Here is a 57,671-nt window from a genome sequence, read left to right on the forward strand (position 1 = left end):
TGGTTCACCAGCGTGGCGCGCGCGCCGGCCAGCATGCCTTGCGCGGCGGGCGCCTCGGCATCGATGCGCCATTCGGGATGCGCCTTGAGCTGTTGCGCGTAGAACGCCGTCAGCCGCGAAGCCGTATCGGCCCATTCGCCCGGCGGCATGCCGGCCGGTGCGGACCACGCGGCGAGCAATTGTTGCGCGAGGAACGCCGGCTCGGTGCGCGCGGGCTCGGCCAGCATCAGGTAGGCCTTGAGCGCGTCGTAGCCGCGCTGGAGGGTGTCGGTATCGTGCACGCTGTCGTCGGGCAATTCGCCGAGGTCGGTGAGGACCAGGCCGAGCATGCGTGCGGCCGGGCGTTGCAGGTTGCGCTCGCTGACGATCCGGTAGGGCTGCCAGAGCGCGGCGAGCACGTCGTCCAGGCGCGACAGGCCGGCGCGCAGATGCCACGGCGCGCCATGCGCCTGGCGGTATTGGAGCATGACGATGGTCTGCTGCAAGGCCAACTGGGCGCGCAGCGCGTTGGCCGAGCCGGGCGCGGCTTCGAGCGCGACATCGGCGATGGTGCGCGCGTGTGTAATCAGTTGCCGATTGCCGGCGAACGAGACGATCAAGGCCACGCACCACGCGATGGCGGCCACCGTGATCAGCGTGGCGAGCGCGGTGGGCCAATCAAAGCCGACGCGTTTGCCGCGCATCTGGCGTGCGTTGCCGCCGATGTGCTGCCAGGTGGGTTGCATCGATGGCGGTTGGCGCACAGGCGGCCCGTCGTCTGATTCGGCATTGGGCTCGAGCTCCGCCGCACCGCCCACCGCAGCGGGTCCCGCAAACACCGGCGCGAACATCACGCCGTCCAAGGGTGCGCGCAGCCACTTCGAGGCCGTCAGCCCTTCCCAGCCCTTGACAACGCGCTCGCGCTGCTCGCCGATATACGCCGACACCTGCGCGAGGTACGGCATGCGATTGGCTTCGCCGCACAGCCACACGCCAAGCGTCCCCGCGTGCAGTTCGAGCGTGGTGAGCTGGCGCGCCAGCGTATCGGCGCAACCTTGGGCCGGGTGTCGGCCCGAACCCGAAATGAAGGCGCCGATGGCCTGGAATGCCTCGGGTTGTCTGCCGGTCGCCGGCACCGGATGCAACAGCGTCACCGGCGCGGCCCAGCCCAGGTCGGTCGCGATGGCGGCGAGCGTGCGCGCAAGTTCGCCATCGGGGCGGCTGGCGCGGTCGGCACGCATGACCTGGATCACGGTGTCCACCGGCCGGCGGCGACGCAGGCGGCGGATCTGCGAACGCCATGCGCCGGCGTCGATGTCTTGCGGGGCCGCGTGCAGCAGTACGGCGTGCTCGGTCAGGGCGAAGCCGGTCTGGCGCAGGCCCGGCGCGACGGCCTCCGTCAGCGCGTCGTCACCGGCCACGAGCAGCCACGGCAGGCGGTAACGCCAGCGGTAGCCGTGCTGGAGGCGAAGTTCGGCGCGCAGGTTGTCCAGTCGGGCGTCACGCTTTGGCGCCGCGCCTTTGGTCAAGGGGCCGATACCGGCCTGCCGCCGGAAAACCGCCCCGATGTTGCGAAACGCGCCATTGCGGGACGCGTACAGTTGCAGCAGGAGCGACACGCTGAGTGTGCCGAGGATCCACAACGAAGCGCTTTTTTGGTCTTCAACCTGCGGCGTTTGCACCCAATCGCCCTTGAACCAGACAAGGACCAACGCGATCGCGGCAATGGCCGTCATCAGCAGCGGGATGCCCCATGTCCGGATGGGCTTGACCTCGGCGACCGGGATATCCGCCGGTGCAAGGTTGGGCAAAAGTTTGAGGCTATTGGGTTCAATCTTCATGCGGGGGTTGCGGGTATGCGAACAGCACGGCCGACTCGACGGTTTGTGTTTGGTTGACGATCAATTGCGGACCCTCGGTGGCCGATTCGATGGCCGCAGCCACCGACAGCCAGCCGGCCGCCGCGCCCGCGTGACCGAGGATGCGGTCGGGATGGCGTTGCGCTTTCCAATCGGTGACAACGGCAAGCGAGGCTTGGCCGAACGCCCGAGCCAGCGCGGCGTCATGCTCTGCGCCCAAGCCGCTGATCCATGCGCACGCCACGGCCGCCGGCTCGGACTTGCCCCACAGCAGCGCCGTCGACAGGCCGTCGGCGAGCGCGTCTAACGGCGCGGCGGCGGGACGATGCAGGGCGGCGATCACAGGAATATCCGTCGGCAAGGGCCGTTTGCCCGGATCGAGCAACAAGGCGACCCCGCCCTCGGTGCTGCCCGCCGGCGGCGTGTCGTGCCATTCGGCTGCGATCACCAGCAGCGGACGTGTTTCGCCGGCATCGAGCCACGCGTCGGCAAGCATCAGGCCGGTGGTGACGGGCGCAAGGTCGCAGTCGAGCGCGTCAAGGCTGTACTCGGCAAGAACGGCGTGCAATTGCCGCAGGCGCGTCTGATCCGGATCAGGGGCGCTGCTCAGCAAACGGACTGCCGGTGCGAGCGCTGCGCCGCGCCGGGACAGGCGGTGCAGCGTGTGCGCCAGCGGGATGAAAAGTCGCGACAGGACATCGCCAAAACCGTCGCCCGGCATGGGAGGGGCTGGAGGCTCGGTCTCGGCAGTGTCATCGCCGATGGCTTGAATTGCTTCGGAAGTGTCGGTCGAGCCGATGGTGTCGATCTCCTCCACGGCCGCAGGTATCGGCTCGGGAAGCTGCGTGTGCATGACGAGCCCGTTTCCGCCCCCACCTCTGGGCTTCTGTGACTTGATGAGCACATTGCCCGCCGCGACGACCTGTGCGAGCGGCTCGCCGTCAAGCGGCAAGTAATAGGCGGCGGCAAGCACCTGCAACGGCCGTTGCGCATCGGCAACCCGTTTGCCAAGCCATGCCTGCCGATGCTGATTGTGATAGAGGGCATGCAGGTACTCGGTCTCATAGCCGGCACGTGCTATGCCAAGCAGCACGGCAAACAATGCATTGGGTGCACCGACAATCGACAACCAGAAACCGGCGCCGCTTGCGGGCACGCCGGATGGCCAGGCGAGCAACACCACGGCTGCACCGAGCGCGCAGCAGAGCACCCAGATGCCGAGCCACGGCAATAGCCGAGGTCCGCTGGCGGGGTACGGATGCGGCGGCCCCGCTTGTGACAGGTCGACCGGCATGCTCAGGCGATGTTCACGTTCGCGAGTGAGGCAATCAGCCGGCATCCGCACGCGCATCGGTAGTGGTGCAACGCGATCGGCACGCCCCGATCGGTGAAGCACGGATGGCCTTCGGCAATCGTGGTGCGGCCGTGCCGCTCGCATGTGGCCTCGTCGCCCTGGCGCGCCACGCGCCGACCGGCGAAATCCATGTCCGGCGAGCCGCTGGTGACATGGCCGCCGTGTTCGAGTGCGTCGCCGACGCGAATGGGGGGGTGCATCATGGCTACTTGGACCTAAATAGTTCCTGGCATGAGACGTCGTCCTCCAGGGACGGTGTTCAAAAGCATCAATAAAACCAAACTTTTGTTTGCAAATGTCATAGCAAAATCTTCTTTATTTCACGGGTATATTTCAGGCGCGCCGGGAATCCGTTGTCACCAACGTTGATTCTTTTCATGACCATGGCAACAATGTCTGACTCGGGAGTTTTTTCCTTGGCAGTGGATAAAATTGTGTGCACATCTTTACCCATTTCTCGCACGGATCGCGCGCCACTGCCCGCTATTGGCTCATTGATCGAAGCGGATTGACTCGACACTACGCATTGTGTCGTCGTCTGTACCAATGATGCCCAAGGTATCTGCGACGATCGAATACCGGCCATTGCTCAAAACGGCCCAGAAGCAGTCTCCACCCATGGCATGAAAGCCTGTTTCCGGATCGTCAATTCCGCACGAGATCGTCGCACGCATTCCATTCCATCCGTTACGGGAGAAGTGTTCGACGTCGACCGGAACGCCTCGGCCATATGTTGTCACCCATTTGCCATCCTCATTCTCAAGAAATCCGGCCTCATTGCCTGCAACCTCTTCAAGTGGGCCTTCGACGCGTGTAAAGTTGATCAGGTAATCGCTGTTGCCCATGTCGCGTCCGACCAGTCGAACACAAGGATGTCGTTCTCCGGTCCCGCACGTTTTCGCACGCCGGTTCTCCAAATAATCAAACGAGAAGCCGAGTTTGGGGTCATGCCACGTCTTCCAGCCCGCCTGCTTCACCTTTTTCAGCGCAGCCAGGCGCTCGCGATAGCGCTGCGCGAGGCAACTCCTGTCTGCGCACCGATTACGCTCCTTAACCCACGCTCGTTGCGAAGCCATCACCGTGGGCTGATCGGCGGCGCGATCAAGCGTATCGTGATATGCAGCGCCAAGATCGGCGTCAAGCGCATTTAGCGTTTTGTCCGAGCAAATCATGCGTTCGACCGGCGTCTTTGCGAGGCTGCAATTGAAGCTTGCCGCATGTGCCGACAGCGCTAGCACCATCAAGATGCCGCCAGCCCACCAGTGGACGCGAGAGTTTTGCTTCATCCATTTGCTCCTTTCTTGCCCTATTCGTTTGTAATGACCCAGCAGAACCTGGATACGTAGGCGGCTAATACGAATGCGTCGGCCGAGCGCATCACGTTCAGCGCTAAGTGCGATTGATGATTGAATCAAGTCGGCGAGTATTTTTCATTCCTCGTTAAAGCGTATCGACTTGATCATCTCCATGAAGAGGTCGTAGCTGAGGCCTTCTTCCAGATTGGTGGTGCGTTCGCGTAGCAGACATGCTCCCGCTAAGTGCGCCGACATTTTTGTGTTGCCGATCAACATGGAGATACAACGGTACGTTGGCGAATAGATCGTGCATTGAAATTCCTTGCTCCGACTCTTTGAATAGACTTCCTCGGCCATCCAGCCATGCCAGTTGACGCCGGAAATAGGCGTGATCTCGGTGCTCACGAGGTTGTCACACACGTTGCCGAAGCCGGCGTTCGGCCGCATTCGCACGCCGTCGACCGTTGGGGCGAATGCTGACGAACGTTGTTCTAGCCGGCGTTCGAGCCCGCTGGGTTTGATAACAATATCAATGGATTTCGTTCGTTCTTCCGGATCCTCGCCGTATTCGTAGCTCAGATTCATCACGGTTAGGCCCTTTTTATAGGAACCCGCACAGCCCGGCCCAATTTTCTGATCGCGGAAAGTCTCCAGCGCCGGATAGAACAGCGTCATGCCACACCGCTCAACGAACTCGGCCGGCAAGGGCTCCATTACCTCTGCGATGTCTTTGGCAAACGCCGGGCGCGGCGTAATCGTTGCCTCCTGCGCCGGTGCAAGCATGGGCATGCAGCCCAGGACCATCACGAGCCAGCGCGCCAATGTCATGCGAAAATGCGTCTTCGTCATTTCTTCTGCTCCTGTTGGCTATCGTCCGTTTGCCTGACCAAATCCCGATCGGCAGGCATACTGGGCAAGTCACCCAATATGAAGTTCGCATAGCGGAAGAACTGCTTACGCGCCACAGGACCGTTGGGATTAATGCCATTGACCGGCACGGATATCGCGTGAACGTTGTCATCCTCCACGCCGAGATCGGCACGGCGACTGATATTCCTGCCCCCTCGGCTTGCTCCTATGTCTTTTGAAACCATCCACTTGCTGACCCAAAAATATCCGGCGGAATCCGCAGCAACAAACGCATCCGTTGAAATGAGCTCGCACTTGGGGTCGGTCGTGAAGTCAGACTTGCGAAATCGTCCGTACTTCCTATAGTTACCTCGCCCGGTCAGGTGAATCAGCCCACGTCCACGAAATCTCGCACCATCGCCGGGCTGCGTGTTTTCCAGTTCCTCTGCCTTTTGCCTAGCTTGCGCGATACGCATTTTGATATAGTCTTCACGGCTATATTTCACCGCCTTCTTTTTCGCCTTCAGGCTATCGAATGCGGCGCCAGCTTCCTGCTCCGTCAATACTTCGTACTTGGTGCGAAAATAGTTATCGCCGCCATATTCAACAGTCGAGCGCAAAGCACCGGTTTCCTTGAAAATTTGCGCCAGGAAGTGCGCTTGCCGTTGCGGATCGGTGAATCCATATTTCGGCCACATGCGATTCATGGCGAGATACATATTGGGAGGCATGAAGCCTAGCTTGCTAGTCTCGCCGTCCTGCCATCGATCCACTGCCGTGCCCCACTCAATTAGTCCCCCGGCCTCCACGGACGACTTGCGCGGCAGCATCTGCGCCAATTCCGGCAGGCTGCGCCACCCGCATTTCCTGAAATGCCGAATGAACGCCAGCGGATGGAAGAACCAGAGCTTTTCCCCTGGGGTAAGCCCAGTCTCGTCCCAGAACTGGAGCGACTCAACCCGCTTGAGAAGGTTGCCGTAGCCCTTTTCGTCGCCCTCGAAGTGCTCGCCCGGCGCCTTCAGCTTCCCGAAACGCTGCTCGTTGTTCGAGCTGTCCCATTCGCTCGGCGCTTCGCAGATGAACCCCCGCAGTTGTTCGCGCACGCCCTTTGTCGTTCTCACGTAACGGGCCAGTGCTTCTGCCTTCTTGCCGCTCTCGGTCCGCGCCAGCGCTTCCGGCATATAGCGCTCCTTGGCGTTACACATGAGTGCCTTCAAGGCATCGATGTCGCACAGCCCGTCGGCATCGAACGGACCGTTGGCCTCGTCGAGCTTCTGCCAGCCCTTGAAGAACGGGAAATCCGCATCGGACAGCTTCTTGATTTTCGCGTTGTTGATGTCGACGTAGCCTTGCTTGTCGTCGTCAAAGGTCACGCGCATCCACGTCGCACGCTCGCCTTCCGGCAACTTGTCGGACTTGCTGAGTATCCGCCCGAAGCGAAGCAGTTCATAGCCGTCGCTCGGGCACGTCTTGTACAACGCCATGGCACGGTCGTAGAGCGTGTATTCGTAATCCTTCTCGGCCTGCGCCTGCAGTCTTTCGAGGGGCTGCCCGGACTTGTCTGTACCCGGCTGCGCCATCGTCAGCAGCCTCAATTGCCCGTTGCCCTCGTCACGCCAGACCTTGGTGTATTTCTGGCCCTTGTGAAACCACGCTTCGACGTACAGCGTGGCTTTGTTCTTGTCCACTTGCAGCTTCTCGAATGCAATGTCACCGAGCTTACCGTTTGCGTCCGCGTCCGGCGGCAACGGGAAGAACTGGGTGTCCTCCGGGATCACGAAGTAGCTGTGCCCCCAATAATCCGACGTCGCGGGCGTTACGACCTGCTCTTTGCCCAACTGGGTCGGACCGAAATACTCATCGAAATCCTTCTTCGTCATGAAGATCTCGAAGTGCAGGTGCCTCCAACCCTGGCACGCACCGCGCAAACCGAGTACGTCCTTGCGCTGCACCTTCATCAAGCCATTGCCCGCTTGCGCCGGGGGCGGTAATAATTCATCCCGGTTGCCGCCGGGCGATTTCGTGCGCAAGAACTCAGGCAACTGCTGTTTGGTGACGTCAATTGGATAGCTATCCAAATCGAGCAGGTGCATATAGAGCGAATAGAACGTCAACGCGCGCCCCTCCCCCGTCTCGGTCGTGTGCTTGAGCAGCACGAAACCGGCGTTGCTGTCCGCCTTGCTGTCGCCGCCATCAATGGCAAACTCGCACACCCGATACGCGACCACTTCGCCGTCGGCAATGGCGTGCACCCGCTGGTCCAGTATGTCCGACTTGAGGTGAATACCTGTGTGCCGCCGCCGGTCCAGCGCAACCGGATAAATACCATGGTCCTGCTCATACTTGTCGACCGCGTCCATCAGCGGATCGGTCGAGAACGCATCGTTGGAACTCACGCCCACTGCGGGCAGAAATGGGGGACTGATAATCATGGCGTTAGCGCGTCAGGGTATAGTTTTCGGTTGTCTTGAAGTTGCTCTGCGGCAGATCGGGATACGGGACGGCAAGATCCGCCGGCCCCTCGAACCTGAACGACGCGGCCCTGACCCTGAAGTCGCCCGGGCAGTTGAACACCACGCTGCCGTCCTCGATCGTGAAGCAAGCGCCGCCGCTGGCCATCGCGGCCTTGCTGCGACCGGCGATCAGCACGTCCTGCTCAGTACTGGCGACATGCAGCTGCTTCGCGGCGAACAAATCCAGCCCGTCGGTCTGCGCCTGGATCTCGACCTTGCCCTTGGCAGCAAATAACTTCAGCCCGAGCTTGTGCGCGCACAACGAGATCAGATCGCCCGCCGCTAACGTGAAACGCTTCATCGCACTGACGTCGACATGCCTGCCCGCCGTCAGCATCACGTTCTCACCGGCGGCGTGCTGGATCGAGCGCGGTGTCGTCAGTGCGATACCGCCTGGCGCGCTCGCGATCAGTCCGGCGTCCTTGAGCTGTTCCAGGGCCTCCTTCAGGCTGGTCTGCGTGGCCTCATCCGCAGGCGTGGCCTTCGCAGCGGTACTCGCCTCCACCAGCGCCGTGACCTGGCGCAATGCCGACTGCAGCTGCGCCAGCGCGGCCGGCATTTCCAGCTGCGGTGCGTCGGGGCTGGACAAACCATCGGCCGAGATCAGCACCCCTTTCGCGCCGCGCACGGCCGCCCAGCCTTGCGTGGTGGCCTCGAACCCTTCCCCGCGCCGCTTCTTGTCGTGGGTGACCAGATAGCCCAGGCTGACCGAAGACTTCGCAAACACCGTGGCGACCTTGACGCCCTCCTGCCCCTTGTAGTCCTCCATGCGGATGTCCGCACCGCGCAGCGGCGTGCGCCAGATCGAGCGCGTATTCCAGCCGTCGATGCCATACACCACATCGGTGCGGGCGTAGTCGTGCGCCGCGCCCAGGATGATCGGCCGGTCGATGTCGCCGCCGGTGAAGCCGACCAGCACCTCCGTGCCGGGCAGTTTCGGCGAATGGAACCCGCCCCGGTACGCCGCCGACGGCTTCATCAACCGCGTCGGCTTGCTGCCGAAACCGGGCTTGGTCTTGCGCCAGTCGAAGCCGAACTTCAGGAAATAGCGCCCGTGTTCGTCCGGATGCGCGTAGCCGTCGTCGTAGCGCGATTCGATCACCGCCTTCACCGGCCCCGGCATCCAGCGCCAGTGCTGGTGCGGGTCGTATTCCGGGCGAAACGGCAGGTGCGACGGCATCGCCTCGAACTCGTTGCTGAACGGCTCGGCGCGCCCGCCCTGGCAAATCAGCTTCGTGATGACGAAGCCGTACTTGGCGTCGGGCAGCGTGTGGTTCGTCAGACGCACCACCATGCCCGGCGTCATGCCCACGACGTTGCTGGTGCCCTTGTAGACGGTCTGCCGCGCAATCTGCTCGTCGCGGCGCAGCTCGGCCACCGTCTGCGCCGCGTCGGCGGTGCGATGATGTTCGGCGCTGCGCCGCAGCGTGCCGGCGACCGACCGATCCTCATACGCGATCTTCGACTCCGCAGCGAGCGGGTCCTCGGGCGTGCGGTAGTTGTGATCCCACACACTGACGGTCTCGGGCACGCTCGTGCGGATCGTGCGCAGCGTCTGGATCGACTCACGCCCCACGCTTTCGAGCCCGGCATGCGCAGCCAGCGGCACCTCCAGCGCCCGCATATAGCCCTTGGCCGAATCGCCGAACACCAGCGTGTCGCGATATGCGCCCTTCGCGTCGTCAGCATGTTTGATGTAGTAATAGAGGCCGTACTTGCGGCAAATCCGTGAGATGAAATGCTCGACCGTCTCCTCATACATCAGCACTTGCTCAAACTGCTGGGCGGACGCCTCAAACGCGAACTCGACATCGGAGTGCACGAACGTCTGGCGATCGACGATCGATGCCTTGATCACCTCGCGCAGCGACGTCTCGAGAAACACGCGTGAATCGGCGGTCTGGCGCAGCAGCGCGAAGCGCGGTTCGAGGCGCAGCCGATACGTCGCTTCATCTCGGCTCGACGAGACGTGTTCCCACTGCGTGACCACGCCGTGCCAGGTGCGCAGCGCATTGCGCTCGGCCGTCATCCACGCGGTCTCGGCAGTTTCGTCTTCAAGGCGCAGCATCGCCCAGCGGCCGATGCAATCTGCGCCGGGCAGATCCTGCACGGGCGAGGTCACAACGATATCGGCCATGAAACTGCCGTTCATCTCGTCTTCAAGTCGAAAGCGCACCACCGACAACGGAAAATCCGTGCCGGGAATCGTGAGGTAAATGTGTTGGGTAGGCTGGGTGAGAAGGGACTTCAGGTCTGCTGCTGCGTCGGGGAGTGTCTGCATCGCGCCGGGGGGAGAGTTCAATGACGGACGAACGACACGGCGGCGCACTCTTTGGGGCGCTGTCACTCGCATCGTCAGGACTCGAAACGATATCAACGCCCCGGCGCATGCGTCTATGGGCAAAGGCCCAAATTCGCCAGCCCCTCTCTCAGAACACAAGGCGACGCATCCGACCACTTCATGCGACGATTCCTAAAATGCCGCGAATTCAACGGATTCGGCCGTCCGGCAATTGCATACTCCCTCCCCTGCCCCTATGCTGATTCCGTCGCGCAAACAAACGCGACCGGGTTTGACAGCCTGTACATGCCAGAGATGCACAATCGCCGTCTGCGTCTGTGCGTGGCCTCTCATCGGTGTCAGCGACGGGCGGGCCTAAGCAGGGAGGCCCTTGGGCCTGCCGTTTCTCTCTGGGGTGTCGGTCTGTCAACCTTGCTTTGTGCCCGCCCACCCATTCTTAGGGTGGGTGGTGCGATTCTCACCGCACCTGCAGGAGACTTTTATGCATACGAGCGCAGCTCACATCGCCCCGGACCCGCAAGCCATTGTCACCATGGCCGTTGATCGCCTTGGCACGTTGACGGAACGCATTGTCGCGATGGTATCGGCAACCACTGTCGACCATATCGAATCGCTGGTCGAACCGTACCGTTCGGCGTTTCTTGAGCAACTGGAGGAACTGGCGACGGAAGCCAACGAGCTGACCTGCGATTTGCGCGAACGCACGCGCTAACAGCGGCATTTCGGCAATGGGTGAGACATTGCCGTCACTCATTGGGCCTCAATTTATGAGATTTTGCCCGGGGCACATAAATACACAGAAACAGAACATTTTTGTCAACTTTCCGTATAGAATTTTTGCCAGCCAGCGATTACTTGACATATACTGAACAAAAATATCCAGTTTTTGTTTATCAAAGATGATTGCTCGTTCGCTCCTAACCACCCTGGACCGCTGGGACAAGGCAGGAATCTGGGCCTACTCGTCACACACGTTGCGTCTTCTATTTCCGGAAGACGAGCGGACCATGTTGCGCGCCCTGACCCGGCATCAGGAAAGCGGAATCATCGAACGTGTTGCCCGGGGGCTGTATATCAATCCACGGGCACGGTCGCTGCCTCCCGATCTTCTTGGCGCATTGGTGCCGTTCTTGCGACCTTGGGATTTCAACTACCTGAGCCTTGAGTCCGCACTTTCCCAAGCTGGCTTGATCTCGCAAATCCCATCGCGACTCACATTGATGACGACCGGGCGAAGCCAGACATTCAACACGCCGTACGGGACGCTGGAATTCACCCACACGTCTCAAAAACCTGACCAATTGCGAGATGAGATGATTTTCGACAATCAACGCGACTTTGCCGTTGCCACCCCGAAGCGTGCCTTGCGAGACCTGAGGCGCGTTGGACGAAATCTTGATCTTGTGATGCCGATGGAATCTACCGATGCCACTTCGTACGCAAACTGATCTGCTCACATTGGCGGGGCGCTACGCCAACGAGCGCCGCGTGCCAGCCAGCACCATCATCAAGGAAATCCTGCATTACGAGATTCTGTTCGCGTTGACCCAGAGCGGCGCGGCGTCACACCTCGCGTTTCAGGGCGGCACGGCGCTTCGCTTGTGCTATCAAGGCACGCGCTATTCGGAAGACCTCGACTTCGCTTGCGGGAAGCATTTCGCGCCCGAAACGATGACGCCGTTCGCCGACGTACTGCGCAAGGAAATTGGCGACGCCTACGGTTTGCAGGTCGACATCAGGGCACCCAAGGAAAAAGCGCCGAGCGACGGTGTTACCGTTTCGCGATGGAGCGCCAAGGTGCACGTTCCTCAGGCAGATCCAAGCGTTGCGCAAAACCAGGTGATCAACATTGAGGTCGCGAGCGTACCCGCGCACGATGTCGATCTCGTGGCCGTGGCTGCAAACTATCCCCACCTCCCGTCGGAACTTCGCCAACTGATTGTCGCGGCAGAAACGCCAAATGAAATTCTTGCGGATAAACTCGTTGCACTGGGCGCGCGTCCGTTCTTGAAGGCCCGCGACCTTTGGGACATCAAGTTCCTGAGTGACCGGCGGATCGCCCCGAACATCGCGCTGATCGCCGCCAAACTGTCGGATTACGGGTGGACCGAACAGCGGTTCAAGGAAAAGCTGGAGGCAAAGCTGATTGAGTTGGCTGCGCCAGACACTGTAAAAGCGTTTCATCAGGAGATGAGTCGCTTCGTCGACGCGGGTGTCGCTTCACAGTTAGCGAATGCGGCGCTTGTCGCTGGCTTCTTACGGCGATCCCGAGAGCTCGCTATCGCATTGCTGTCTGCGAATCTGAGCGTTCAGAACAACATCACTTAGAAATTCTTGATTGTGAACGGCCTGACCGCTTTTCAGACCGTTCCAAGACACCAAGCTTTGCTTCGGTAACCGATGCAATGACAATAAACCCGCCCACTCCGCGACCTTTTCGTCTTCCGCAGATCCGCGCAGACCTTGAATCTCTATCTATCGTCAATCGTGAGGTCTGTCGCACCGTCCGCACGCTTCTGCGCGCGCCTGCATCGCATCGTCAAAGCCTCTGTGCTTCCTCCGAGCGTTGGGGAATTGGCGCTCCAGTTGCCGCGCGACATCCGCATCCCCCTTCTTTCGTGCGACAGCGTCGACGGGGGAATAGCCGTTTATCGCCCTTTCCAAACGCGGCCTTCCCACGGTTGCGAATTCGTAATTCTCTTCTTCGTCACGATCGGCGGCGACGACTTCCTCACATGCAGAAGCAGATTTCAACGCCTCCCCATCGCGCCCCCCTTTCCTGTTCGCTTTAATGCTTTCAAAGCCGTCTTCAGCCGCATCCCAATCGTCATAGGAAGAATCTCGCGCAAACCTGTCATGCCCCTTGGCATAATCCGGCACCGCCATCGTGGCCAAGGCAACAGCCACGACTGCACAAATCAGCGTCGGACGCAGCGCACCCGTTTTTGGAAAGATATTCCGCATGCATTTATTCCTGAACATGAATCAAATCTCGGTCACTTTGAGTTACCTCATCAATGACCAAGCAACTAACGCATCACGCGTCATATCCACGCGATTGCGAGAGATCCGAAGTCTAAATTCGGAATATCGCCACGATCTCGGAATGCCCCTATTTACGGGAGTTTTCTTATACACACAAAAAAACCCCGCCACCGTGCGGTGTGCGGGGTTCTCGTGAGGTGCCTGCATCGCAGGCCTGAACTCAGGACTTCTTCTTCGGCTTCTCGCCGTTGTCGATCTCTTCGAGCACGTCGCGGAACTCCGAGACGTCTTCGAAACTGCGATAGACCGATGCGAACCGGATATAGGCGATCTTGTCGAGACGCTTCAATTCGCGCATGACAAGCTCGCCGACACGTTGGCTGACCACTTCACGCTCTGCGCCCGCCAACAGCTGGTACTCCACGCGCGCAATCGCCGCGTCGAGCGCTTCGGCACTCACCGGGCGCTTGCGAATCGCCAACTGCATGCTGGCGCGCACCTTGGCGCGGTCGTACTCCGCGCGGCTGCCGTCTTTCTTGACGACGGCCGGCATGGTGAGCTCGACCCGCTCATATGTCGTGAAACGCTTGTCGCATGCGGGACAGCGGCGACGGCGCCGGATGGCGGCGCCGTCTTCCGCTTCACGCGAGTCGATGACTTGCGTGTCCTCGTGCCGGCAGAACGGGCAGAGCATGCGGCGCGCCTGCTACGCTCAGCCGTAAACCGGGAAGCGACGGGTCAGCTCAGCCACCTTGGCACGCACTTCGGCCAGGTTGGCGGCATCTTCCGGCTTTTCCAGCACGTCGGCGATCAGGTTGCCGACCAGTTCGGCTTCGGCTTCCTTGAAACCGCGCGTGGTCATCGCCGGCGAACCCAGACGGATACCGCTCGTCACGAACGGCTTTTCCGGATCGTTCGGGATCGCGTTCTTGTTGACGGTGATGTGCGCTTCGCCCAGCGCGGCTTCCGCAGCCTTGCCGGTGATTTGCTTGGCGCGCAGATCGACCAGCATCACGTGCGACTCGGTGCGGCCCGACACAATACGCAGACCGCGCTTGACCAGCGTCTTCGCCAGCACGTCCGCGTTCTTGACAACTTGCGCCTGATACTCCTTGAACTCCGGCGACAGCGCTTCCTTGAACGCCACCGCCTTGCCGGCGATCACATGCATTAGCGGACCGCCCTGGATACCCGGGAAGATGGACGAGTTGATGGCCTTCTCGTGCTCGGCCTTCATCAGGATCACGCCGCCGCGCGGGCCGCGCAGGCTCTTGTGCGTGGTGGTCGTGACGAAGTCGGCATGCGGCACCGGATTCGGATACACGCCCGCGGCGATCAGACCGGCGTAATGCGCCATGTCGACCATGAAATACGCGCCAACCGACTTTGCGATCTGCGCCATGCGCTCGAAGTCGATACGCAGGGCGTAAGCGGACGCACCCGCGATGATCAGCTTCGGCTTGTGCTGGTCGGCAAGCTTGGCGGCCGCTTCGTAATCGATTTCTTCCTTCTCGTTCAGGCCGTAGCTGACGACGTTGAACCACTTGCCGGACATGTTCACCGGCGAACCGTGCGTCAGGTGACCGCCGTGCGCGAGGCTCATGCCCATGATCGTGTCGCCCGGCTTGAGCATGGCGAAATACACGCCCTGGTTGGCCTGCGAGCCCGAGTTCGGCTGCACGTTGGCGGCTTCGGCGCCAAACAGCTGCTTCACGCGCTCGATCGCCAGCGCTTCGACCTGGTCGACGAATTCGCAACCGCCGTAATAGCGCTTGCCCGGATAGCCTTCAGCGTACTTGTTGGTCAACTGCGAACCCTGCGCTTCCATGACGGCCGGGCTGGTGTAGTTTTCCGAGGCGATCAGCTCGATGTGATCTTCCTGACGCTGGTTTTCTTTCTGGATGGCGGCCCACACATCGGGATCGATGGCGGCAACGGTGGATTTGGCTTTATCGAACATGGCTTTTCCGCTGAGATGAACAGATTTTCCGGGAAGAACGGTGCAAGATGCCTTCTTTTATGTGCAAGAAAGCAATAGGCAGGGCAGCACCGCCATCACGGCTGCCCAGGCGAACGGCAAAAAACACCCCAGCGCTTCCCGGTGGGTTGATCCACCTCAGGCGTGCCGAGGGCACACCTTAATCGCCAGTCACGCGGGGTTTGTGGCGTCCATAGTGTATGCGAGCTTAGGATGTTAGGCAACCGGCCCACGCCGTGGGCCGTCGCCGCCGGGGTCAGGCGCGCGCCTGTGCCGTGGTGTCCGGGGATTCGCCTTGTGCGGCGCTCCCCGGAACCGCCGCACCGGCGGCGGTCTGCCCAATACCCGCCGCCAACACGCCCAGCGCCGCCGAGGCGAGCCGGGAAAACGCCGAATCGGCGCGGCTCGTCAGGATGACCGGGGCGCGCGTTCCCAGCACCAGCCCCGCGCATTCGGCATGTCCCAGATAAACGAGCGATTTGTACAGGGTGTTGCCCGCTTCCAGATTGGGCACGAGCAGGATGTCAGGGTGCCCCGCGACCGGCGACTCGATGTGCTTGATGCGCGCCGACTCCGCCGAAATCGCGTTGTCGAACGCCAGCGGGCCGTCCAGCACCCCGCCCGTGATCTGCCCCCGGTCGGCCATCTTGCACAACGCCGCGGCGTCGAGCGTGCCGGGAATCGCTGGATTCACGGCTTCCGTCGCCGACAGAATCCCGACATACGGCCTGGCAATGCCGATGGCCCTCGCCAGATCGATGGCGTTCTGCACGATGTCGCGCTTGACCAACAGGTCCGGCGCAATGTTCACGACGCAATCCGTCATCATCAGCGGCTGCGCGACGTCCGGCAGGTCGAACATGAAGACATGCGAGACGCGCCGCGCCGTGCGCAAACCGGTCTCGCGGCTCACGACCACGCTCATCAGTTCGTCCGTGTGCAGGCTGCCCTTCATCAGGGCGTGCGCTTCGCCGTCCATGACCAGCGCCGCCGCCTTGCGTGCGGCGGCCAGCGGATCGTCCGGCGTGTCGACGATCACCGCGCCGCCGAGTTCGAGCCCGGCCTCGGCGGCCGTCGCCTCGATGCGCGCGCGCGGCCCGACAAGCCGCAGTTCCGCCAATCCCTGCGCCGCCACGTCGAGACTCGCCGACAAAGCCAGTGCCTCGCACGGATAGGCCACGGCGATCACCGCCCCGCGGCCGGACGCGCGCGCGATGAGCGCCTGCAAATGGGGATAGGCGTATTGAGCCCGCGCCCCGCCATTTTGCGGCTGGGATCCGGGCTGCGTTGGTGGTGACTTGCCCTGCGAACGGCCAGGCGAGTCCGACGGGTGAAGCGGCTGCGGGTGCGACATGTCTCCTCCGGTCGCGCCCGTACCATGGATGACGGCCGCCCATGCGGCCGCGCCGGCGGGCGCGTTAGAACGTTTTGGCCAGATCCTGAGCCGCCGTCTGCAGACGCGGCACGAACTCGAGCGCGCGCGACAGCGGCGTACGGGACACCGGCGCGTGCACGGCGATCGCGGCCAGCGCTTCGCCCTGCGCGCTCACGACGGGCGCCGCCACGCAGACGATGCCCGCCACGAATTCCTCGTTGTCGACGCCGATCTGCTTGTAGGCGATGCGGTCGAGCTCCGCCTCAAGCATTTCGACATCGGTAATCGTGTTGGCCGTAAAGCGATCGAGCTTCAGTTGACGCACCAGCGTCGCGCGCTCGTCTTTCGGCAGCAAAGCCATCAACAACTTGCCCGATGCGGAACAATGCACCGGCACCTGCGAACCCGGCTTCAGGTCCAGGCGCAACGGCCACGGCGCTTCCATGCGATCGAGATACAGCACCTCGGTGTTATGCAACATGGTCAGGTTGCAGGTCTCGCCGAGATCGCCGACCAGCCGGCTCAGGATCGCGTGACGCTGGCGCCGCCCGCCCGAATGCATGACGATCCGCATACCCAGCTGCGCAAGCCGCGGCCCAACCGCATAGGCATTCTTCGCCCCCGGCTCGCGAATCACCAGCCCGCCCGCCTCGAGGGCGCTCAGCATCCGGTGCAGCGACGCCTTCGGCGCGTCGAAGTCCTGCACAATCTCCGCGAGCGTCAGCGGACGGTCCGCGTGGACCATGTGTTCAAGCAGCGCAAATGCCCGCAGGGTGGGCGTGTCAGCTTTGTTCATGCCGTCTTCCGTTCCGAAAAATGAAACGGCTCCATTGTACCGGTTGACGGCCTCCCCCTCCCCGCGGACTTGGGATTCATTCCGAATTTTTTCGGTGTTTACCCGGTTCTCCCGCGCCCCCTCAACAGGCGCCAACGCCTCGCCCCGCAAGGCTTCCTGGCCTGCGGTCGGCGTGTTGCCAGTCATAGGGGGACGGATGACGGATCGCATGAAATGCACTATCGTTGACAAATACATTTTTGTCAACGAATCGTCCCGAAAAAATTTTTTGTAACGGGTATTGCCATTTTGTTTTTGATGCCCAAGAATTATTCGTACGATTTGTTCCACATTTTTCAAAAGAGCTTCGGAAACAGATCCGCGGCCCCGATCGGGGGACCGCGCCACCGCAGGCAACCCGCGCCCGTCGCGACCGTCGCACCCTTTTCGCCACACTTTCTGGCTGCTTGGACTTATTTCTGACAGGAGACACACCATGGACAATCGCAAGGTCATTCAGGGCAAAACGAAGATGACGCCGTCTGAAGCGTTCGTCGAAACGCTGGTCGCCAACGGCGTGACCGACGTGTTCGGCATCGTCGGCTCGGCCTGCATGGACGCCCTCGACATCTTCCCGGCCGCCGGTATCCGCTACATCCCGACGGTGCACGAGCAAGGCGCCGGGCACATGGCCGACGGCTATTCCCGCGTCTCGGGCCGCCATGGCGTGTGCATGGCGCAAAACGGTCCCGGCATTACGAATTTCGTCACCTCGATCGCCGCCGCGTACTGGGCGCACAGCCCGGTGGTCATGATCACGCCGGAATCGGGCACGATGACGATGGGCCTCGGCGGCTTCCAGGAAACGGAACAGTTGCCGATCTTCTCGAAGATCACGAAATTCCAGGGCCACGTGAACAACCCGCGCCGCATGGCCGAGATCACGGCGCGCTGCTTCGACCGCGCCATGCTCGACATGGGGCCGACGCAACTGAATATTCCGCGTGACTACTTCTACGGCGAATACGAGTACGAGATTCCCTCGCCGATCCGCATCGAAAACGGCCCGGGCGGTTTGCAGGCCCTGACGGAAGCAGCCGACCTGCTCGCTTCGGCGAAATTCCCGGTGATCCTGGCCGGCGGCGGCGTGGTGATGTCCAACGGCACGGACGCCGCCGTGGGCCTCGCTGAATTGCTCGATGCCCCGGTCGTCAACAGCTATCTCCACAACGATTCGTTCCCGGCAAGCCATCGCCTGTGGTGCGGCCCGCTCGGCTATCAGGGCTCGAAGGCCGGCATGAAGCTGATGGAAAAGGCCGACGTCGTGCTCGCGCTCGGCACCCGGCTCGGACCGTTCGGCACGTTGCCGCAGCACGGCCTCGATTACTGGCCGAAGAACGCGAAGATCATTCAGGTCGACGCCGATCCGAAGATGCTGGGCCTCGTGAAGAAGATCTCCGTGGGCCTGTGCGGCGACGCCCGCTCCGCAGCGCTGGCGCTGGCCGAACGCCTGAAGGGGCGGACGCTGACTTGCCACGGCAACCGCGACGCGCGCCTGGCCGACATCGCGAAGGAAAAGGCTGCGTGGGAAGGCGAGCTGAACGAATGGACGCACGAGCGCGATCCGTACAGCCTTGACGTGATCAAGAACGCCAAGGAAATGCACCCGCGCCAGATGCTCCGCGAGTTGGAAAAAGCCATGCCGAAGGACGCCATGGTCTCGACCGACATCGGCAATATCTGCTCGGTCTCAAACAGCTACCTGCGCTTCGAGCAACCGCGTTCGATGTTTGCCGCCATGAGCTTCGGCAACTGTGGCTATGCGTTCCCGGCCATCATCGGCGCCAAGGTCGCCGCGCCGGATCGTCCGGCCGTGGCCTATGTCGGCGACGGCGCCTGGGGCATGAGCTTCGGCGAAATCCTGACTTGCGTGCGTGAAAACATCCCGGTCACGGCCGTGGTGTTCCACAACAAGCAGTGGGGCGCGGAAAAGAAGAATCAGGTCGACTTCTACAGCCGTCGTTTCGTCGGCACGGATCTGGAAAATCCGAGCTTTGCCGCCATCGCACGCTCGATGGGCGCGCAAGGCGTGACGATCGACAGCCTGCAGGATGTCGGCCCCGCCCTCGCCGCCGCATGCGCTGCGCAGAAGGAAGGCAAGACGACCGTGATCGAAGTGATGGTCACGCGCGAACTTGGCGATCCGTTCCGCCGCGACGCGCTGTCGATGCCGGTCCGTTTGCTCGAGAAGTACAAGGACTTCGTCTGAAACTGAAAGTCCGCCGAGCCGTCCGTATCGGGCGGCCCGGCCGCACGGCGCCGCTTTACCGGCGGCGCCGTGCACCTGAAGGCTGTACCCTGTTCGTGCGCGAACCCACGACGCGTGCGCGCGATGCGCGCAAAACGGCAATATCCCCCGACCGTATCACCCGATCGCAAGACGCCGGCCGAATGACTCGGAATAGAGCGTTTGTTACAGGTATTCAGGAGGCAGTGTGGTAGTCGTTCAATGTAATTTTGCGGGTCCTTCCCGCGCAGATTCCCCCCATGTCGTCGCGACCGGCATCTTGCCGCCGGACTCGCCCATCCCGTTTGGCCACGAGCCACCCGCAACACCCCGGCAGCCGGCGCAACGTCACTGACGCAGCGCCGCAGACCGCGGACATTCACTGAATTTTTCCGCGTTTTTTTCTGAATTCACTCGGCTTCATCCGAGCGTGTGGACACGTGCGCGTCGTGTATTGACCGATGTTGCGCTCACCGTGCGCATCCGCCGCTGCAAGGCGGACTCGGGGCACCCTGGCGCCCCGGGCGCGCGCACACCCGCGTTCTCGCCGCATGAAGCCGTCCTGCCCGACAGATCAAGGAGGTCGGCATGCTAAACCATGAAAAGCGCTCCCCGCAGCAGTTGCAGCACAGTTTGAAACAACGCCACATGAGCATGATCGCGCTGGGTGGCGTGATCGGTGCAGGTTTGTTCGTCGGCAGCGGGGTGGTCATCCACGCGGCCGGACCGGCGGCGATTGTGTCGTTCCTCATTACCGGTGCACTCGTCGTGCTGGTCATGCGCATGCTTGGCGAAATGGCCTGCGCCCTGCCCGCCGTCGGCTCGTTCTACGAGTATGCCCGGCTCGCATGGGACGACAAGCCCGGCGGCGGCGAACTCGCCGGATTCCTCACCGGATGGATGTATTGGTATTTCTGGGTCATCGTCGTGGCGGTCGAGGCCGTGGCCGGCGCATCGCTGATCCAGTTCTGGCTGCCGGACATCCCCGCGTGGGCCATCAGTCTTGTCCTGCTGGTGGTGCTGACCGGCACGAACCTGGTGTCCGTTTCCTCATATGGGGAATTCGAATTCTGGTTCGCATCGATCAAGGTCGCGGCCATCGTGGTCTTCCTGCTGCTTGGCGGGCTGTTCGTGTTCGGGCTTTGGCCGCACACGGTGGCCAGCACCGGCCACCTGTTGTCCCACGGCGGATTCATGCCGAACGGCGTCGGTCCGGTACTGGCGGGTGCGGTGGCGGCAACCGGCTTCTACTTCGGCGCGGAAATCGTGACGATCGCTGCCGCCGAGGCGAAGGAGCCCCAGCAGGCAGTGGCGCGCGCCACGAATTCGGTGATCGGCCGCGTACTGTTCTTCTATATCGGCTCGATCCTGCTGGTGGTGATGCTCGTGCCCTGGGACTCCGCCGGCATGGCCACGCCTTACGTGAGCGCGCTCGAAGCCATGCGTATCCCGGCGGCCGCGCACATCATGAACGCGGTGGTCCTGACGGCCGTGCTCTCCGCGCTCAATTCGGGGCTGTACGCGTCGTCGCGCATGCTGTTCGCGCTGACCCGGCGCGGTGACGCACCCAAATCGCTGGCACGCCTGAACAAGCGCGGCGTGCCGGTCCGGGCCATTTTGATCGGTACTGTTTTCGGCTACGCGGCGGTCGTCATGTCGTATGTCTCGCCCGACACAGTGTTCGCGTTTCTCGTCAATTCGTACGGCACCGTCGCGATTTTTGTCTATGTCCTGATCGCGTTCTCGCAATTGCGCCTGCGCCGCCGGCTCGAGCGCCACTCGCCAGGCAAGCTTCGTGTGCGGATGTGGTGCTTTCCGTATCTGACTTACGTGGCCATCGCGGGCATGCTCGGCATTGTCGGCGCAATGGCCTTCCTGCCGGACCAGCGCACGCCGCTCGCGCTCGGGGTCGTCAGTCTCGCCGTTTTGCTCCTCGCCTACACGGTGCGCTCGATCTGGCGCAAGCTGCGCGCGCCCGATCCCGGGTTCGAGATCTAGGCCCTAAGGACTTTCCCTCCCCCCACCCGCCCGCCGTGCATGCATGGCAGGCGGGTGCTGGCACACGCGCGCTGGCTCCCGTGCTGGCTCACACGAACGGGGCCAACTGGCCCTAACGCCAGCGCCAGCCAACTGATTCAATGACAAACAACAGGCTGTCGTGGCGGATGCGGCGTTTGCCGCCCCTGCCGCGCGCCTTGCCGCATTCCCCCATAGATAACGGAGACTATTTCGATGGACAAGACCCACCAGCCTGCCAACGGCGCCGACTTCCTCAAGGCTTTCAGCGATGCCTGGAACCGCCACGATCTCGACGGCCTGATGACCTTCATGGCGGACGACTGCGAGTTTCACGCCGCCGCCGGCCCCGAGCTGCTGGGCAAGACGTTCAAGGGCCGCGCGGCCGTCCGCGAGGGCTTTGCGCTGGCCTGGCAAACGTTCCCCGATGCCCAGTGGCTCGACGGCGATCACTTCGTCTGCGGCGACCGGGGCGTGTCCGAATGGACCTTCGTCGGCACCAAGGCCGACGGCACCCGTATTGAAGCCCGCGGCGTCGACGTATTTACGTTCCGCGACGGCAAGATCGCCGTCAAGAATGCGTTCCGCAAGGACCGTCCCCCGGTCGCCGGCGCACAGCGCTGATCCGGCGCGCCCCCCGATCGATGCGAACAGAGGCAGCCATCATGCACATGACGCTCAAGCCCGCCAACTCCACGCGGTTGGCCACTGGCGCGACAGCGCCCAGTTCGGCGTACGACCCGCAATACGATCCGCTCGTCGCCGACAATCCCGGCCGCGGCCGCGACTACGCGCCCACGTACTGGGTTGCGACGGCCGGCCCGGCCCCCGAGGATGACGGGCCGGTCACGCACGACATGGACGTCGACGTCGCCATCATCGGCGCGGGCTTCACCGGGCTCGTCGCCGCGCAGGAGTTGGCGCGGGAATATGGCATCAAGGCCACGGTGCTCGAAGCCAATCGCGTCAGTTGGGGTTGCACCAGCCGCAATGGCGGGCAAGCGCAGAATGCGTCGGGACGTCTGTCGCGGTCCCAGTGGATCGCCCGCTGGGGCGAAGACGTCGCCCTGCGCATGCATGCCGAAATTCGCGACGGCTTCGACTATTTCAAGGGCCTGATCCAGAGCGGCAACATCCAGTGCGATCCGCAGCCGGGCGGGCATCTTTATATTGCGCACCGCCCGTGGGCGCTGGAAAAGCTGCGCAGTGAGTCCGAAGTGCTGAACAAGGTATTCGGCTATCCCACGCGCATCCTCGACCGGGCGACGGTCGCGCGCGAGTATCTGGACGACGCCGAATGCTGCGGCGCAATGCATGAGCCTGACGGCATCGGCGTACATCCGCTCAAGCTGGCGTACGGTTACCTGCGCATGGCGCGCGAGGCCGGCGCCACGGTGCATCCGTCGAGCCCGGTCACAAAGTGGGAAACCCGCGACGGCTTGCATTACCTGACGACGCCGGGCGGCGTGGTGCGCGCGCGCGCCGTGGGCGTGGCGACCGGCGGTTACACGTCGCAGACGCTGAACCCGCTGCTGCGCAACAAGATCATGCCGATCCTGTCGAATTCGATGGTGACGCGCCCGTTGACCGCGGCGGAACTCGACGCCTGCAATTTCCGGACGACGGAAGTCATCACCGACACGCGCACGTTGCGCTTCTATTACCGCCGCTTGCCCGACAATCGCGTGCAGATTGGCAGCCGCAGCGCGATTACCGGCATCGATGCACCTGCGGCGCGCCATCAGCAGTTGCTGATCGAGGGCCTGGGCCGGAAATTCCCGGCGCTCAAGGGCATCCAGATCGACTATTCGTGGTGGGGATGGGTCGACGTCAGCCACGACATGATGCCGCGCATTACCCAGCCCGATCCCAACCAGACCGCGTACTACGCGATGGGCTACGGCGGCAACGGCGTCATGTATTCCGCGCAGGCGGGCCGCCGGCTTGCCCAATGGATCGCCGGCCAGGGGCGCTCGCTCGATCTGCCGATCTTTACGTCGCCGTTGCCCGGGCATGTCTTCGCACCGTTCCGCCGCATCGGCCAGCGCATGTTGTTCCATTGGTATCACTTCCGCGACGAACGCGCCTGAAAGCCGGTGCCAGCCTGCGCAATTGCCGATGTGCAGGCGTTTCGATGACGCGTGCCGAGACACGCGTACCGCGCAGTGTTGATGACCGTGGCTGAGTGGGCGGCCACGGTCTTTTTTATGACGGACATCGCATCGCATCCTCGAGCAGACGATCCTGGCGAAGTGCGATGGCCCTTGCCCGCGCCGCATGTAATGTCGCCCAACGCTTAACCCAGCCGTGGCCGAGGCGACGAACGCAGTCTTCCCGCCGTGCGATCATCAATGCTGCCACCTCGTCCTCGCGGCGCCACGCCAGTGTGTCGTCCGGCGCCGGGTCGGCCCGGCAGTCGGCGACGACAGCCGCAATCGCGCTGTCGGAGATCCGCTGCAACCGGTACGCCATCTCGACAGAAATCGACAGCGCACTGCCGCTGTCGGCGAGGGTTGCAACGTCCCGGTCCGGATCCACCGCCCGCAAACGTTCGACGCACGTTTCCAACTGTCGTCCATAGGGCAGCACGCCGGGACCGGCCAGCGGCCCTGACGGCAGCGACGGACCGAACGCTGCATCGGCTCGCGCAAAATGCTGCTCGATGGGCGCCAGTGAGCGCAACTGTGCCCGCTGCGAGACGACCACCTCGAAATTGTCTTCCTTGAGTTGCCCCTGGAAACCCATCTGCAGGGCCGCACCGAAATCGAGGGTCATGCCGCGCGGCGCCCCCGTCGCGTCGGCGCAATAGCCGAAATTCTCCATATGGCAGTTGAGCGGGTCCCAGTTACCGATCCACAACGACGCCAGATAGTGCCGCTCCTGCTCGTTTCGATAGGCGACGGGCAATAGCCGGTTCAAGGCTTCGAGCGCGGCAAAACGGCGCGCGTGGGCGGCGCGATGGCGCGCTGCCGCGTCACCGGCAAGTTGCCAGAATGGCCGGCCGCCACAGCATTGCTGCATGTGGTGCTCGGCGGCAAGCGCAATGGCGCACAACGTATCGTAGTTTTCGGAAGCGTCCGGGAAGGCGCGCACAATGGCAGCCCGTGCATGCGGGCCCGTCAACCAATGCCCTAAGTCCTCGAAGGACTCGACCCATTCGGAGGCCAGATAGACCTTGTCGGGGATTTGCGTGCCATCCACCCACTGAGAGCAGTGATCGGCCAGCCGCACAGGCGGCGTGCGCAGCCCCGTCAAGGCAAACAGCGCCCCTGCCAGCCGCTCCTCTGCCGCGTGTTTGCGGCTGGTGCATGACTTCACGCGATAGATGTGCGTAGCCCCGTTTCCGGCGCGCAACGCCACGCGAAGGTAAGCAGTCGGCGAGCTGCCTGCCGGGCGAAGGCGGCCGACGTCAGCCCGCCGTGCGGTTGTGCAATCGAGAACGCCAGGCGTAAGCTGCACCGCGCCTGCCGGCACGTGAGCAGGCTGGCCTGCGGGTATCGGCGAGGCATGTGTTCGGGAAAAGCCGGTTCGGGAGAAAGCGCTGAGCGTCACGACATCGGCGGGCGCAGATCGCGTGCGACCTCCGCCCGCTGCGGGAATTGGAAAGCGTCCGATTATGGATGCCGTTCAGCGCCAATGCTTTGGAAAACGCGCGGCCAATACGCCGTCTCCGCAGGGCGGCGCCGCGCATCTCAAATCTCTACCCGCGCCCCCAGCAGGACCAGGAATTGCGCCAGCCACGCGGGATGCGCCGGCCACGCCGGAGCGGTGACGAGATTGCCCTGCGTGTGCGCTTCGTCCATCTTCTTTTCGATGTAGGTGCCACCGGCGAGACGCACTTCCGGCGCGCACGCCGGATAGGCCGAGCATTCGCGGCCTTTGAGCACACCTGCGGCGGCGAGCAGTTGCGCACCGTGGCAAATCGCAGCAATGGGTTTGTCCGCGTCGGCAAAGTGCCGCACCACTTCGAGCACGTCGCCATTCAGGCGCAGATACTCGGGGGAGCGCCCGCCCGGGACGATGAGCGCGTCGAAATCGCCCGGATTGAGGTCGCCGAACGTGGCGTTGAGCGTGAAATTGTGGCCACGCTTTTCGCTGTAGGTCTGATCGCCTTCGAAATCATGAATCGCCGTGCGGATCTGTTCGTCCGCCCGCTTGCCCGGACACACGACATCGACACGGTAGCCGAGCATGGACAGCGCCTGCACGGGCACCATCAGTTCATAGTCTTCGACGTAATCGCCAGCCAGTACGAGGATACGTTTCTTGCTCATGTCAGTCTCCTTCACGAGGGAATACGTTCGCTGCCGTCGCCCGGAGGACCTCGATGGCCCGCACTCGCACGAAGTACGCGGGGGTTGCCCGCCGGACGGGAATAGCCAGATGTTACATCGATCAGAAGACGCGAGTGTGACGGGGATGAGGTGCCCGTGAGCGCGCTGCTCCGGATCGTCGGCGTACGTCTCGCCGACATGTGCGCAAGTATTGAACGAATGTGTCGAAATTCCAAAGCCGACGGCCGGTTCCGACACCCGATCCGTGTGGAATCAACACCTCTGTGGCAACCAAGGCAGCGATTATTCCTAGCTTATCGCGACGTGAACGTGACCATTATTAAGTGAGTGAAAGCGGCATTGATATGTTCACTACTGCGTCTTCGCTTACGTTAAATCTGAGCGAATGCTTACACACTCACTCCCCAAGGCACTCACCACCACGTCGCTGAAAACACGTTTCCACGACGCCAATTGGGATAAATCCGAATGCTTCACAACGCGTATGAAACAGCACTGAAGAGCGCTAGACTTATGTACCAACGACTACATATCAAGTTGCCGATCTGTTTTTCACAATGAAGATCAATCAATCGGGAAGGCTCATGTCACTTACACTTAGACAACGCCTTGCAATATTTCTATCTCTTTTCTCGGTTATCGCCGGTGGGTTGTTTCTCCTTGATAAATCGATCAATGACAGAATCAACGAAAGAAATAATTCTGTTATTGAATTAACGTTTGGCGATGTTAATTGCAGAATCCCTGGGAAATACAACCCACATGTTGGCGAGATCGTCGTCACGTTTCTCCTGAGTTATCCGGACATGACACCATACCGAACCTGGGGGGCGCTTACCCCGGATTACATCAGAGTATCGATGGTGAATTATGGGTCCAGAGATTACATGCGCGCCAGATCGAAGTTGAAGCGCACCGAGAGAATCATAACCCACGGCATGAAGCTAGTCCCCATAGGAAAACATGGAGATTTTGTCATCTACAAAGATAAAGCAAAGACCGGGGCGGATGATGATGAGTATTACTCAAAAGATGATGAAAACGGAAATCCTATACTAATTGATCCGGGATGGGGGACGATGGCCAGAGTCTACAGAGAACTAACACCAGAAATAGAAGCCGACTACGGCTTATCGAAGCATCAATTCAAAGAATTTAATGAGTCGAGCAAATTAAAAGACTTCGAAAACTTTGACAGGGTTGATGGCGCAGTCCTCCGATTTCTAAATTCACTATGCTCCGCATGAGGTGTTCGCATGTCGAAATATTCTAAAACAATTATCGAATTATCCGATCTTCAGCGCGCCGCACTACAAAATTTCAAAGACTCTAACAGTTATGCCGGTGGATATCTTTACATTCGATCCATTGTTGAGTCCCAACACCAACAAGGGCACAACAATGATGTGTCGAAAGATCTAGAAATCATAAGCAACTGGCTCGCCAACGCAGCCAGCATCAATTCCAACGACTCGACTTTCAAGTCAGAGTTCGTGAGAACCACCACAAAAGCCGCAGGACGACAACTGGGAATTGAAATATCCGATCAAAAATTCCAAACTGAATCGAACAGGTTGGCCATCAACGTTTTCGATTCAATATTAGAGAACAACGGCATACCTCCCGCCGAAGACATCATCAACATGGACGTGAAACAAGCCGTCGACGGCCTGGACCTCCCCGCGTGGGCGTGGGCCGGTACGCTAGGTGACGCTTTACCAATCCTGTTCGGAGGCCTCGGTCGGGATTTCAAATCGGTCACCGAGGAGTCCACCGGCAACTACATGAAAAACCTCGGCATCGCCATCCAATCGAATATCGAAGGTGCCGAAGGCGCGTTACCCAATGCCTTGGCAGAAGCGATAGCCCGCGCGCTGATTTCCGGTCAGGACGGCATCAACGCCCTTATCGACGCCCTGCGTCCCCAAGTGGCCAACGCTGCGAACTCGACCAGTCCATTGATTCTCGATCTCGACGGAGACGGTGTCGAGACCATCAGTGTGAAAGAGAACATCCATTTCGATCACGATGGCAATGGCTTTGCCGAGCGCACCGGATGGGCCGGCCCCGACGACGGCCTGCTCGTCTGGGATCGCAATAACAACGGCAAGATTGACGATGGCAGCGAGCTTTTCGGCAATCACACCCGACGCACGGATGGCCGCCGAGCCGACAATGGATTCGCCGCCCTGTCGGATCTCGACAGCAACGGCGACGGCAAATTCGACGCATCGGACGACGCGTTCACCAAACTCCGGGTATGGAAAGACGCCAATAGCGATGGGCGGGTCTCCGAAGGAGAGCTAGTAACGCTAGCCGAAGCAGGTGTCAGGAGCATCGATCTCTCCTACGAGACATCAACTCACAAAGACGACGCCGGCAATCAGCACAGGCAAACCGGCAGCTATACAAAAGCCGATGGCACGAAGGGCGGTGTCACCGATGTCTGGTTTGAAATGGACCACGCCAAAAGCATAGACAAACGCATTGAAGCCCTGAGCCCTGAGATCATGGCTTTGCCCGAATTGAGCGGCGCAGGCAACATCCCCAGCTTGCGGCAGGCGATGGCTCGCGACACTTCAGGACGACTTCGGGATCTTGTTGAACAGTTCACGAAGGAACGCAACTCAATTGCCCGGGCAAGTCTGTTCGAGAATATTCTGTTCATATGGAGCGGCGTCGAGGCCATCTCGCCCAATAGCCGGGGTAGTTATCTGTCCGACGCTCGAAAGCTGCATGTCATGGAAGCATTCCTCGGAACTCCCTTTACGCAGAATGGCAACCCAAATCCGGGCCCGGATGCAGCAAAGGCTGTCCTGGATGCCTACGAGCAGTTACGCACACATCTTTATGGCGGCCTGCTGCTCAAATCATATTATGCCGACCTGTTCGAAAAAATTGCGATTGCAGACATTTCCAAGGACGGAATCACCTTTGACGTGAGCGGACTTGTCGACGCGCTGCGCGAACGATTCGCGGCTGACAAAACGCAATGCATTGACGATATCTCTGAGATTGCGCTCGGTTTCAACGGGCTCGGACAGCGCGGCAAGGATATTGTGCTGGCGCTGCAGAAGATTGGCATTAGCGGCAATGACGAATTCTCGGAGGCCCTGTCCGACTTCGGGCTATTTGGTGACGATCATGTCATAGGCGACGCTGGAGACGATCGACTCAGAGGCGGTCGTGGCAACGATAAGTTGGAGGGCCGTGCGGGTAACGATCATCTCGACGGAGGCGAAGGTAATGACACGTTGTATGGCGGGGACGGCGACGACTCGCTGATTGGCGGCGCGGGAAACGACACGTTGTATGGCGGGAACGGCAACGATTCGCTGATCGGCGACGCGGGAAACGACACGTTGTATGGCGGGGACGGCAACGATTCGCTGATCGGCGGCGTGGGTAACGACAGGTTGTATGGCGGGGACGGCAACGATACGTTGATCGGCGGCGCTGGCGACGACTTCCTGGATGGCGGCTGGGGTTCCGACACGTATCGGTTCGGCCGGCGATCAGGGAACGACACGATTGCCGATTCGGGGCCCGACCGGCATGGAACAAGCGGCGATACCGTCGTTTTCGATGCCGATATCACGCCAAACGACCTGACGTTCAATCGCGTGAATAACGGCTATGATTTGGTCATTACCATCGTGGGTACCGGCAATACCTTGACGATCAAGGAGTTTGGCAAGCGCGTCACGTGGGGACCGGGCTACGGCATCGACCAATTCAAGTTTTCCGACGGCACGATCCTTGACCCGTTTGCGATTGCAGCCATCGCTGCGATAGGCACTTCCGGGAACGATGTGCTCTTTGGCACCTCCGGGAACGACACACTCCGCGGACATGATGGCGACGACATACTGAGGGCCGGAGCGGGTGACGATATCCTGGACGGGGGACTTGGCGACGACTATCTGGATGGTGGCGAAGGTTCCGACGCGTATCTGTTCGGCCGGCGATCGGGGAACGACACGATTGCCGATTCGGGGAGCGATTTCTATAAAAAGGGCGTCGATACCGTCGTTTTCGATGCCGATATCATGCCAAACGCCCTGACGTTCAAACGCCTGAATGACGGCGGTGATTTGGTGATTACCATCGCGGGTTCCGGCAATACCTTGACGATCAAGGGGTTTGGCATGAGCGTCACGAGGGGATGGGGCTACGGCATCGAACAATTCAAGTTTGCCGATGGCACGATCCTTGATCCGTTTGCAATTGCAGCCATCGCAGCGGTAGGCACTTCCGGGAACGATGAGCTCCATGGCACCTCCGGGAACGACACACTCCGCGGACATGATGGCGACGACATACTGAGGGCCGGAGCGGGGGACGATATCCTGGACGGGGGACTTGGCGACGACTTGCTCGACGGTGCACGCGGGTCGGATACCTATCTGTTCGGCCGACGATCGGGGAACGACGTCATAACGGAGTCATGGGATCACAACGCGTCGAGCATTGATTCGGTAATTTTCGATGCTGACATCTCGGTCAAGGACCTGACATTCAAGCGCGTGTATTCCAGCCGTGATCTGGTGATCACGATAACCGATTCAGGCAACACGTTGACCATCAAAAATTTCTACGACGATCCCCGCTACGGCATCGAGCAACTAAAGTTCACGGACGGTACCGTACTCGACCGGCCCGCCGTTCGCGACATCAGGGCGCTGGAAGCGCTCGCTGCCCATGCGTTGTATCGCTCCGCAACCAAGTTGGCCAGCAACGATGACCCGATGCTCGATGGAAAAAGCAGCTCATATGGCGAGGTGAACACGCTGCAACGGGGTGCTGAAAACGCGACCCATTCACGGCCACATAGCCACACGAATAACCTGCTGCCCGTTGACACTCAAGTCGATCAACTGGTGAGCGCCATGGCGGCGTTTTCACCACAGACGCCAGGACAGAGTACATCACCCAACGACCCAAAGCCCGCGCTCGCGCCGATGCTCGCTGCAAACTGGCAGTAGTCGCCGGCGAACATAACCGCCTCGCCTTGCGCTGGCGCGCTCCGTTTTGAAGTGCGCCAGCGACCTTCGCCGACACGCGAGCCGGAACTCGAATCCGCCTACCAGACACCGTCACGAGCCTTGCCGCTCAATACGTTTCCAGATGCAACCGCCCTTCGGTCTTCAGCCGTTGCCACAGGGCGCTCCAATCCAGGCCGGCGTCGGCCGCGATGACCTGCAGCGATTGCAGCACGCCGTCTTCCATTCCCTTGAGCCCGCAAACGTAAACAAACGTGTCGTCGTGACGCAGGAGCGCCGCCACATCGGCCGCCCGCTCGCGCATGGCGTCCTGGACATAACGCTTGGCCTGTCCCGGCGTGCGCGAGAACGCGAGGTTCGTGTCGATGAAATCCTTCGGCAGATTCAGCAGCGGACCGAAATACGGCAGTTCGCCCTGCGTGCGTGCGCCGAAGAACAGCATCAGCTTGCCCGTGGCGCCCTTCAGGCGGCGACGGCGGCGGTACTCCGTCATCGCGCGCATCGGTGCGGCCCCGGTGCCCGTGCAGATCATCAGCAGATGCGAATCGGGGTGATTCGGCATCAGGAAGGTGCCGCCGAACGGCCCCATGACGTTCACGACATCGCCCTTCTGCAGATCGCACAGATAGTTCGAGCAGACGCCGCCCGCCTCGCGGCCCTGATGGTCATGCGTGACCCGCTTCACGGTCAACGCCAGGTTGTTATAACCGGGCCGCTCGCCGTCGCGCGGGCTCGCAATCGAATACTGGCGGGCATGATGCGCCCTGCCGTCCTGGGTCGTGCCCGGTGGCAGAATGCCGATCGACTGGCCTTCGAGCACGGGGAACGGCAACTTGCCGAAATCGAGCACGATGTGATGGATGTCGCTTTCCGCGCTCGTGTCCGTCAACCGGTAGTTGCCGACCACGGTCGCCTGGATTGGCGCCTTGTGGTTGTACAGATTGACGTACGGCTTGGCCGCGGACCATGGCGGCACAACCGAACCGCGCACCATGTCCGAGCCGCCGAGGGCCGGCGCGTCTGACACGCTTTCCGTGCCGCTCTTGCCCGCCTCGCCGATACCGGCCACCGCGCCCGCCAATCCGGCCAGCGAATCATTTTGCGACGGGAGCTCATCCCAGCCGAACTGATCCTCGAGGCTGTACGCCTCGGCTTTGATCACTTCACGCCAGCTGTCGATGGCCCCGGTGGGGCATGGCGAAATGCACGCCATGCAGCCGTTGCACGTGTCCGCGCGCACGACATAGTTGTTCTCGTCATGCGTAATCGCGTCGACCGGACACGTCTCTTCGCACGTATTGCAGCGAATGCAGATCTCCGGATCGATCAGATGCTGCTTCAGGACTTCGACCGGAACGGGGCCGTTCATGATGCTGTCTCCTTACCGCGACCGGCCGCTCAATTGAAGCGGACGTATTCGAAATCGATCGGCTGGCGATTGATGCCCATCGGGGGCGGCGCAATCCAGTTGGCGAACTTGCCCGGCTCGGTCACGCGTCCCATCAGCGACGCCACATACGCACGGTCTTCCGCCGTCGGCAGCCAGTCACGTTCGTTGGCGGCCCACTCGGTCTCGCTGATCACACGGCCGTCCGGCGCCACGCGCACCCCGGCGAACGTGCCGATCTGACGATTGAACGCCTTGTGCGGCACGGTCAGGCGGAAATCGATGCCGGCCTTTTCGAGCACCTTGTTCCAACGATTCACGCCGGCGACCGAATCCTTGATGTAGTCGTCGCGCAGGACTTCGTTCATCGCATTGAGCATCGGCACTTCGCGCTCGACGAGCTTGCCGTCGGCAACATCGAGCAGACGGTACGATTGACCATTCAGTTGATGATCGTCTTCGCGCTTGCCCTCTTCATAGCGGCCCTTCAAACCCGAGCTATAGAAGATCGCCGCGTTCGACGACTGGTCCGCGCCGAACAAGTCGATCGTCACGGAGTAATGGAAGTTGATGTAACGCTGGATCGTCTCGAGATCGATAACACCCGCCGCGCGAATCTTGCTCACGTCGTCCGTCTTGAGCTCGTTCATCACTTGCGCCGTGCGGGCAATCACGCGAGATACGCCCGATTCGCCGACAAACATGTGATGCGCTTCTTCCGTCAGCATGAACTTGGTCGTGCGCGCCAACGGATCGAAACCCGACTCGGCCAGCGCCGACAGCTGGAACTTGCCGTCGCGGTCCGTGAAGTAAGTGAACATGTAGAACGCCAGCCAGTCAGGCGTGCGCTCGTTGAACGCGCCCAGGATACGGGGATTGTCCTCGTCACCCGAACGGCGCCCCAGCAGCGCTTCGGCTTCCTCGCGGCCGTCGCGGCCGAAGTAGCGGTGCAGCAGGTAGACCATCGCCCACAGATGGCGGCCTTCCTCGACGTTGACCTGGAACAGGTTGCGCAGGTCGTACATCGACGGGGCCGTCAGGCCGAGGTGGCGCTGCTGCTCGACCGACGCCGGTTCCGTATCGCCTTGCGTGACGATGATGCGGCGCAGGTTGGCGCGATGCTCGCCCGGGACTTCCTGCCACACGGCTTCGCCCTTGTGCTCGCCGAAATGGATCTTGCGGTCCTGTTCGCCCGGCGTCAGGAAAATGCCCCAACGGTAGTCGGGCATCTTGACGTGATCGAAGTGCGCCCAGCCGCTCGGATCGACGCTCACCGCGGTGCGCAGGTAGACGTCGAAGTCATGCGAGCCGTCCGGGCCCATGTCGCCCCACCAGGACAGGAAGTTCGGCTGCCATTGCTCCAGCGCGCGTTGCAGCGTGCGGTCGTCCGACAGGTTGACGTTGTTGGGGATCTTTTCGCTGTAATTGATCGAAGCCATTTGTGAGGATCCTTGTTGCGCCGGCGGCGCGAATGTCGAGTCCGGAAAACGATGCTTGTCTGAACGTGAAGACGCCGTTGCACCGGCGGAGGACGTTGCCGTGCGCCGCCTTGCGCAATCGATGTGCCTTACACGCGGTTGAGATCGAACTGGGCGCGGCCACCCTTGCCGTACACCTTGAGCGCACCCTTCTCACCGACCGCATTCGGCCGGATGAAGATCCAGTTCTGCCATGCCGACAGGCGGCCAAAAATGCGCGTGTTCATCGTTTCCGGGCCATTGAAGCGCAGGTTCGCTTCCATGCCGGTCAGCGCATCGGGCGACATCGCCGCGCGTTCTTCCAGGGCGATGCGGATTTCGTCCGGCCAATCGAGATCGTCGACGGCGGCCGTGACCATTCCGAGCCGTTCGGCTTCGTCAGGGCGCACCGGACGGCCGACCGTGGCACGCACGGCTTCCAGCTCACCCGCGTCGTCATAGAAGCGCCGCGCCAGACGCGACTGCCCGGTAACCATCGGCAGCAAACCGAAGTTGGCTTCCGAAAGCGTGATAGCCGGCTCGTCTTCTTCGCTGGCGGGCAGCGCAGCCATATACGTGCGATCGGCGGCGAACGCAAACTCTGCGAGGGTGCCGGCGAAGCATGAATCCGGCTCGATCAGCGCGAACAGCGAGCGCGATGACACGTCGATACGGGCGAACGTGCGGCGCAGCATGCCGATCGTCTCACGCACCAGCCAGTGGTCCTGATGGGCCAGCAGCGAGGCGTCGGCGGCAAGCACGTGCCTGGCGTCGCCTTCGGTGCGCAAGATCCACGTGCCGATGTCAAGTTCGTTGGTGCGCAGGTTCAGCAGGGCGTCGTCCAGTTCGCGCGCCATTTGCAGCGGCCACCAGCGCACGCCTTGCGCCTCGATGCCGTCGATATCGGCCGGCGGCGCAGTGTTCGGCGCCTTGACCGTCAGGCTCGCAGTGCGGGCATGGCGGTCAATCTCCACGTCGACAAATTCGTAACGGATGGCGTCGGGCTCATCGGTGCGCTCGAGACGGGTCAACGTCACGCCCTTGCCGCCCGGACGGTGGCTCTGTGCGGCCAGCTCGAGGGCACGGGCGGCAATCGCCTGTTGGAATTGCGCCGGCTTGACAACTTCGTCGACCAGACGCCATTGCTTGGCACGCTCGCCGCGCACGCCTTCGACGATCGTGCAGAAGATGTCGGCGCGGTCATGTCGCACGTGACGCTTGTCCGTCAGACGCGTGAGACCGCCCGTGCCGGGCAGCACGCCCAGCAGCGGCACTTCCGGCAAAGCCACCGAAGACGAGCGGTCGTCGACGAGGTAGATTTCATCGCAAGCGAGCGCCAGTTCATAACCGCCGCCGGCGCATGCGCCGTTGACCGCCGCCAGGAACTTCAGCCCGGAATGGCGGCTGGAATCCTCAATGCCATTGCGGGTTTCGTTCGTGAATTTACAGAAATTCACCTTCCAGGCATGCGAGGACAGGCCCAGCATGAAGATGTTCGCCCCGGAGCAGAAAACGCGGTCCTTTGCGCTGGTCAGGACGACCGTCTTCACTTCCGGATGTTCGAAGCGCACGCGCTGGAGCGCGTCGTGCAATTCAATGTCGACGCCGAGATCGTACGAATTGAGCTTGAGCTTGTAGCCCTCGCGGATGCCGCCATCTTCGGCGATATCAATCGCCAGCGTGGCGACAGGGCCCTCGAAGCTCAACTTCCAGTGCTTGTACTGGGACGGATCGGTACGGTAATCGACGTGGGGTTTGCCGAACATGTTTGCCTCCAACACGAATAATGATCTTGTTGGATTGCAATATAGTGCAGCAAACTTCCCGCGTCAATCATTTATAACCACAAAAATGTAATATTTTGCAGATCACTCTACCGACAGCTGCACTGCGAGACGTCCGCGCAGCTGCAGATACGTGTCGGCAAGGGCCTTGCCGCTCGTGTCGAAACTCATGTCCGCTTTGGCATAGAAGTCGGCACGGCCCGCCAGAATGCGCTTCAGGTCATCCATCGCCTCAGTATTGCCGGACATCGGGCGCAGATCGCCCTGCGCGACGACGCGTTTCATGTGCTCTTCCGGGGACGCCTGCAGCCAGACCGTATAGCAATGGGTGAGCAGGAAATTGAACGTGGCGGCATCGCTGACGATCCCGCCCGGCGAGGCGATCACGGCACGCGGATGCTCCGCCACGACGGCTTCGAGCGCACGCAGTTCATAGCGCCGATAGGCGCCCGAGCCATACAGGGAATAGATTTCCGACGGCGGACAGCCGGCCAGTTGCTCGATGACGCGGTTCAGTTCGACGAACGGCACGCGCAGGTCGTCGGCCAGCATACGGCCGAGCGTGGACTTGCCTGCGCCGCGCAGCCCGATCAGTGCGATTCGGCCGCGACGGTCGGGGTCCCGTTCGCTGCCGGCGAACAGCTCGGTCAGCGCCTGGCGGGCTCGCGTGAGCGCCTCGCCATCGCGGCCGTGCAGGATTTCGCGGATCAGCAGCCACTCCGCGGAGGAAGTGGTTTCGTCACCGACAATTTCCGCCAATGTGCAATTTAATGCCTGTGCCAGTTGGCGCAGGAACAAGACGGAGGCATTTCCGACCCCCGATTCCAGATTGGCGACGTGCCGCTCGGACACGCCGGCATCTCCCGCCAACGCCTTGCGCGTCAACCCCCGACGGGCACGCAGGGTGCGTACGCGCTCACCCAGAGCCACCAGAAACGGGTCCTTGTCGGCAGTTTTTTCAGGGATGGCACGGGCCATCGGCAGCCCATCGGCATGCGCACTCTTATTCATGAGGCGAGATCCTCAAATCAGATAACATGTAATATATTGCTTGACAGAGAAAACTGCATGATCTAATTTTCACCATGCGTCGCAAAAAAAGCAAACCGGCGCTTGCCCCCCTCATCCCCAGGAGACATTGGATGGATGTGAATCAATTCCAGGCGCTGATCGCTTCGGTCACTCGCCAACTGGCCGGACGCCCGCTCGACGACGCAATGGCCGCATGGCTGCGCACCCAATTCCCGGCCGACGGCCCCGTTTTCGCGGCACTGTTCGATGCGTGCCGCACGGGCGTCGCCGATGGCTGGCTGTGCAACCGCGAAGCCGGCGGCATCAAGTATGGCCGCGTTCTCAAGGCGACGGCCGACACCCACGGCTTTTCCGTCGACGTGGTCGAGATGGCCGACCTGGCCGGCCCGCATCACGTGCATCCGAACGGTGAGATCGATCTGATCATGCCGCTGACACCGGACGCGCGCTTCGATGGACACCGGGCCGGCTGGTGCGTCTATGGCCCCGGCACGGCGCACCGGCCGACGGTCAGCCACGGCCGCGCGTTGGTCCTGTACCTGTTGCCCGACGGCGCCATCGAATTCACGCGCACGTCATAAGGACGGTGCCCTGCGGCGCCGTGCCCCGGCCGGCGCCGCAGGGCGCCGGCCGCTCCGTTCCTCTTCTTCGCGTTGCCTGTCATGACTTCAATACCGCATCACGCCCCGCCCCTGTTGGAAAACCATGTTGCCGGACATTGGGTCGCCGGCAACGGTCCCGCAACCGAACTGAAGGACCCCGTCACCGGCGACACGCTCGCACGCGTGTCGAGCGCCGGTCTCGATCTCGACGCCACGTTCGCTTTCGCGCGCGACACCGCGGGCCCGGCGCTGCGGGCGCTTTCGTACGGCGCACGTGCGGATTGCCTGTTTAGGATTGTCACGACACTGCAGGCCCACCGCGACGATTACTACGCGATCGCGCAAGCCAACTCCGGAACGACGACCAACGACTCGGCCGTCGATATCGACGGCGCGATCTACACACTTGGATTCTATGCAAAGCAAGGCGCCGCCTTGGGCGACGCGATGACGTTGCTCGACGGCCCCGCCGTGCCACTCGCGAAGGACGCGTCGTTCGGCGTGCGCCACGTGTTTCGTCCGACACCCGGTGTCGCACTTTTCATCAATGCCTTCAACTTTCCGTCATGGGGACTGTGGGAGAAGGCAGCGCCCGCGTTGCTCGCAGGCGTGCCGGTGATCGTCAAGCCGGCCACGGCCACCGCATGGCTTACGCAGCGAATGGTGGCGGATGTGGTCGCCGCCGGCATCTTGCCTGCAGGCGCCCTGTCGGTGATCTGCGGAAGCGCGGACGGTTTGCTGGACCGTATCGGGGCGTTCGATGTCGTCTCGTTTACCGGTTCGGCCGAAACGGCGGCGACGTTGAAGCGTCACCCCGCGTTTACGGAACGCTCGGCCCGGTTCAACGTTGAGGCCGACAGCCTGAACAGTGCGCTGCTGATGCCCGATGCGTCGCCCGATACCCCCGCGTTCGAGCAGTTTGTTCGCGAAGTCGTGCGGGAGATGACGGTCAAGTCGGGGCAAAAGTGCACGGCGATTCGTCGTGCGTTTGTCCCCGCCGAATACTTTGACGCTGCGGCAAGCGCCATCTCTGCGAAGCTTGCGCAAGTGGTCGTCGGCGATCCCCGCAACGAGACGGTGAAGATGGGTGCGTTGGTCAGCATGGCGCAAAAGCGCTCGGTCATCGATGGCATCGCGCATCTGCGCGCCGAGGCGGAAGTGTTGTTCGATGGCGCCGACGCGGTGTTCGTGGACGCGGGCCCTGACAGCGCCTGCGTGGCGCCGACGCTGTTGGGGCTGCGGGAAGGCGCCGCCGGCCAGCGCGTGCACGATACGGAAGTGTTCGGCCCCGTCGCGACCCTGATCGGCTACCGCGATCTGCCACAGGCGCTGGCATTGGCCAAACGCGGTCAGGGGTCGCTCGTGGCCTCGTTGTTCGGCAATGACGCCGGGGCAATGCACGGCCCCGCGCTCGCGTTGGCCGAAGCGCACGGCCGCGTCCACGCCATCGATCCGAGCGTGGCAAAGACGCAGACCGGCCACGGCAACGTGATGCCGATGTCCCTGCATGGCGGCCCGGGCCGCGCGGGCGGCGGCGAAGAACTCGGTGGCCTGCGCGCGTTGCGCTTGTATCACCAGCGCGCAGCGGTGCAAGGCCCGGCGGCTTTGCTCGAAGCATTGACACAAAACGGCACACAGATGCCGCAATGACTGGCTCCCCCGGAGGCAATATGGAAGTCCATCTCACCCCACCGCCGGCGAACTTCAATTTCGCGGCGCATATCGAGGCACTCAATCGCGAGCGCGCGGGCAAGACCGCCTACATTGACGACACGCGCAGCCTCACCTATGCCGAGCTTGCCGAACGTAGCCACCGCTTTGCTGCCGCATTGCCGAGCCGCGGGATTCGCCGTGAAGAGCGCATATTGCTGGTGATGCTCGACAGCGTCGATCTGCCGGTGGCATTTCTTGGCGCGCTGTATGCGGGCGTGGTACCGGTCGTGGTTAACACGCTGCTGACTGCCGACGATTACGCGTACATGATCACCCACAGCCACGCACAGTTGGTGATCGCGTCGGGCGCGCTGTCGGGAACCGTGACGGCCGCGCTTGACAACGTTCCTGACGGGCCGCCGCTGGTGATTTCGCAACCGCTCGGCGATGTCCCCGCCGATGCCGCGACGTTCGACACGTTGACCGATGCCGCACCATCGACGATGCCTGCGGACACGGCTGCCGACGACATCGCCTTCTGGCTGTATTCGTCCGGATCGACCGGCAAGCCCAAGGGCACGGTGCATACGCACGCCAATCTCTATTGGACCGCACAGACGTATGGCAAGCATGTCCTGGGGATTCGGGAAGACGATGTGGTGTTTTCCGCAGCGAAATTGTTCTTTGCCTACGGCCTGGGCAACGGATTGACCTTTCCGTTGTCGGTCGGCGCGACAGTCGTATTGATGGCGGAACGCCCTACGGCCGAAGCCGTTGCACAGCGGCTCACGCGCCATCGTCCGACCATCTTTTACGGCGTGCCCACACTTTACGCCACCCTGCTCGCCTCGCCGCATTTGCCGGCGAGGGCCGACGTGGCGTTGCGTTTGTGCACATCTGCCGGCGAAGCCTTGCCGCGCGAAATCGGCGAGCGCTTCACGGCGCATTTCGGCGCGGAGATTCTGGACGGTATCGGCTCGACGGAGATGCTCCACATCTTTCTGTCGAACCGGGCGGGCGCGGTCGCCTACGGCACCACCGGTGAACCGGTGCCGGGATATGAAGTGGAACTGCGTGACGAATCCGGCCACCCGGTGCCCGATGGCGAGATCGGCGATCTCTACATCAGGGGACCGAGCGCGGCGCTGATGTACTGGTGCAATCGCGACAAATCGCGTGCAACCTTCCTGGGCGACTGGCTCAAGAGCGGCGACAAATACCAGCGGCTTTCGAATGGGTATTACGTGTATGCGGGTCGCAGTGACGATATGCTCAAGGTCAGCGGCCAATACGTTTCCCCGATCGAGGTGGAAATGGTGCTGATGCAGCACGACGCCGTGCTTGAGGCGGGCGTGGTCGGCAAGACCGAAGACGGTCTTACCAAGACACAGGCGTTCGTGGTACTCAAGCCGGGGCTGACCGGCACGGAAACGCTGTCGGCCGAACTCAAGGCGTTCGTAAAGGCACGCCTGGCCCCACACAAATATCCGCGCGAGTTGGTGTTCGTCGACGATCTGCCGAAGACGGCGACCGGCAAGGTGCAGCGCTTCAAGCTGCGCGGCTTGCTGTAACGAGCGCCGTGGCGCACCAGGCAAAGACGCCAAGGAGACAAACGCATGTCCGATGTGCAGTTCGCTGCGATTGAAACGCCCTCCGCCGGGGCACTGACGATTGAATATCGCTGGCTCAACCGGGACCGCGAAAATGCCCCACTGCTCGTGTTCCTTCACGAGGGTCTGGGGTCCGTTGCGATGTGGAAAGACTGGCCGCAGCAAGTGTGCGACGCCGGCGGCTATCGGGGACTCGTGTTTTCGCGGCCGGGCTACGGACGCTCGACACCGCGCCCCGCGCACGGGAAATGGCCGGTGGATTTCATGCATCGCCAGGCGCGTGAAGTGGTGCCGGCGTTTCTCGATGCCGTGGGCGTCGCGCATGACGAGGCACACCCGGTCTGGCTGGTAGGCCACAGCGACGGCGGCTCGATCGCACTGCTGTTCGCGGCGGCCTTCCCGGACCGGCTGACGGGTGCCGTCGTGCTCGCGCCGCATTTGTTTGTCGAGGACGTGTCCGTCGAAAGTATTGCGAAGACGAAAACCGTATATGAGACAACCGACTTGCGGGCGAAGCTGGCGCGCTACCACGACGACGTGGATTCGGCCTTTTGGGGGTGGAACGATATCTGGCTGAACCCGGAATTCCGCCACTGGAATATCGTTGGCGCCGTTGCCAGCATCGGCGTGCCGTTGCTGGCCGCGCAAGGGGAAAACGACGAATACGGCACGATGGCGCAGATGGACGCCATTGCCGATCACGTGCCGCACGCGCAGATCGTGAAACTGCCGGATTGTGGTCATTCGCCGCATCGGGATGCCCCTGAAGCACTCAATGCTGCGATTGTTGCGTTTATCGGCCCCGCAGGCCAATCAGATCAATCCGAAAACTCGTTGCCGGCACAGTCGGTGGCGTAAGCGGATTGCGCCCCGGCGGCCGGTCAGGCCGCTGCTCACCTGGCTCAAATCACCCGCACGCCCGGCGCCCCCGGGCGCATCGCACCCACGATCGCCGCCTCGGCGAAGCCGTCGGCGCGAAACACCGCCAACACGTCGTCAACGGCGCCCGGCGCGCACGACACCAACAAGCCGCCCGACGTCTGCGGATCGCACAGCAATGCGCGGTCGCGCGCCGTCACGCGTTCACCCAACACGACGTCGTGACCGTATGACGTCCAATTGCGCGCCGACGCCCCGGTAATGCACCCGGCATCCGCCAGTTCGCGCACCCCGTCGAAGACCGGCACGTCGGACATGCGCACATACGCGGCCAGATTCGCGCCACGGCACATCTCCAGCGTGTGCCCCAGCAGGCCGAAGCCCGTCACGTCCGTCAGGGCGTGTACGCCCGGCAACGCTGCCAGCGCAGGTCCCACGCGGTTCAGACGCGTTGTTGCCTCGATCATGCGCCGATACCCCGCGGCGTCGAGCACGTTCTTCTTCAACGCGGCCGACATGACGCCCACGCCCAACGGCTTGCCAAGCACGAGCACGTCGCCCGCGATGGCCTCGGAATTGCGCTTCACACGTTTCGGATGCACCACGCCCAGCGCCGCCAACCCGTAGATGGGCTCGACGGAATCGATGCTGTGCCCGCCTGCGATCGGAATCCCCGCCTCTGCGCAGATGGCTTCGCCCCCACGCAGGATCTCTCGGATCGTCTCCGGCGGGAGCACGTTGATCGGCATGCCGACGATAGCCAGTGCGAAAATCGGTTTGCCGCCCATCGCATACACATCCGACAGTGCATTGGTGGCAGCGATTCGGCCGAAGTCGTAGGGATCGTCGACGATCGGCATGAAGAAGTCGGTCGTGGCGATGATCGCCTGCTCGTCGTTGAGTTGGTATACCGCGGCGTCATCAGACGTTTCCGTACCGACAAGCAGCGCCGCCGGCATCGCAGGCGGCACATTGCGCTGCAGCAACTCCGTAAGCACGCCCGGTGCGATCTTGCAGCCGCAACCGCCGCCGTGGGACAACGACGTCAAGCGCGGCAGTGCGCCCGGCGCCTGGGCCGCCGCAGGAGGCGTACCCCGGGATGTTTCGGTAACCGTCATTTTCTGGTCTTGACAATCAAGGCAGGTGCATCGACCGACACGCCCGCGAAGCAATGGAAAACGCCAACCCGGTGCGAGTTGGCTGCTACCCACAGTGTGCCAAAACTCGCGATATGATGGGCAAGCTTTCTGTCTCGAATGCAAAAAGGGGGGCCGCCATGCAACGGCGCCGTTTTCTGAACACCCTGGCCGTCGGCTCGCTGGCGGCGGCAACACCCTTTTCGCCAATCACGCCGATCACGCCTGCCGTTGCCGCGGGGCCCGCAGAAGTCGACGACGGCGCGCTCGCTGGCGCATCGTTCGGCGCACTCTCTACGTGGCGAGGCGCCACGCCGGCGCTGGCGCTTCAGGATCTGCTGGGTCAGCCCAGACAGTTGAGCGAATGGCGGGGACGCGTGGTGCTTATCAATTTCTGGGCGACGTGGTGCGGGCCATGCCGCAGTGAAATGCCCGCAATGAGCGCCGTAGCCCGGCAATACGCCGCGCGCGGCCTCACACTCCTGGCCGTCAACGTCAAGGAATCCCTCGCGACGATCAAGCCCTTCCTGGCGAAGGTCCCCGTCGACGGCACCATCCTGCTCGATCGCGACGGCGACGCGGTCAAGCGCTGGGGGGCGATCGGGCTGCCGACCACGTATCTTGTTGACCGAAACGGCAATGCCCGTTTCTGGAAGCTCGGCGAACTCGACTGGCGGGACGCCGGACTGCACGGACACATCGAAGCGTTGCTCGCATCAACGCCGGCCGACGGCACGTCCGCCTGATCCGATCGTGTCATGCGACGCGATCGGATGTTTGCGCCACCGTCGCCCGCACGTGCGCGAGCAACCGTAGCGCCGCGCCGGAACGCTCGCCCTCGCGATACGCAAGATGCAATGGCGCGACGGGCGCGGTATCCGGCTGCAGGTGACGATAGACGATGCCGTCGACCTTCATGCGCATGAGCGACGCCGGCACGATCGACACACCCAACTCCGCTGCCACCAGACTCAGCGTAGACAGCAGACGCGGTGCCTCCTGCTCGATATTCGGGCTGAATCCTGCGCCATGGCAGGCGGCAATGATGGCATCGTAGAGCCCTTGGCCCGAACGCCGCCGGTAAAGAATCATGGCCTCGTTCGCCAGTTCCGACAGGGCAACGCGCCCGCGCCCGCGCGCCAGACGGTGACGCTTCGGCACCGCGAGCACCATCGGTTCGACGAGCACGGGCGCCGTCGCGATGCCCGCGACATCACCCAGCGGATGGCGGATGAACGCCGCATCGAGACGTTCCGCAAGCAACCCGTCGAGCAACTCGCTCGTGTCGGCCTCTTCGAGCAGCAAGGCCACGGCAGGCGTCTCCTGCCGGAATGCGCGAATGACCATCGGCACGAACGGATGCAACGCGGCGGAGCTCGTGAAACCGACCGTCAATCGGCCGCGCTGCCCCAAGCCGACGAGCCGCACGTCGTCGATGGCCCGATCCAGCCGCATCACGATCGCGCGGGCGTCGGACAGAAAGGCGTCCCCCGCGTCCGTCAATGCCATGCCGCGAGGCAAGCGGCGGAACAACGACACGCCGAGCTGGGTTTCCAACTGACGGATCTGCTGCGACAACGGCGGCTGCGCGATGCCCAGGCGTTCTGCCGCGTGGGTCAAATGCCCGGTTTCCGCGACCGCGATGAAGTACTTCAGCAGCCGTACGTCGATATTTGCCATACAAATCCAATATGAGTCGTATCACATTCATATATTAGACAATATGACGGCTGCGGCGTACGCTTCCTGCATATGCCCGCGCCGCTGTCAGGCTGAGATGTCGAGGCCGACGGCGCAAGGCAAAGCAAGGCAAGCGATGACGTCCCTCTCCAATGAATCCCCCCCGGCGGCATCGGCCGCACCGGCGACCGTGCACGATGCCGCGACGGCGCCCGCGCCCACGTCACGTGAACTCTTCCTCGGCTTTCTCGGGCTGGGCATGACGGCCTTCGGCGGCGCGCTGCCGTTGGCGCGGCGCATGATTGTCGAGCGCCACCGCTGGCTCACCGGCGCGGAGTTCACCGACCTGCTTGGCCTGTGCCAATTTCTGCCCGGCGGCAACATCATCAATCTGTCCGTGGCGTTGGGCATGCGGTTCCGGGGCTGGCGCGGCGCGCTGGCGTCGATCCTGGGACTGATCGCCGTACCGTCGGCTGTGGTCGTTTCGCTCGGCGTGGTCTATCAGCACTTTCAGCACGATCCGCATATCCGGCACCTTTTCGCAGGGATGGCGGCGGCGGCGGCCGGCCTGTTGATCCAGTTGGCCGCCAAGATCGCATGGCCGTTGCGCAAGTCGCTCGCGCTGGCCGGCGTGGCGTTTATCTGCTTCGTCGCGATTGCGTTCCTGCGCGTGCCGCTGGTGCTCACCATGCTGGTCATGACGCCGATCAGCATCTACGTCACCTGGAGGATTTCGCGATGACCGAGACGCTTGTTTCGCTCGCGCTGATTTTCTCGCAGCTCTCCGTGCTCGCCTTCGGGGGCGGAAATACGATCCTGCCGGAAATGCAGCGGCAGGTTGTTGACGTGCATCACTGGATGACGGCCGAGAACTTCAGTGCACTGTTTGCCTTGGGCCAAGCCGCACCCGGACCGAACATGATGGTCGTGACGCTCGTCGGCTGGCAGGTCGCCGGCTGGCAGGGCATGTTGGTCACGTCGATCGCGAAGTTCGGCCCGTCGTCGCTGATCACCGTCGGCGTGGTGCATCTTTGGGAGCGCTTCAAGGACCGCCCGTGGCGGCGCATCGTGCAGACGGGGCTGATGCCGATGACGGCCGGGCTGGTGACGGCTAGCGCGGCGCTGATCACCGAGGCGTCGGTCACGACATGGTGGCTCGGCGGCATCACCGCCGCAGTGGCCGCGCTAGCGCTCAAGACGCGCGTCCACCCGCTGTGGCTGCTCGCCGGGGGGAGTCTCGCCGGGCTGATTGGCGGCGGACTCTTGTAGGTGCAGGCAAACGCGACCCGGGACGGGGTATCGTGTCAGGCCACGCCTGACGTTTCCAGCCGCTCGATCGGTTGCACGGACAGGCGCAAGCCCATTGCCTTGAGAATCGCCGACAGACTGCTGAGTCCGGGATTGCCTTTGGGCGAGAGTGTACGATACAACTGCGTGGGATTCAGTTGTGCCTGTGCTGCCACCGCCTGGACGCCGCCGAACGCGCGCGTCATTTGACGAAGCGCGACGAGCAACTCCGCCTGATCGGAGGCTTCCGAAATCGGCGGCGTCCGAAGTCAGAAAATCAGCGCACGGTGTGTGGATACGATGGCGCCCGACTGCTCAGCGAGCGGTGGCCATTCGCCCGTGGCTACCCGGCCCGATCACGGGCGACATGGACCACGCTGGCCACGTTCATTACGGTGGTGCGTGGCCTGTTTCTGATCCCCGACCCCGCACGCCCGGCAGTATCGTCAGCCGGCTGCGTTGGCTCATACGCTGGCAGGGCAAGATCATTGGCACAATTTTCATCGGACTCGACCCACGCGTCGCGATGCAGCAGCGATAACTCGACGGTCATGGAAGTGGCGGATCACGGGTAATCGATCCGCCACACATTAGTGATCGCTATCGATCATCAGCTTTCAAACTAACAAGCCGATGTCACGCGATACCGCATCGAGGCGCCCCTTCAATGGCGCGATCAGAGTGTGCAACTTCCCGTTCGACACCACCGCGTCCGGTGCATTATCCATAAGTTCAAGCAGCACATCTACCGCGTCTGCCACTTGCAGTAAGTCATCATTAGCGCTGGCCACCTTCTCGCTGACGGTATCAGTGATTTCGGAAAGGCGCGCTAGAAGTGCATCAATCGCTTCATCAGATGGCGAGATCGCGGCACCAATGCGGAGCCCCACCTCGCTGAGCAATTCAGCTTGGCGCAATAATACTGAATGCGAAGCGTAACCAGAATGAGAAAAATCGAACATAAAGCCTCCAAGTCGCAGGTCTATACCGCCTCCCCACTGTCAATTGGGTGGGCGGGCACAAGGTCGGGTTGACAGACCGGACTTGGTCACCGGCACACCCTAAGGTGTCCCAGCCTAGGCCCGCCCGATGAAAGCCGCCGAATACCACAACGCTTCCCCGAGCCGACACGCATTTCGCGCTACCAAGTTCCGGGCTGTCAAACCCGCTTACCGATCACTCGGCAAGTGGAGACCATTGTGGAACACTTCGTTCGACGCTGCTATCAGACGAATCCGAACTTTAGCACCTTCGGGGCAAGATATCGGCACTTGCCATTGGTGCGCATTTCGGGCTGGTGTAGACTCTGAGCGTCAAATGCCCCCGCGTCCTTTCATTACGACCTCCTAGCCGACTCATGATCATCTCGCGTCTGAAACTCAAGAATTGGAAAAACTTCAGGGACATCGAAGTCAAATTGGGCGAGCGTGTTTTCATTCTTGGGCCCAACGCGTCCGGCAAATCGAATCTGCTGGATGTGTTTCGATTTCTACGCGACCTGGCAAAGGCTGAGGGCGGCGGATTGCAGAAGGCTGTCGCAGACAGAAGCGGAGTTACGAAACTTCGATGTCTCTCAGCACGACGGGACCCAGAAATACTTATTGAGATTGATATCGCAAACTCAAGCGACGGGCCTGCCGCTTGGACGTACACGCTAGGTTTCAAAAGCGAAGGCAAGGGACGACAGCGCGTCATGATCAGCAAAGAGACCGTCATCAAGCGAGACGAAAACGGAAAAGAAGCAACCGTACTCAACCGCCCTGACCGCTATGACAATGTTGATCAAGAACGGCTAACGCAAACAAGTTTGGAACAGATCAATACGAACATGGAGTTTCGCGAAATTGTTCAGTTTCTATCGTCCGTGACGTATCTTCATCTGATACCACAATTACTGCGTTATCCTGACCAAGTCACAATTACCAAACTCGACGAAGATCCGTTCGGGCAGGCGCTCCTGGATCGCATTGCGAATACGCCTAAGCGAACGCGAGATGCGCGCCTCGCCAAGATTGAGGATGCGCTGCGCATCTGCGTCCCTCAAATGCGCGATCTGAAGTACGAAGAGGAGCGCGGCAAGCCACACTTGCAGGCTCTCTACGAGCATTGGCGCCCCGATGCCGGATGGCAGCGAGAGGATCAATTCTCCGACGGAACCCTGCGTCTTCTGGCCATCATGTGGATGCTTTTGGATGGCGACACAACCCTTCTTCTCGAAGAACCTGAACTGTCACTGAATGAAGAAATTGTTGATCAGATTCCCACATTGATCTGGAAGATGCAACGCGTGGCAAAACACAAGCGCCAAGTGTTCGTCACGACGCATAGCCGCTCCATGCTGAGTGAGTCGGGCATCGCACCGGAAGAAATTCTTCTGCTGGAGCCTGGCACTAATGGCACGACGATTCCGGTCCACTCCAAGGCCGATGTTGCCATGATCAAGGCCGGCATGACGCCCGCAGAAGTCTTTCTTCCGAAAACCAGGCCGATCACCAAGTTGTCACAACTGAATCTATTCAAATGACGAAGCAAGGAATCATTCTCGTCACGGAAGACGCCCTGAGCGATGCTGTCGGAAAAAAGATGGTGACGTCGGTTTGCAACAACCTGATTGTCGACCGATCTATAGTTACCGCCGGTGCGGGCAACATGAAGAAGAGGATCGGCAATTTCATTGAAGCGTCTCACGCCATTCCTTTCCTCGTCATTACGGATCTCGACAACAAGCCTTGCCCGATATCGCTCGTACGCGAGTGGGTGCCTCGCGCAGCACCTCAGCACTTTTCGTTACGCGTAGCGGTACACGAAATCGAAAGTTGGCTACTCGCCGACAAAACATCCATCGCTGAATTTTTGGGCATTCACCCCAAACATATTCCTAACTCACCTGATGAAGTCGTTGATCCGAAGGCGGCCCTTGTCAATGCAGCCCGTCGAGCCCGACGGGAGATTCGCGAAGGCATCGTCCCTCGACGCCCCACAATTTCCATCGGCCCGGGTTATAACGCTCTGCTTGGTCAATACGTGGCAGAGCGGTGGTGCGCCCATGCCGCGAGAAAGGTGTCTAAAAGTCTGAATAGTGCGTTGACGCGACTCACGACAATCGACTCGATTACTTAACGTCTTACCAAGTTAGGTACCGGATATCCCCTGTCCGGATTCGGCCCAGGCGTTTCGCCCGTGGCCGCCCGTTCCGATCCCTTACGACAAACACTGAGTACAATAAGGAGCCCGTCGAACGACGCTCCGAAGGCCGCCCACCATGCCCCGAGACCTGCGCACCGGCCGTACCCCACATCGGCGTTACGCCTTGATCGTTGCCGCCGCCTGCCTGTGGGCCAGTCTCGGCCTCGCTGGCGCGGCCGTTGCTGCCGGGCCCGACACCCCGCTCTTCTCGCAAGCCCCTGCTGGTGCCGCCCTGCCCGCCGGCTGGCAGAACCTGCCCGTGGTCAAGGACAAGAAGCTCACGCAGTACGTGGTCGTCGCGGACGGCCAGCGCAATGTCGTCGAAGCCACTTCGGCCGACTCCGCCTCAGCACTCATGCACAACGGCGACGGCATCGACGTGTTGGCCACGCCAATGGTGAGTTGGCGCTGGAAGGTCGACCGGGCGATTCCCGGCGCGGACAATCGCGTCGCGTCAAAGGAAGATGCCCCCGGGCGCATCGTGTTCTTCTTCGACGGCGACAAGTCCAAGCTGCCCTTTGGCGATCGCGCGGCCATGAGTCTCGCCAAGGTCGGCGGAGAAGACCTGCCCTACGCGACGCTCATGTACATCTGGTCCAACTCGGGCGGCCCGGGCGAGGTCATCGAGAATCCGCACACCGACCGCGTCCAGATGCTGGTCGTCGCCGGCGGAGACGCCTCACTCGGCAAATGGCAGTCGTTCTCACGCAACCTGGCCGCCGACTACGAGCGCATTTACCACGAAAAGCCGGGCAAGCTGATCGCCTACGGCATCTTCACGGACAGCGACAACACGCATGCCAGCGCACATGCGTGGTACGGCGACATTCGTTTTCTCCCGGCGCGCTGACGACGCGAAGCATGCGCCAACACGCAGTATGACGACGGTTTTCGCGTTGTTCCACCTTTTACCGGGACAGCCCGCGTGATAGGCTATCTCGCCATCAGACTGCGACATTTCAGCCCCTTCGCGACAGCCGCCCTCATGCAGAAGAAACGCCATCCCAAGGACGTCACGTTTTCCGCCAGCCCCGTCTTGCAGACGCGCATGCCCATGTGGCGCTCCAAACTGGTGGTCATCATGATCACCGGCGCATTCCTCGGCCTCACCGCGCGCGCGTTCTGGATCGCCGGCCCCGGCAACAGCTTCTACCTCGCGCAGGGTGAAAAACGCTACGAACACACCATCGCGATGCCCGCAGTACGCGGCAAGATAGAAGACCGCGACGGACGCGTGCTTGCCACGAGCCTGCCGATGCGCACCATCTGGGCCGTTCCGGCGGAAGTGCCCGACGACCTGCCGGCCAGCGACATCGCGCAGGCCGGCAAGTTGCTCGACATGCCCGCGAAGGAGTTGCAAAGCAAACTCGCGGGCGAACGCAAGTTCGTCTACATCAAGCGGCAGGTTTCCCCGGAAGTCGGCAAACAGATCGAGGCGCTCGGCATCCCCGGCGTGTACGAGAGCAACGAGTTCAAGCGCTTCTATCCGGAAGGGGAAGTTGCGGCGCATGTCGTCGGATTCACCAACGTCGAGGATCGCGGCCAGGAAGGCATGGAACTTGGCGAGGAGCCCGCGCTCGAAGGCACATCCGGTGTGCACCGCGTGATCAAGGACCGGATCGGCCATACCATTCAGGATCTCGACGATTCCATGCCGCCGCGCGACGGCAAGAATATCCGTCTCACACTCGATACCCGCGTGCAGTACATCGCCTACGAGGCGCTGAAGAACGCCGTCGAGCGCACCGGCGCGCACGCCGCGACGGCCGTGGTGCTCGACGCCAGGAGCGGCCAGGTACTCGCGCTCGCCAATCTGCCGACCTACAACCCGAACGACCGCGCCCACCTCACAGGCGAACAATTGCGCAACCGCGCGCTGACCGACGTGTTCGAGCCCGGTTCGATTCTCAAGCCCTTCACGATGGCGCTGGCGCTCGATCTGCACCGCGTTACGCCAACCACGCTGATCGATACCGGCCCAGGCCGCTTCTCCTTTGAAGGTTCAACGATCACCGACGACAGCGCCAACGGCGTGCTCACGGCCGCCGGCGTGATCCAGAAGTCGAGCAATATCGGCATGACGAAAATCTCGACGATGCTCCGCGCAGAAGAAATGTGGGACATGTTCACCGAAATCGGCCTCGGCCAGCCGCCGAAACTCGGCTTCCCCGGTGCGGTCTCCGGCCGTTTGCGGCCGTTCAAGTCGTGGCGGCGCATCGAACAGGCCACGATGGCCTACGGCTACGGCGTCTCCGCATCGCTGTTCCAACTGGCGCGCGCCTACACGATCTTCGCGAACGACGGCGTGCTTGTGCCCGTCTCGATCATCAAGAACGACGGACCGCCTGCCCAGGGCGTGCGCGTGATCGACGCCCGTACCGCGCAGGAAGTCCGGCAGATGCTTGCCGCCGTGGTCGACGCGGGCGGTACCGCGCAAACGGCGCAAGTGGCCGGCTACAGCATCGGCGGCAAGACCGGCACGGCCTACAAGGCGGGTCCGCACGGCTACGAGCGCGGCAAGTACCGGGCGTCGTTCGTTGGCATCGCGCCGCTGTCGGCGCCCCGGCTCGTCATCGCCGTCTCCATCGATGAACCGAAAGCCTCGCAGCACTTCGGCGGTCAGGCCGCGGGCCCCGCCTTCGCGGAAATCGCCTCGCAGGCGCTACCGCTGCTCGGCATCCGGCCCGATCTGCCGGTCCGGCCCGGCGTCGTGATCGCAGCGCCCACCGAGGCACCGCCAATCGACAGCTCGCACGGCTGACCCCTTCAGGCTTGCACCACCCCGGTGCAAGCTCGCTGCGACACAGCAAATTCAAGTGCGACACATCGTCGCACCTTTGAAATTGGGCAATTTCCTGAAATGCTGCATTGCACTGCATTTTCAGTGAATCTTGCCCCGATCTCCCTGAAAAAAGCCGCGCGCATACGCGCGTGAGCGTTGCGACACATTGTCGCGCCGTCCGTCCCCGCGTTTCTAAGGCAATTAAACTTCGGCATAATGCCGGACCGTGAGAGACGTGGGCCGTCGGGCCTGCGGATCGTATCCTCGCGATGACCCGCGCGTTGCCGTAGTTCGTCCGGTGCAAAACCGGCGCGGCGACGGCGCTCTCGTCCGTAGCTAACCCTTGCCAACCTCCTGCACCCTGCATCAGGCCGGTAAGCCCGTGTTGTGCCCGCAGTTTGGCCAACTCAACTCTGTCGTGACATGAAGAAACACAGAAACCCGCGATTGCTCAGGCTCCTGGCCTTGTGCTCACCGCTTCTCCTCGCCGGCTGCGACATGGCCGTGCTCAACCCGAAGGGGATGATCGGTGAAGAGACGAAATCCCTGATCCTCACGGCCACGTGGCTGATGTTGATCGTGGTGATTCCGGTCATCTTTTTGACGTTGTTTTTCGCGTGGAAGTATCGCGCGTCCAACAAGTCGGCACGCTACGAGCCGAAATGGTCCCACTCGACCGCGATTGAACTGGTCATCTGGGTGATTCCGATCATCATCATTGCGATCCTGGCCAAGATCACCTGGACCTCGACGCATGAGCTCGATCCGTACAAGCCGCTCGCGCACGAGACCAAGCCGATCACGGTTGAAGTCGTGTCGATGAACTGGAAATGGCTGTTCATCTACCCGGACCTGAAGATCGCAACGGTCAACCAGCTCGCCATTCCGGTCGATACCCCCGTGAATTTCAAGATCACGTCGGAATCGATCATGAATTCGTTCTTCATTCCGCAGTTGGGCAGCCAGGTCTACTCGATGGCCGGCATGGAAACCAAGCTGCACCTGATCGCCAATGAAGCCGGCACGTACGACGGCATCTCGGCGAACTACAGCGGCGGCGGCTTCTCGGGCATGCGTTTCAAGACCCTGGCGATGTCGGACAACGACTTCCAGCAATGGGTGGCGAAGGTGCGCGAGTCGAGCAAGCATCTGGACAAGGGTGTGTACCAGACCCTCGTCGCGCCCAGCGAAGACGAGCCGGTCACGTACTACAGCTCGGTGGATCCGTACCTGTACACGTCGATCCTGCACGCGCCGATGATGTCGGGCACGGCGGACGCAAAGCATGAAGGCATGTCGCACGAGGGGATGTCCCACGACGGCATGAACATGCAGAAGGACAGCAAGGCAGATGCGCCGAGTGCGCCGTCGGCCAAGGCGGGCCAGGCCATGACGATGGCCATGGACGGGACCGGACACATGACGCACGCCGGCATGGCCGCGCACGCGCATTCGAAGGAGTAATCGATGTTTGGCAAGTTGACACTTGAAGCCATTCCGTACCACGAGCCGATCATCGTCGGCGCCGTGGGCGCAATGGTGCTGGGCGGGTTGGGCCTGATCGCCCTCCTGACCTATTTCGGGAAGTGGAAGTACCTGTGGAACGAATGGATCACGTCCGTCGATCACAAGAAGATCGGCGTGATGTACATTCTCGTCGCGCTCGTGATGCTGCTGCGCGGCTTCGCCGACGCGATCATGATGCGCTCCCAACTGGCCGTGGCCCACAACTCCGCCGGCTTCCTGCCGCCGGAACACTACGACCAGATCTTTACCGCCCACGGCGTGATCATGATTTTCTTCATGGCCATGCCGTTCATGACCGGGCTGGTCAACCTCGTCGTGCCCCTGCAGATCGGTGCGCGCGACGTGGCGTTCCCGTTCCTGAACACGCTGTCGTTCTGGCTGTTCGTGGCGGGCGCGGCGCTGATCAACATCTCGCTCGGCGTCGGTGAGTTCGCGAAGACCGGCTGGCTGGCCTATCCGCCGCTGTCGGGCATCCAGTACAGCCCGGGCGTGGGGGTCGACTATTACATCTGGGCCTTGCAGATATCGGGGTTGGGGACATTGCTCACAGGCGTGAACTTCGTGGTCACGATCCTGAAGATGCGCGCCCCGGGCATGAACCTGATGAAGATGCCGGTGTTCACATGGACGTCGCTGTGCACGATGGTGCTGGTTTGCGCCGCGTTCCCGGTGCTGACCGTCACGCTGGGCCTGCTCTCGCTCGACCGCTACCTGGACTTCCATTTCTTCACGAATGATCTGGGCGGCAATCCGATGATGTACGTCAACCTCATCTGGATCTGGGGCCACCCGGAGGTGTACATCCTGATTCTGCCGGCGTTCGGCATTTTCTCGGAAATCATCGCCACGTACTCGGGCAAGAAGCTGTTCGGCTACAAGGGCATGGTCTACGCCACGGCGGCGATCATGGTGCTGTCGTTCCTCGTGTGGGCGCACCACTTCTTCACGATGGGCTCCGGCGCCAGCGTGAATGCCTTCTTCGGCATCGCAACGATGATCATCTCGATCCCGACGGGCGTGAAGATCTTCAACTGGCTGTTCACGATGTTCCGTGGCCGCGTGCAGATGACCACCCCGGTCCTGTGGACGCTCGGCTTCATGGTCACGTTCGTGATCGGCGGCATGACCGGCGTGCTGCTGGCCGTGCCGGGCGCCGACTTTGTGCTCCACAACTCGCTGTTCCTGATTGCGCACTTCCACAACGTGATCATCGGCGGTGTGCTGTTCGGCTACGTCGCCGGCATGAACTACTGGTTCCCGAAGGCGTTCGGCTTCAAGCTCGACGAGCGCACCGGCAAGGCCAGCTTCTGGTGCTGGCTGATCGGCTTCTACCTGGCGTTCGTGCCGCTGTACATCCTCGGCTTCATGGGCATGACGCGCCGCCTGAACCATTACGACAACCCGCTGTGGCAACCGTACCTGATTGTTGCGTGGGTGGGCGCGCTGTTCATCGCCGCCGGTATCGGTTTCCAGGTGCTGCAACTGGTCATCTCGATCAAGAACCGCGAGAAGCTCAAGGATGTGACGGGCGACCCGTGGAACGGCCGTACGCTGGAGTGGATGACCTCGTCGCCGCCCGCGAACTACAACTTCGCAGTGATCCCGCACGTGCATGACATCGACGAGCTGGCTTACCGCAAGGAACACGGCATCAAGGGCGATCTGCAGACGGACTACGCGCCGATCCACATGCCGAAGAACACCGGCGCCGGCTTCATCATCAGCGCGTTCTCGCTGGCATTCGGCTTCGCGATGATCTGGCACATCTGGTGGCTGGCCATCGTGGGCTTCGTCGGCATGATCGTGACGTTCATCTGCCGCAGCAACGACGATTCGATCGACTACTACGTCCCGAGCAAGGAAGTGGTCGCTACCGAGTCGGCGCATTACCAACGCATCGCGACCCAGGCTTAATCATGACGAGCGACGTTTTGAAACATTCTGCCGCGCACGCCGACGCGCATGCGCACGAGCACGAGCACCACGACACCGGGGGCAACACGATCTTCGGTTTCTGGGTGTACCTGATGACCGACCTGGTGCTGTTCGCCGGCCTGTTCGCCACGTTCGCGGTGCTGCGCAATGCGACGGCGGGCGGTCCGACAGGACAGGAACTGTTCGAACTGAAGTTCGTCCTGGTCGAAACCTTCATCCTGCTGTTTTCGTCGATCACCTACGGCTTCGCCATGGTGGGTCTGCACAACGGGAAGAAGCGCCAGGTCATGGGCTGGCTGGCGGTGACGTTCCTGCTGGGCGCCGCGTTCATCTGCATGGAAGTGTATGAATTCCATCACCTGATCCTGGAAGGCGCGGGTCCGAACCGCAGCGCATTCCTGTCGTCGTTCTTCACGCTCGTCGGCACGCACGGCCTGCACGTCTTCTCGGGCCTGCTGTGGATGGCCGTGCTGATGTATCAGGTCAGCAAGAAGGGCCTTACCGCCACCAACACGACCCGCCTGAACTGCCTGTCGCTGTTCTGGCACTTTTTGGACGTGGTCTGGATTGCGGTGTTCACGGTCGTGTATCTGATTGGAGCGATGTAAATGGACAACAGCAAAACCCTGCATGCCCATGGCCATGACGCGCACGGCCACAACGCCGCGGGCGGCAGCCACGGCACGGTGAAGTCGTACCTGATCGGTTTCGTGCTGGCGGTGATCCTCACCGTCATCCCGTTCAAGCTGGTCATGGACGGCAGCCTGCCGAAGCCCACGATCCTGCTGATCATCCTGGGCATGGCGCTGGTGCAGATCATCGTGCACCTGGTCTACTTCCTGCACATGGACCGCTCGTCGGAACAGCGCTGGAATGTGATGGCCTTTTCGTTCACGGTCCTGGTCGTGGCGATCGTCATCATTGGCTCGATCTGGATCATGCACAACGCCAACGCGTTGATGATGATCGGGATGTAATGCCCGCCCTCCGGGGATAAAAAAAAAGCGCGGTGCCGATTTGGCCCGCGCTTTTTTTCATGGTGCTTTGCGAGGATGCGCCGCAAAAATCCTGGGCGCGGCGACTGCGGAGCATCCCCCCTCCCACTCCGACTTGATCGTCTGGAGGAAGCCTGAGTCAATCCGGCGAGCCTCGGATTTCAATACGTCGCGCATTGCGGCCTCAATGCGGTCCAGCACCACTTCAGGCTTGGGCACTCCGCACACATTTCGCCCGAACTGCACGAGGTTCTTTCGCGTGGGATAGTCCTTCTTCTTATGGAGATTTAGCGCAAGCTCCCGATCCGTCAACATTCGTCCTGATTGTGGATCGCGAATTGGATAGACGGTAGTCGTGACAACATCGAAAAGCGGCGCAAGTCGCGGCGGCGCACCATTCGGGAACTCATAGAGCAGGCCGAAATTCTTGAGATGCGCGTCACCATTCCGAGTCATTACCGAAAGCGCCACGTACTCGAAGAATCTGGCCTGGCTCTCTACCCGATTCTCCTTACAGTACGCGCCGATCATCTTTGCGACCTCCTCGTACGAGCCGTGGTATTTTTGCTCCGCGGTGCGTGTCGTCAGAACAGCCATGTCCTCGAAGCCGAGCTGCTTACGCTCCGGCCCCTCCAGGTCAAAGCGACGCATGACAAAAAGAGAGCCGTCCTCCGATAGCCAGAAGTCCGGGACCGTAATTCCGGCCTGCTTTGCGGCCGACATGCACAGGTACTCGTTCTGAGCCAGGAAGGCGTAGTCTTCCCCCGCCGACTTCACAATCAGGTCCGGGGTAACGGCAGTCGACTTTTCCGCCAACGGTGCAGTTTCCCACGATGCCGTGCCCCCACCGCCGAGGACGCTTGAAGAAGCCGAGACCTTGTCCGCGTCGGGAATCATGATTTTCGGCTGAAATCCGGATATGCCCGATTGCAGGTAGACGTCAACCAGGTAATCGAATAGCCCCTCGCTCGCTTTTGAATTAAGCAAGGTCGATAGACCGACTTCAGCCCCCCTCTGCTCGCCCGCTGTGCCCGGTTCGCTATATCGAAGACGCCCGATTTGGTTTTGGCCCGTGATCGCCAGCAGACGCATGTCATCCAAATCGAAGTGCTTCCCGAAACGTTCACGAATTTTGTCGAGCAGGTAGCCCTCGGGGCGATTCATCGCGAAGACTGACGGAAGGACTGACCCCGCGTAGCTCTCGGCTCGGATGGGCATCAGCAGCGATACCTCGCTCGAACGGTCATCCGTCGTGTAATTGAACGAGAAGCGAGATTCCTTGACGAGCCGCCCCGATTCGCCCTGGGGCGTGCTCACCTGCAACCCCTTGATCTTTCCATTACTCATCGCGGATCATCTTCCTCACCATGTCATAGTCGGGCCGATCGGAGGCGATCATGAGTCCCTTGCCGATCGCGCCAAGGGCGCGCATGATGACATGCAGACCCACATTCTGCCCCTGCTCCAACTGCACCACGGTCTCCCTTCGGATACCCGCCTGCTCGGCAACCCAGGCTTGCGATTTCTTGAGCTTCCGACGTTCATTGCGAAACGCTTCCCCGAAGTCGGCAGCCGTCAGAGAGGCCTGAAATATGTTATTCATAGCCAACATTTTCCATGTACTTTCCGGAAATGTTAGTTAAATATAACAATTATTTCAAGCAGAGAAGTGTTTCGACGAACCGGGAGAGATTCGCCCTAGCGTTGGCCCGCTCAGACCACATAACCCCTTAATCCATAGACAGCCGCACCGCGAAGGCCAGCAACGCCGCCGAGAATGACCAGCGCTGCACCTTCTGTGCGACCGGCCGCGCGCTCAGCCAGCGGGCGATACGCGCTGCGCCGACGGCGAGCGTCACGTCGAACACCAAGCC

49 protein-coding genes, 1 pseudogene and 1 riboswitch (1 of these 51 running past the window's edge) are annotated in these 57,671 nt (G+C 61.7%); of the genes and pseudogenes, 25 read left to right on the forward strand and 25 right to left on the reverse strand.

The genetic code is table 11. The features are described from left to right. The 7 genes from PTE30175_RS09755 to PTE30175_RS09790 form a co-directional block, all read right to left on the reverse strand. The coding region (locus PTE30175_RS09755) for an ImcF-related family protein (protein ID WP_224788684.1) at positions 1–1,820 on the reverse strand (1,820 nt) is incomplete at its 3' end. Beyond that, on the reverse strand, positions 1,810–3,132 hold the full coding sequence (locus tag PTE30175_RS09760) for a hypothetical protein (RefSeq protein ID WP_150696877.1): 1,323 nt from the start codon (positions 3,130–3,132) through the stop codon (positions 1,810–1,812). The genes PTE30175_RS09760 and PTE30175_RS09755, both read right to left, overlap by 11 nt. A gap of 2 nt (positions 3,133–3,134) precedes the next feature. Continuing rightward, a complete protein-coding gene (locus PTE30175_RS09765) occupies positions 3,135–3,395 on the reverse strand; it encodes a PAAR domain-containing protein (RefSeq protein ID WP_420819620.1) in 261 nt (86 codons plus the stop codon). Between the two features lie 288 nt (positions 3,396–3,683). After that, positions 3,684–4,607 (reverse strand): lysozyme inhibitor LprI family protein, encoded by a 924-nt coding sequence (locus PTE30175_RS09775; protein WP_150696879.1) that lies wholly within the window; start codon positions 4,605–4,607, stop codon positions 3,684–3,686. Between the two features lie 15 nt (positions 4,608–4,622). Then, a complete protein-coding gene (locus PTE30175_RS09780) occupies positions 4,623–5,336 on the reverse strand; it encodes a hypothetical protein (RefSeq protein ID WP_150696880.1) in 714 nt (237 codons plus the stop codon). Continuing rightward, positions 5,333–7,696 (reverse strand): hypothetical protein, encoded by a 2,364-nt coding sequence (locus tag PTE30175_RS09785; RefSeq protein ID WP_191628965.1) that lies wholly within the window; start codon positions 7,694–7,696, stop codon positions 5,333–5,335. Before PTE30175_RS09785 ends, PTE30175_RS09780 begins: the two co-directional genes overlap by 4 nt. A gap of 76 nt (positions 7,697–7,772) precedes the next feature. Further along, positions 7,773–10,130 carry a type VI secretion system Vgr family protein gene (locus PTE30175_RS09790; protein WP_150696881.1) on the reverse strand — a complete coding sequence of 786 codons (2,358 nt, stop codon included), beginning with the start codon at positions 10,128–10,130 and terminating at the stop codon, positions 7,773–7,775. A 502-nt stretch (positions 10,131–10,632) separates the two neighbouring features. Between PTE30175_RS09790 and PTE30175_RS09795 the strand changes: the two genes are divergently transcribed. The 3 genes from PTE30175_RS09795 (at position 10,633) to PTE30175_RS09805 (ending at position 12,479) form a co-directional block, all read left to right on the forward strand. Beyond that, on the forward strand, positions 10,633–10,863 hold the full coding sequence (locus PTE30175_RS09795) for a hypothetical protein (protein ID WP_150696882.1): 231 nt from the start codon (positions 10,633–10,635) through the stop codon (positions 10,861–10,863). Positions 10,864–11,050: 187 nt separating this feature from the next. Then, positions 11,051–11,599, forward strand: a complete 549-nt coding sequence (gene abiEi / locus PTE30175_RS09800) for a type IV toxin-antitoxin system AbiEi family antitoxin (protein WP_150696883.1) — start codon at positions 11,051–11,053, stop codon at positions 11,597–11,599. Beyond that, complete coding sequence (locus PTE30175_RS09805; RefSeq protein ID WP_150696884.1) at positions 11,577–12,479, forward strand: nucleotidyl transferase AbiEii/AbiGii toxin family protein; 903 nt, start codon at positions 11,577–11,579, stop codon at positions 12,477–12,479. Before abiEi ends, PTE30175_RS09805 begins: the two co-directional genes overlap by 23 nt. 153 nt (positions 12,480–12,632) lie before the next feature. Here PTE30175_RS09805 and PTE30175_RS09810 read toward each other — a convergent pair whose 3' ends face one another. The 5 genes from PTE30175_RS09810 to PTE30175_RS09830 form a co-directional block, all read right to left on the reverse strand. After that, on the reverse strand, positions 12,633–13,133 hold the full coding sequence (locus PTE30175_RS09810) for a hypothetical protein (protein ID WP_150696885.1): 501 nt from the start codon (positions 13,131–13,133) through the stop codon (positions 12,633–12,635). A 223-nt stretch (positions 13,134–13,356) separates the two neighbouring features. After that, complete coding sequence (gene nrdR, locus PTE30175_RS09815) at positions 13,357–13,830, reverse strand: transcriptional regulator NrdR (protein WP_150696886.1); 474 nt, start codon at positions 13,828–13,830, stop codon at positions 13,357–13,359. Between the two features lie 18 nt (positions 13,831–13,848). Beyond that, entirely contained in the window at positions 13,849–15,096 is a 1,248-nt protein-coding gene (gene glyA / locus PTE30175_RS09820) for a serine hydroxymethyltransferase (protein ID WP_150696887.1), read from the reverse strand. 96 nt (positions 15,097–15,192) lie between these two features. Beyond that, positions 15,193–15,299: riboswitch (ZMP/ZTP riboswitch) on the reverse strand. A gap of 71 nt (positions 15,300–15,370) precedes the next feature. Continuing rightward, positions 15,371–16,468 (reverse strand): bifunctional enoyl-CoA hydratase/phosphate acetyltransferase, encoded by a 1,098-nt coding sequence (locus PTE30175_RS09825; RefSeq protein ID WP_150696888.1) that lies wholly within the window; start codon positions 16,466–16,468, stop codon positions 15,371–15,373. 64 nt (positions 16,469–16,532) lie between these two features. After that, on the reverse strand, positions 16,533–17,285 hold the full coding sequence (locus tag PTE30175_RS09830) for an IclR family transcriptional regulator (RefSeq protein WP_150696889.1): 753 nt from the start codon (positions 17,283–17,285) through the stop codon (positions 16,533–16,535). A gap of 475 nt (positions 17,286–17,760) precedes the next feature. Here PTE30175_RS09830 and xsc point away from each other — a divergent pair, with 475 nt between their 5' ends. The 4 genes from xsc to PTE30175_RS09850 all read left to right on the forward strand — a co-directional run bounded on the left by xsc (position 17,761) and on the right by PTE30175_RS09850 (position 23,657). After that, positions 17,761–19,533, forward strand: coding sequence for a sulfoacetaldehyde acetyltransferase (xsc, locus tag PTE30175_RS09835; RefSeq protein WP_150696890.1), 1,773 nt, complete (start codon positions 17,761–17,763; stop codon positions 19,531–19,533). A 606-nt stretch (positions 19,534–20,139) separates the two neighbouring features. Next, the gene (locus tag PTE30175_RS09840; protein WP_150696891.1) at positions 20,140–21,549 is read left to right on the forward strand and encodes an amino acid permease; all 1,410 of its coding nucleotides are present in this window, start codon (positions 20,140–20,142) and stop codon (positions 21,547–21,549) included. 234 nt (positions 21,550–21,783) lie between these two features. Beyond that, positions 21,784–22,191: a nuclear transport factor 2 family protein gene (locus PTE30175_RS09845; protein ID WP_150696892.1), complete on the forward strand. Its 408-nt coding sequence runs from the start codon at positions 21,784–21,786 to the stop codon at positions 22,189–22,191. Positions 22,192–22,238: 47 nt separating this feature from the next. Then, a complete protein-coding gene (locus PTE30175_RS09850; RefSeq protein ID WP_150697095.1) occupies positions 22,239–23,657 on the forward strand; it encodes an NAD(P)/FAD-dependent oxidoreductase in 1,419 nt (472 codons plus the stop codon). A gap of 115 nt (positions 23,658–23,772) precedes the next feature. Here the strand turns inward: PTE30175_RS09850 and PTE30175_RS09855 are convergent, their stop codons facing one another. Further along, positions 23,773–25,026 (reverse strand): hypothetical protein, encoded by a 1,254-nt coding sequence (locus PTE30175_RS09855; protein ID WP_150696893.1) that lies wholly within the window; start codon positions 25,024–25,026, stop codon positions 23,773–23,775. A 233-nt stretch (positions 25,027–25,259) separates the two neighbouring features. After that, the gene (locus PTE30175_RS09860) at positions 25,260–25,841 is read right to left on the reverse strand and encodes a DJ-1/PfpI family protein (protein WP_150696894.1); all 582 of its coding nucleotides are present in this window, start codon (positions 25,839–25,841) and stop codon (positions 25,260–25,262) included. Positions 25,842–26,446: 605 nt separating this feature from the next. Here PTE30175_RS09860 and PTE30175_RS09865 point away from each other — a divergent pair. Beyond that, entirely contained in the window at positions 26,447–27,109 is a 663-nt protein-coding gene (locus tag PTE30175_RS09865) for a hypothetical protein (RefSeq protein ID WP_150696895.1), read from the forward strand. A 9-nt stretch (positions 27,110–27,118) separates the two neighbouring features. Beyond that, positions 27,119–30,847: a calcium-binding protein gene (locus PTE30175_RS09870; RefSeq protein ID WP_150696896.1), complete on the forward strand. Its 3,729-nt coding sequence runs from the start codon at positions 27,119–27,121 to the stop codon at positions 30,845–30,847. Positions 30,848–30,974: 127 nt separating this feature from the next. On the opposite strand, the gene boxA is transcribed toward PTE30175_RS09870, so the two are convergent. From boxA to PTE30175_RS09890, 4 genes are all read right to left on the reverse strand, one after another. Beyond that, complete coding sequence (gene boxA, locus PTE30175_RS09875) at positions 30,975–32,234, reverse strand: benzoyl-CoA 2,3-epoxidase subunit BoxA (RefSeq protein WP_150696897.1); 1,260 nt, start codon at positions 32,232–32,234, stop codon at positions 30,975–30,977. A gap of 29 nt (positions 32,235–32,263) precedes the next feature. Beyond that, the gene (gene boxB / locus PTE30175_RS09880) at positions 32,264–33,691 is read right to left on the reverse strand and encodes a benzoyl-CoA 2,3-epoxidase subunit BoxB (protein WP_150696898.1); all 1,428 of its coding nucleotides are present in this window, start codon (positions 33,689–33,691) and stop codon (positions 32,264–32,266) included. A 128-nt stretch (positions 33,692–33,819) separates the two neighbouring features. Continuing rightward, complete coding sequence (boxC, locus tag PTE30175_RS09885) at positions 33,820–35,475, reverse strand: 2,3-epoxybenzoyl-CoA dihydrolase (protein ID WP_150696899.1); 1,656 nt, start codon at positions 35,473–35,475, stop codon at positions 33,820–33,822. A gap of 102 nt (positions 35,476–35,577) precedes the next feature. Further along, on the reverse strand, positions 35,578–36,471 hold the full coding sequence (locus tag PTE30175_RS09890) for a helix-turn-helix transcriptional regulator (RefSeq protein WP_224788699.1): 894 nt from the start codon (positions 36,469–36,471) through the stop codon (positions 35,578–35,580). A 164-nt stretch (positions 36,472–36,635) separates the two neighbouring features. On the opposite strand from PTE30175_RS09890, the gene PTE30175_RS09895 reads away from it, so the two are divergent. The 4 genes from PTE30175_RS09895 to PTE30175_RS09910 all read left to right on the forward strand — a co-directional run bounded on the left by PTE30175_RS09895 (position 36,636) and on the right by PTE30175_RS09910 (position 41,248). Further along, positions 36,636–37,106, forward strand: a complete 471-nt coding sequence (locus PTE30175_RS09895) for a DUF4863 family protein (RefSeq protein WP_150696901.1) — start codon at positions 36,636–36,638, stop codon at positions 37,104–37,106. A gap of 81 nt (positions 37,107–37,187) precedes the next feature. Next, on the forward strand, positions 37,188–38,777 hold the full coding sequence (locus PTE30175_RS09900; protein WP_150696902.1) for a 3,4-dehydroadipyl-CoA semialdehyde dehydrogenase: 1,590 nt from the start codon (positions 37,188–37,190) through the stop codon (positions 38,775–38,777). Positions 38,778–38,797: 20 nt separating this feature from the next. Further along, positions 38,798–40,351, forward strand: coding sequence for a benzoate-CoA ligase family protein (locus PTE30175_RS09905; protein WP_150696903.1), 1,554 nt, complete (start codon positions 38,798–38,800; stop codon positions 40,349–40,351). Positions 40,352–40,396: 45 nt separating this feature from the next. After that, the gene (locus PTE30175_RS09910; RefSeq protein ID WP_150696904.1) at positions 40,397–41,248 is read left to right on the forward strand and encodes an alpha/beta fold hydrolase; all 852 of its coding nucleotides are present in this window, start codon (positions 40,397–40,399) and stop codon (positions 41,246–41,248) included. Positions 41,249–41,292: 44 nt separating this feature from the next. Here PTE30175_RS09910 and selD read toward each other — a convergent pair whose 3' ends face one another. After that, the gene (gene selD, locus PTE30175_RS09915) at positions 41,293–42,387 is read right to left on the reverse strand and encodes a selenide, water dikinase SelD (RefSeq protein ID WP_191628967.1); all 1,095 of its coding nucleotides are present in this window, start codon (positions 42,385–42,387) and stop codon (positions 41,293–41,295) included. 158 nt (positions 42,388–42,545) lie between these two features. On the opposite strand from selD, the gene PTE30175_RS09920 reads away from it, so the two are divergent. Further along, on the forward strand, positions 42,546–43,151 hold the full coding sequence (locus PTE30175_RS09920; RefSeq protein ID WP_191628969.1) for a TlpA family protein disulfide reductase: 606 nt from the start codon (positions 42,546–42,548) through the stop codon (positions 43,149–43,151). A gap of 10 nt (positions 43,152–43,161) precedes the next feature. On the opposite strand, the gene PTE30175_RS09925 is transcribed toward PTE30175_RS09920, so the two are convergent. Next, positions 43,162–44,085, reverse strand: coding sequence for a LysR family transcriptional regulator (locus tag PTE30175_RS09925; RefSeq protein WP_150696906.1), 924 nt, complete (start codon positions 44,083–44,085; stop codon positions 43,162–43,164). A 136-nt stretch (positions 44,086–44,221) separates the two neighbouring features. Between PTE30175_RS09925 and PTE30175_RS09930 the strand changes: the two genes are divergently transcribed. Both PTE30175_RS09930 and PTE30175_RS09935 read left to right on the forward strand, forming a co-directional pair. Beyond that, a complete protein-coding gene (locus PTE30175_RS09930) occupies positions 44,222–44,827 on the forward strand; it encodes a chromate transporter (RefSeq protein WP_150696907.1) in 606 nt (201 codons plus the stop codon). Beyond that, the gene (locus tag PTE30175_RS09935) at positions 44,824–45,354 is read left to right on the forward strand and encodes a chromate transporter (RefSeq protein WP_150696908.1); all 531 of its coding nucleotides are present in this window, start codon (positions 44,824–44,826) and stop codon (positions 45,352–45,354) included. Before PTE30175_RS09930 ends, PTE30175_RS09935 begins: the two co-directional genes overlap by 4 nt. A 35-nt stretch (positions 45,355–45,389) precedes the next feature. Here the strand turns inward: PTE30175_RS09935 and PTE30175_RS09940 are convergent, their stop codons facing one another. Beyond that, positions 45,390–45,626, reverse strand: a complete 237-nt coding sequence (locus tag PTE30175_RS09940; RefSeq protein ID WP_150696909.1) for a helix-turn-helix domain-containing transcriptional regulator — start codon at positions 45,624–45,626, stop codon at positions 45,390–45,392. A gap of 188 nt (positions 45,627–45,814) precedes the next feature. On the opposite strand from PTE30175_RS09940, the pseudogene PTE30175_RS28585 reads away from it, so the two are divergent. Further along, a pseudogene (locus tag PTE30175_RS28585) lies at positions 45,815–45,913 on the forward strand (LysE family translocator); the annotation flags it as partial. Between the two features lie 76 nt (positions 45,914–45,989). Here the strand turns inward: PTE30175_RS28585 and PTE30175_RS09950 are convergent. Then, complete coding sequence (locus PTE30175_RS09950; protein ID WP_150696910.1) at positions 45,990–46,334, reverse strand: DUF1484 family protein; 345 nt, start codon at positions 46,332–46,334, stop codon at positions 45,990–45,992. 395 nt (positions 46,335–46,729) lie between these two features. Between PTE30175_RS09950 and PTE30175_RS09955 the strand changes: the two genes are divergently transcribed. The 8 genes from PTE30175_RS09955 to PTE30175_RS09990 all read left to right on the forward strand — a co-directional run bounded on the left by PTE30175_RS09955 (position 46,730) and on the right by PTE30175_RS09990 (position 55,779). Further along, positions 46,730–47,896 carry an AAA family ATPase gene (locus PTE30175_RS09955; RefSeq protein WP_150696911.1) on the forward strand — a complete coding sequence of 389 codons (1,167 nt, stop codon included), beginning with the start codon at positions 46,730–46,732 and terminating at the stop codon, positions 47,894–47,896. Continuing rightward, positions 47,893–48,492 (forward strand): DUF4276 family protein, encoded by a 600-nt coding sequence (locus PTE30175_RS09960; protein WP_150696912.1) that lies wholly within the window; start codon positions 47,893–47,895, stop codon positions 48,490–48,492. Before PTE30175_RS09955 ends, PTE30175_RS09960 begins: the two co-directional genes overlap by 4 nt. A 142-nt stretch (positions 48,493–48,634) precedes the next feature. After that, positions 48,635–49,408 carry a DUF3047 domain-containing protein gene (locus PTE30175_RS09965; RefSeq protein ID WP_150696913.1) on the forward strand — a complete coding sequence of 258 codons (774 nt, stop codon included), beginning with the start codon at positions 48,635–48,637 and terminating at the stop codon, positions 49,406–49,408. A gap of 135 nt (positions 49,409–49,543) precedes the next feature. Next, on the forward strand, positions 49,544–51,319 hold the full coding sequence (locus PTE30175_RS09970) for a peptidoglycan D,D-transpeptidase FtsI family protein (protein WP_150696914.1): 1,776 nt from the start codon (positions 49,544–49,546) through the stop codon (positions 51,317–51,319). A gap of 444 nt (positions 51,320–51,763) precedes the next feature. Further along, the gene (gene cyoA, locus PTE30175_RS09975) at positions 51,764–52,804 is read left to right on the forward strand and encodes a ubiquinol oxidase subunit II (protein WP_150696915.1); all 1,041 of its coding nucleotides are present in this window, start codon (positions 51,764–51,766) and stop codon (positions 52,802–52,804) included. A 3-nt stretch (positions 52,805–52,807) separates the two neighbouring features. After that, the gene (gene cyoB, locus PTE30175_RS09980) at positions 52,808–54,781 is read left to right on the forward strand and encodes a cytochrome o ubiquinol oxidase subunit I (protein WP_150696916.1); all 1,974 of its coding nucleotides are present in this window, start codon (positions 52,808–52,810) and stop codon (positions 54,779–54,781) included. Positions 54,782–54,783: 2 nt separating this feature from the next. Beyond that, on the forward strand, positions 54,784–55,410 hold the full coding sequence (locus tag PTE30175_RS09985) for a cytochrome o ubiquinol oxidase subunit III (RefSeq protein ID WP_150696917.1): 627 nt from the start codon (positions 54,784–54,786) through the stop codon (positions 55,408–55,410). Further along, positions 55,411–55,779, forward strand: coding sequence for a cytochrome o ubiquinol oxidase subunit IV (locus PTE30175_RS09990; RefSeq protein WP_150696918.1), 369 nt, complete (start codon positions 55,411–55,413; stop codon positions 55,777–55,779). A gap of 57 nt (positions 55,780–55,836) precedes the next feature. Here the strand turns inward: PTE30175_RS09990 and PTE30175_RS09995 are convergent, their stop codons facing one another. From PTE30175_RS09995 to PTE30175_RS10005, 3 genes are all read right to left on the reverse strand, one after another. Then, the gene (locus tag PTE30175_RS09995) at positions 55,837–57,144 is read right to left on the reverse strand and encodes a type II toxin-antitoxin system HipA family toxin (RefSeq protein WP_150696919.1); all 1,308 of its coding nucleotides are present in this window, start codon (positions 57,142–57,144) and stop codon (positions 55,837–55,839) included. After that, entirely contained in the window at positions 57,137–57,400 is a 264-nt protein-coding gene (locus tag PTE30175_RS10000) for a helix-turn-helix domain-containing protein (protein WP_150696920.1), read from the reverse strand. The genes PTE30175_RS09995 and PTE30175_RS10000 overlap by 8 nt, the downstream gene beginning before the upstream one ends. 127 nt (positions 57,401–57,527) lie before the next feature. Next, positions 57,528–57,671: the end of a LysE family translocator gene (locus PTE30175_RS10005; protein WP_150697097.1), read on the reverse strand. Its footprint extends 486 nt past the window's final position; 144 of the gene's 630 nt are visible here — the last part of the coding sequence; the start codon falls outside the window, past its right edge; the stop codon is at positions 57,528–57,530.

The organism is Pandoraea terrae (assembly GCF_902459695.1).
Taxonomy (GTDB): domain Bacteria; phylum Pseudomonadota; class Gammaproteobacteria; order Burkholderiales; family Burkholderiaceae; genus Pandoraea; species Pandoraea terrae.

Coding starts and splice junctions, on each gene's coding strand:
- PTE30175_RS09760 (WP_150696877.1), bottom strand. CDS start 3,132: ATGCCGGTCGACCTGTCACAAGCGGGGCCGCCGCATCCGTACCCCGCC.
- PTE30175_RS09765 (WP_420819620.1), bottom strand. CDS start 3,395: ATGATGCACCCCCCCATTCGCGTCGGCGACGCACTCGAACACGGCGGC.
- PTE30175_RS09780 (WP_150696880.1), bottom strand. CDS start 5,336: ATGACGAAGACGCATTTTCGCATGACATTGGCGCGCTGGCTCGTGATG.
- PTE30175_RS09785 (WP_191628965.1), bottom strand. CDS start 7,696: ATGGACGCGGTCGACAAGTATGAGCAGGACCATGGTATTTATCCGGTT.
- PTE30175_RS09790 (WP_150696881.1), bottom strand. CDS start 10,130: ATGCAGACACTCCCCGACGCAGCAGCAGACCTGAAGTCCCTTCTCACC.
- PTE30175_RS09795 (WP_150696882.1), top strand. CDS start 10,633: ATGCATACGAGCGCAGCTCACATCGCCCCGGACCCGCAAGCCATTGTC.
- abiEi (WP_150696883.1), top strand. CDS start 11,051: ATGATTGCTCGTTCGCTCCTAACCACCCTGGACCGCTGGGACAAGGCA.
- PTE30175_RS09805 (WP_150696884.1), top strand. CDS start 11,577: ATGCCACTTCGTACGCAAACTGATCTGCTCACATTGGCGGGGCGCTAC.
- PTE30175_RS09810 (WP_150696885.1), bottom strand. CDS start 13,133: ATGTTCAGGAATAAATGCATGCGGAATATCTTTCCAAAAACGGGTGCG.
- nrdR (WP_150696886.1), bottom strand. CDS start 13,830: ATGCTCTGCCCGTTCTGCCGGCACGAGGACACGCAAGTCATCGACTCG.
- glyA (WP_150696887.1), bottom strand. CDS start 15,096: ATGTTCGATAAAGCCAAATCCACCGTTGCCGCCATCGATCCCGATGTG.
- PTE30175_RS09825 (WP_150696888.1), bottom strand. CDS start 16,468: ATGTCGCACCCGCAGCCGCTTCACCCGTCGGACTCGCCTGGCCGTTCG.
- PTE30175_RS09830 (WP_150696889.1), bottom strand. CDS start 17,285: ATGAACAAAGCTGACACGCCCACCCTGCGGGCATTTGCGCTGCTTGAA.
- xsc (WP_150696890.1), top strand. CDS start 17,761: ATGGACAATCGCAAGGTCATTCAGGGCAAAACGAAGATGACGCCGTCT.
- PTE30175_RS09840 (WP_150696891.1), top strand. CDS start 20,140: ATGCTAAACCATGAAAAGCGCTCCCCGCAGCAGTTGCAGCACAGTTTG.
- PTE30175_RS09845 (WP_150696892.1), top strand. CDS start 21,784: ATGGACAAGACCCACCAGCCTGCCAACGGCGCCGACTTCCTCAAGGCT.
- PTE30175_RS09850 (WP_150697095.1), top strand. CDS start 22,239: ATGACGCTCAAGCCCGCCAACTCCACGCGGTTGGCCACTGGCGCGACA.
- PTE30175_RS09860 (WP_150696894.1), bottom strand. CDS start 25,841: ATGAGCAAGAAACGTATCCTCGTACTGGCTGGCGATTACGTCGAAGAC.
- PTE30175_RS09865 (WP_150696895.1), top strand. CDS start 26,447: ATGTCACTTACACTTAGACAACGCCTTGCAATATTTCTATCTCTTTTC.
- PTE30175_RS09870 (WP_150696896.1), top strand. CDS start 27,119: ATGTCGAAATATTCTAAAACAATTATCGAATTATCCGATCTTCAGCGC.
- boxA (WP_150696897.1), bottom strand. CDS start 32,234: ATGAACGGCCCCGTTCCGGTCGAAGTCCTGAAGCAGCATCTGATCGAT.
- boxB (WP_150696898.1), bottom strand. CDS start 33,691: ATGGCTTCGATCAATTACAGCGAAAAGATCCCCAACAACGTCAACCTG.
- boxC (WP_150696899.1), bottom strand. CDS start 35,475: ATGTTCGGCAAACCCCACGTCGATTACCGTACCGATCCGTCCCAGTAC.
- PTE30175_RS09890 (WP_224788699.1), bottom strand. CDS start 36,471: ATGGCCCGTGCCATCCCTGAAAAAACTGCCGACAAGGACCCGTTTCTG.
- PTE30175_RS09895 (WP_150696901.1), top strand. CDS start 36,636: ATGGATGTGAATCAATTCCAGGCGCTGATCGCTTCGGTCACTCGCCAA.
- PTE30175_RS09900 (WP_150696902.1), top strand. CDS start 37,188: ATGACTTCAATACCGCATCACGCCCCGCCCCTGTTGGAAAACCATGTT.
- PTE30175_RS09905 (WP_150696903.1), top strand. CDS start 38,798: ATGGAAGTCCATCTCACCCCACCGCCGGCGAACTTCAATTTCGCGGCG.
- PTE30175_RS09910 (WP_150696904.1), top strand. CDS start 40,397: ATGTCCGATGTGCAGTTCGCTGCGATTGAAACGCCCTCCGCCGGGGCA.
- selD (WP_191628967.1), bottom strand. CDS start 42,387: ATGACGGTTACCGAAACATCCCGGGGTACGCCTCCTGCGGCGGCCCAG.
- PTE30175_RS09920 (WP_191628969.1), top strand. CDS start 42,546: ATGCAACGGCGCCGTTTTCTGAACACCCTGGCCGTCGGCTCGCTGGCG.
- PTE30175_RS09925 (WP_150696906.1), bottom strand. CDS start 44,085: ATGGCAAATATCGACGTACGGCTGCTGAAGTACTTCATCGCGGTCGCG.
- PTE30175_RS09930 (WP_150696907.1), top strand. CDS start 44,222: ATGACGTCCCTCTCCAATGAATCCCCCCCGGCGGCATCGGCCGCACCG.
- PTE30175_RS09935 (WP_150696908.1), top strand. CDS start 44,824: ATGACCGAGACGCTTGTTTCGCTCGCGCTGATTTTCTCGCAGCTCTCC.
- PTE30175_RS09950 (WP_150696910.1), bottom strand. CDS start 46,334: ATGTTCGATTTTTCTCATTCTGGTTACGCTTCGCATTCAGTATTATTG.
- PTE30175_RS09955 (WP_150696911.1), top strand. CDS start 46,730: ATGATCATCTCGCGTCTGAAACTCAAGAATTGGAAAAACTTCAGGGAC.
- PTE30175_RS09960 (WP_150696912.1), top strand. CDS start 47,893: ATGACGAAGCAAGGAATCATTCTCGTCACGGAAGACGCCCTGAGCGAT.
- PTE30175_RS09965 (WP_150696913.1), top strand. CDS start 48,635: ATGCCCCGAGACCTGCGCACCGGCCGTACCCCACATCGGCGTTACGCC.
- PTE30175_RS09970 (WP_150696914.1), top strand. CDS start 49,544: ATGCAGAAGAAACGCCATCCCAAGGACGTCACGTTTTCCGCCAGCCCC.
- cyoA (WP_150696915.1), top strand. CDS start 51,764: ATGAAGAAACACAGAAACCCGCGATTGCTCAGGCTCCTGGCCTTGTGC.
- cyoB (WP_150696916.1), top strand. CDS start 52,808: ATGTTTGGCAAGTTGACACTTGAAGCCATTCCGTACCACGAGCCGATC.
- PTE30175_RS09985 (WP_150696917.1), top strand. CDS start 54,784: ATGACGAGCGACGTTTTGAAACATTCTGCCGCGCACGCCGACGCGCAT.
- PTE30175_RS09990 (WP_150696918.1), top strand. CDS start 55,411: ATGGACAACAGCAAAACCCTGCATGCCCATGGCCATGACGCGCACGGC.
- PTE30175_RS09995 (WP_150696919.1), bottom strand. CDS start 57,144: ATGAGTAATGGAAAGATCAAGGGGTTGCAGGTGAGCACGCCCCAGGGC.
- PTE30175_RS10000 (WP_150696920.1), bottom strand. CDS start 57,400: ATGAATAACATATTTCAGGCCTCTCTGACGGCTGCCGACTTCGGGGAA.